The sequence below is a fragment of the Paenibacillus sp. WLX2291 genome (assembly GCF_046603665.1).
Classification (GTDB): Bacteria; Bacillota; Bacilli; order Paenibacillales; family Paenibacillaceae; genus Saccharibacillus.
The window spans coordinates 5,459,556-5,517,226 of sequence record NZ_CP176755.1; the positions used below are offsets into that span (position 1 = coordinate 5,459,556).

52 protein-coding genes (2 of these 52 cut by a window edge) are annotated in these 57,671 nt (G+C 48.3%); 22 read left to right on the forward strand and 30 right to left on the reverse strand.

Annotation, left to right across the window (positions count from 1 at the left end):
• The 3 genes from ACDE64_RS23330 to ACDE64_RS23340 all read left to right on the forward strand — a co-directional run.
• Window positions 1-1,172, forward strand: the 3' portion of a protein-coding gene (locus tag ACDE64_RS23330) for an OFA family MFS transporter (protein ID WP_411348510.1). It extends 76 nt beyond the left edge of the window; only the last 1,172 of its 1,248 coding nucleotides appear in the window; its start codon lies beyond the left edge, outside the window; its stop codon occupies window positions 1,170-1,172.
• A 97-nt stretch (window positions 1,173-1,269) separates the two neighbouring features.
• Window positions 1,270-2,235: a nitronate monooxygenase gene (locus ACDE64_RS23335; RefSeq protein WP_411348511.1), complete on the forward strand. Its 966-nt coding sequence runs from the start codon at window positions 1,270-1,272 to the stop codon at window positions 2,233-2,235.
• A 302-nt stretch (window positions 2,236-2,537) separates the two neighbouring features.
• Entirely contained in the window at window positions 2,538-3,947 is a 1,410-nt protein-coding gene (locus ACDE64_RS23340; protein ID WP_411348512.1) for a sigma-54 interaction domain-containing protein, read from the forward strand.
• Between the two features lie 89 nt (window positions 3,948-4,036).
• On the opposite strand, the gene ACDE64_RS23345 is transcribed toward ACDE64_RS23340, so the two are convergent.
• A complete protein-coding gene (locus tag ACDE64_RS23345) occupies window positions 4,037-4,603 on the reverse strand; it encodes a PIN domain-containing protein (protein WP_411348513.1) in 567 nt (188 codons plus the stop codon).
• Entirely contained in the window at window positions 4,584-5,249 is a 666-nt protein-coding gene (locus ACDE64_RS23350; protein ID WP_411348514.1) for a MerR family transcriptional regulator, read from the reverse strand. The genes ACDE64_RS23345 and ACDE64_RS23350 overlap by 20 nt, the downstream gene beginning before the upstream one ends.
• Window positions 5,250-5,415: 166 nt before the next feature.
• On the opposite strand from ACDE64_RS23350, the gene ACDE64_RS23355 reads away from it, so the two are divergent.
• The 3 genes from ACDE64_RS23355 to ACDE64_RS23365 all read left to right on the forward strand — a co-directional run bounded on the left by ACDE64_RS23355 (window position 5,416) and on the right by ACDE64_RS23365 (window position 7,217).
• Window positions 5,416-6,474: a bifunctional transcriptional activator/DNA repair enzyme AdaA gene (locus ACDE64_RS23355; RefSeq protein WP_411348515.1), complete on the forward strand. Its 1,059-nt coding sequence runs from the start codon at window positions 5,416-5,418 to the stop codon at window positions 6,472-6,474.
• 97 nt (window positions 6,475-6,571) lie between these two features.
• Window positions 6,572-6,748 (forward strand): hypothetical protein, encoded by a 177-nt coding sequence (locus ACDE64_RS23360; protein WP_411348516.1) that lies wholly within the window; start codon window positions 6,572-6,574, stop codon window positions 6,746-6,748.
• Window positions 6,699-7,217, forward strand: coding sequence for a GNAT family N-acetyltransferase (locus tag ACDE64_RS23365; protein WP_411348517.1), 519 nt, complete (start codon window positions 6,699-6,701; stop codon window positions 7,215-7,217). Before ACDE64_RS23360 ends, ACDE64_RS23365 begins: the two co-directional genes overlap by 50 nt.
• Window positions 7,218-7,333: 116 nt before the next feature.
• Here ACDE64_RS23365 and ACDE64_RS23370 read toward each other — a convergent pair whose 3' ends face one another.
• Window positions 7,334-7,978: a hypothetical protein gene (locus ACDE64_RS23370; protein ID WP_411348518.1), complete on the reverse strand. Its 645-nt coding sequence runs from the start codon at window positions 7,976-7,978 to the stop codon at window positions 7,334-7,336.
• Window positions 7,979-8,257: 279 nt separating this feature from the next.
• Here ACDE64_RS23370 and ACDE64_RS23375 point away from each other — a divergent pair, with 279 nt between their 5' ends.
• A complete protein-coding gene (locus tag ACDE64_RS23375) occupies window positions 8,258-9,037 on the forward strand; it encodes an isocitrate lyase/phosphoenolpyruvate mutase family protein (protein WP_411348519.1) in 780 nt (259 codons plus the stop codon).
• 256 nt (window positions 9,038-9,293) lie between these two features.
• On the opposite strand, the gene ACDE64_RS23380 is transcribed toward ACDE64_RS23375, so the two are convergent.
• Window positions 9,294-9,839 carry a hypothetical protein gene (locus ACDE64_RS23380; RefSeq protein ID WP_411348520.1) on the reverse strand — a complete coding sequence of 182 codons (546 nt, stop codon included), beginning with the start codon at window positions 9,837-9,839 and terminating at the stop codon, window positions 9,294-9,296.
• A gap of 121 nt (window positions 9,840-9,960) precedes the next feature.
• On the opposite strand from ACDE64_RS23380, the gene ACDE64_RS23385 reads away from it, so the two are divergent.
• Window positions 9,961-10,875 carry a phosphatidate cytidylyltransferase gene (locus tag ACDE64_RS23385; protein ID WP_411348521.1) on the forward strand — a complete coding sequence of 305 codons (915 nt, stop codon included), beginning with the start codon at window positions 9,961-9,963 and terminating at the stop codon, window positions 10,873-10,875.
• Between the two features lie 59 nt (window positions 10,876-10,934).
• Window positions 10,935-11,978 (forward strand): CdaR family transcriptional regulator, encoded by a 1,044-nt coding sequence (locus ACDE64_RS23390; protein WP_411348522.1) that lies wholly within the window; start codon window positions 10,935-10,937, stop codon window positions 11,976-11,978.
• Between the two features lie 14 nt (window positions 11,979-11,992).
• Here the strand turns inward: ACDE64_RS23390 and ACDE64_RS23395 are convergent, their stop codons facing one another.
• The 10 genes from ACDE64_RS23395 to ACDE64_RS23440 form a co-directional block, all read right to left on the reverse strand.
• Complete coding sequence (locus ACDE64_RS23395) at window positions 11,993-13,138, reverse strand: glycerate kinase (protein ID WP_411348523.1); 1,146 nt, start codon at window positions 13,136-13,138, stop codon at window positions 11,993-11,995.
• A gap of 106 nt (window positions 13,139-13,244) precedes the next feature.
• Window positions 13,245-14,540 carry a GntP family permease gene (locus ACDE64_RS23400; RefSeq protein WP_411344441.1) on the reverse strand — a complete coding sequence of 432 codons (1,296 nt, stop codon included), beginning with the start codon at window positions 14,538-14,540 and terminating at the stop codon, window positions 13,245-13,247.
• Between the two features lie 322 nt (window positions 14,541-14,862).
• On the reverse strand, window positions 14,863-15,294 hold the full coding sequence (locus ACDE64_RS23405) for an OsmC family protein (RefSeq protein WP_411348524.1): 432 nt from the start codon (window positions 15,292-15,294) through the stop codon (window positions 14,863-14,865).
• A gap of 168 nt (window positions 15,295-15,462) precedes the next feature.
• Entirely contained in the window at window positions 15,463-16,209 is a 747-nt protein-coding gene (locus ACDE64_RS23410; RefSeq protein ID WP_411348525.1) for an amino acid ABC transporter ATP-binding protein, read from the reverse strand.
• Between the two features lie 43 nt (window positions 16,210-16,252).
• Complete coding sequence (locus ACDE64_RS23415; protein WP_411348526.1) at window positions 16,253-16,921, reverse strand: amino acid ABC transporter permease; 669 nt, start codon at window positions 16,919-16,921, stop codon at window positions 16,253-16,255.
• 162 nt (window positions 16,922-17,083) lie between these two features.
• Window positions 17,084-17,953, reverse strand: a complete 870-nt coding sequence (locus tag ACDE64_RS23420) for a substrate-binding periplasmic protein (RefSeq protein WP_411348527.1) — start codon at window positions 17,951-17,953, stop codon at window positions 17,084-17,086.
• Between the two features lie 278 nt (window positions 17,954-18,231).
• Complete coding sequence (locus ACDE64_RS23425) at window positions 18,232-19,128, reverse strand: alpha/beta hydrolase (protein WP_411348528.1); 897 nt, start codon at window positions 19,126-19,128, stop codon at window positions 18,232-18,234.
• A gap of 102 nt (window positions 19,129-19,230) precedes the next feature.
• Complete coding sequence (locus ACDE64_RS23430; RefSeq protein WP_411348529.1) at window positions 19,231-19,608, reverse strand: pentapeptide repeat-containing protein; 378 nt, start codon at window positions 19,606-19,608, stop codon at window positions 19,231-19,233.
• A gap of 19 nt (window positions 19,609-19,627) precedes the next feature.
• Window positions 19,628-20,059, reverse strand: coding sequence for a hypothetical protein (locus ACDE64_RS23435; protein ID WP_411348530.1), 432 nt, complete (start codon window positions 20,057-20,059; stop codon window positions 19,628-19,630).
• Window positions 20,060-20,391: 332 nt separating this feature from the next.
• Window positions 20,392-21,162 carry a class I SAM-dependent methyltransferase gene (locus ACDE64_RS23440; protein WP_411348531.1) on the reverse strand — a complete coding sequence of 257 codons (771 nt, stop codon included), beginning with the start codon at window positions 21,160-21,162 and terminating at the stop codon, window positions 20,392-20,394.
• A 556-nt stretch (window positions 21,163-21,718) separates the two neighbouring features.
• Here ACDE64_RS23440 and ACDE64_RS23445 point away from each other — a divergent pair.
• From ACDE64_RS23445 to mtnK, 4 genes are all read left to right on the forward strand, one after another.
• Window positions 21,719-22,819 (forward strand): sugar ABC transporter substrate-binding protein, encoded by a 1,101-nt coding sequence (locus ACDE64_RS23445; RefSeq protein WP_411344449.1) that lies wholly within the window; start codon window positions 21,719-21,721, stop codon window positions 22,817-22,819.
• Window positions 22,820-23,047: 228 nt separating this feature from the next.
• Window positions 23,048-24,577: a sugar ABC transporter ATP-binding protein gene (locus ACDE64_RS23450; protein ID WP_411344450.1), complete on the forward strand. Its 1,530-nt coding sequence runs from the start codon at window positions 23,048-23,050 to the stop codon at window positions 24,575-24,577.
• On the forward strand, window positions 24,574-25,560 hold the full coding sequence (locus ACDE64_RS23455) for an ABC transporter permease (RefSeq protein ID WP_411344451.1): 987 nt from the start codon (window positions 24,574-24,576) through the stop codon (window positions 25,558-25,560). The genes ACDE64_RS23450 and ACDE64_RS23455 overlap by 4 nt, the downstream gene beginning before the upstream one ends.
• A 23-nt stretch (window positions 25,561-25,583) precedes the next feature.
• Entirely contained in the window at window positions 25,584-26,795 is a 1,212-nt protein-coding gene (gene mtnK / locus ACDE64_RS23460) for an S-methyl-5-thioribose kinase (RefSeq protein WP_411348532.1), read from the forward strand.
• A 300-nt stretch (window positions 26,796-27,095) separates the two neighbouring features.
• On the opposite strand, the gene ACDE64_RS23465 is transcribed toward mtnK, so the two are convergent.
• The 5 genes from ACDE64_RS23465 to ACDE64_RS23485 form a co-directional block, all read right to left on the reverse strand.
• The gene (locus ACDE64_RS23465; RefSeq protein ID WP_411348533.1) at window positions 27,096-28,142 is read right to left on the reverse strand and encodes a polysaccharide pyruvyl transferase family protein; all 1,047 of its coding nucleotides are present in this window, start codon (window positions 28,140-28,142) and stop codon (window positions 27,096-27,098) included.
• Window positions 28,143-28,860: 718 nt separating this feature from the next.
• Window positions 28,861-30,372: an efflux RND transporter periplasmic adaptor subunit gene (locus ACDE64_RS23470; protein WP_411348534.1), complete on the reverse strand. Its 1,512-nt coding sequence runs from the start codon at window positions 30,370-30,372 to the stop codon at window positions 28,861-28,863.
• Between the two features lie 171 nt (window positions 30,373-30,543).
• Window positions 30,544-32,112: a DHA2 family efflux MFS transporter permease subunit gene (locus tag ACDE64_RS23475; RefSeq protein WP_411344455.1), complete on the reverse strand. Its 1,569-nt coding sequence runs from the start codon at window positions 32,110-32,112 to the stop codon at window positions 30,544-30,546.
• A gap of 15 nt (window positions 32,113-32,127) precedes the next feature.
• Window positions 32,128-32,781 carry an HlyD family secretion protein gene (locus ACDE64_RS23480; RefSeq protein WP_411344456.1) on the reverse strand — a complete coding sequence of 218 codons (654 nt, stop codon included), beginning with the start codon at window positions 32,779-32,781 and terminating at the stop codon, window positions 32,128-32,130.
• A 46-nt stretch (window positions 32,782-32,827) separates the two neighbouring features.
• The gene (locus ACDE64_RS23485; RefSeq protein WP_411344457.1) at window positions 32,828-33,376 is read right to left on the reverse strand and encodes a PadR family transcriptional regulator; all 549 of its coding nucleotides are present in this window, start codon (window positions 33,374-33,376) and stop codon (window positions 32,828-32,830) included.
• Window positions 33,377-33,701: 325 nt separating this feature from the next.
• Between ACDE64_RS23485 and ACDE64_RS23490 the strand changes: the two genes are divergently transcribed.
• The 3 genes from ACDE64_RS23490 to ACDE64_RS23500 all read left to right on the forward strand — a co-directional run bounded on the left by ACDE64_RS23490 (window position 33,702) and on the right by ACDE64_RS23500 (window position 35,953).
• Window positions 33,702-34,316: a sugar O-acetyltransferase gene (locus ACDE64_RS23490; RefSeq protein ID WP_411348535.1), complete on the forward strand. Its 615-nt coding sequence runs from the start codon at window positions 33,702-33,704 to the stop codon at window positions 34,314-34,316.
• A gap of 199 nt (window positions 34,317-34,515) precedes the next feature.
• Window positions 34,516-34,725: a hypothetical protein gene (locus tag ACDE64_RS23495; RefSeq protein ID WP_411344459.1), complete on the forward strand. Its 210-nt coding sequence runs from the start codon at window positions 34,516-34,518 to the stop codon at window positions 34,723-34,725.
• A gap of 205 nt (window positions 34,726-34,930) precedes the next feature.
• The gene (locus tag ACDE64_RS23500) at window positions 34,931-35,953 is read left to right on the forward strand and encodes a Gfo/Idh/MocA family oxidoreductase (protein WP_411348536.1); all 1,023 of its coding nucleotides are present in this window, start codon (window positions 34,931-34,933) and stop codon (window positions 35,951-35,953) included.
• A gap of 156 nt (window positions 35,954-36,109) precedes the next feature.
• Here the strand turns inward: ACDE64_RS23500 and ACDE64_RS23505 are convergent, their stop codons facing one another.
• Window positions 36,110-36,820, reverse strand: a complete 711-nt coding sequence (locus ACDE64_RS23505) for a GntR family transcriptional regulator (RefSeq protein WP_411344461.1) — start codon at window positions 36,818-36,820, stop codon at window positions 36,110-36,112.
• A 225-nt stretch (window positions 36,821-37,045) separates the two neighbouring features.
• Between ACDE64_RS23505 and ACDE64_RS23510 the strand changes: the two genes are divergently transcribed.
• The 3 genes from ACDE64_RS23510 (at window position 37,046) to ACDE64_RS23520 (ending at window position 41,329) form a co-directional block, all read left to right on the forward strand.
• Window positions 37,046-39,073, forward strand: coding sequence for a beta-glucoside-specific PTS transporter subunit IIABC (locus ACDE64_RS23510; RefSeq protein WP_411348537.1), 2,028 nt, complete (start codon window positions 37,046-37,048; stop codon window positions 39,071-39,073).
• A 74-nt stretch (window positions 39,074-39,147) separates the two neighbouring features.
• Window positions 39,148-40,587 (forward strand): 6-phospho-beta-glucosidase BglA, encoded by a 1,440-nt coding sequence (gene bglA, locus ACDE64_RS23515; RefSeq protein ID WP_411348538.1) that lies wholly within the window; start codon window positions 39,148-39,150, stop codon window positions 40,585-40,587.
• A 253-nt stretch (window positions 40,588-40,840) separates the two neighbouring features.
• The gene (locus tag ACDE64_RS23520) at window positions 40,841-41,329 is read left to right on the forward strand and encodes a hypothetical protein (RefSeq protein ID WP_411348539.1); all 489 of its coding nucleotides are present in this window, start codon (window positions 40,841-40,843) and stop codon (window positions 41,327-41,329) included.
• A 137-nt stretch (window positions 41,330-41,466) separates the two neighbouring features.
• Here ACDE64_RS23520 and ACDE64_RS23525 read toward each other — a convergent pair whose 3' ends face one another.
• The 3 genes from ACDE64_RS23525 to ACDE64_RS23535 form a co-directional block, all read right to left on the reverse strand.
• Entirely contained in the window at window positions 41,467-41,973 is a 507-nt protein-coding gene (locus ACDE64_RS23525; protein ID WP_411348540.1) for an SRPBCC family protein, read from the reverse strand.
• An 18-nt stretch (window positions 41,974-41,991) separates the two neighbouring features.
• The gene (locus ACDE64_RS23530) at window positions 41,992-42,366 is read right to left on the reverse strand and encodes an ArsR/SmtB family transcription factor (RefSeq protein WP_411348541.1); all 375 of its coding nucleotides are present in this window, start codon (window positions 42,364-42,366) and stop codon (window positions 41,992-41,994) included.
• 144 nt (window positions 42,367-42,510) lie between these two features.
• Entirely contained in the window at window positions 42,511-42,717 is a 207-nt protein-coding gene (locus tag ACDE64_RS23535) for a hypothetical protein (protein ID WP_411348542.1), read from the reverse strand.
• 283 nt (window positions 42,718-43,000) lie between these two features.
• Here ACDE64_RS23535 and ACDE64_RS23540 point away from each other — a divergent pair, with 283 nt between their 5' ends.
• A complete protein-coding gene (locus ACDE64_RS23540) occupies window positions 43,001-43,843 on the forward strand; it encodes a helix-turn-helix transcriptional regulator (protein WP_411348543.1) in 843 nt (280 codons plus the stop codon).
• A 114-nt stretch (window positions 43,844-43,957) separates the two neighbouring features.
• Window positions 43,958-44,839 carry an SDR family oxidoreductase gene (locus tag ACDE64_RS23545; protein WP_411348544.1) on the forward strand — a complete coding sequence of 294 codons (882 nt, stop codon included), beginning with the start codon at window positions 43,958-43,960 and terminating at the stop codon, window positions 44,837-44,839.
• Between the two features lie 229 nt (window positions 44,840-45,068).
• Here ACDE64_RS23545 and ACDE64_RS23550 read toward each other — a convergent pair whose 3' ends face one another.
• Window positions 45,069-46,715, reverse strand: a complete 1,647-nt coding sequence (locus tag ACDE64_RS23550) for a rhamnogalacturonan lyase B N-terminal domain-containing protein (RefSeq protein ID WP_411348545.1) — start codon at window positions 46,713-46,715, stop codon at window positions 45,069-45,071.
• Window positions 46,716-47,094: 379 nt separating this feature from the next.
• On the opposite strand from ACDE64_RS23550, the gene ACDE64_RS23555 reads away from it, so the two are divergent.
• Window positions 47,095-47,859, forward strand: a complete 765-nt coding sequence (locus ACDE64_RS23555) for a hypothetical protein (protein ID WP_411348546.1) — start codon at window positions 47,095-47,097, stop codon at window positions 47,857-47,859.
• 183 nt (window positions 47,860-48,042) lie between these two features.
• On the opposite strand, the gene ACDE64_RS23560 is transcribed toward ACDE64_RS23555, so the two are convergent.
• The 6 genes from ACDE64_RS23560 to ACDE64_RS23585 all read right to left on the reverse strand — a co-directional run.
• Entirely contained in the window at window positions 48,043-48,753 is a 711-nt protein-coding gene (locus ACDE64_RS23560) for an SDR family NAD(P)-dependent oxidoreductase (RefSeq protein ID WP_411348547.1), read from the reverse strand.
• 291 nt (window positions 48,754-49,044) lie between these two features.
• Window positions 49,045-49,623 (reverse strand): TetR/AcrR family transcriptional regulator, encoded by a 579-nt coding sequence (locus ACDE64_RS23565; protein WP_411348548.1) that lies wholly within the window; start codon window positions 49,621-49,623, stop codon window positions 49,045-49,047.
• A 198-nt stretch (window positions 49,624-49,821) separates the two neighbouring features.
• Window positions 49,822-53,892, reverse strand: coding sequence for a glycosyl hydrolase 53 family protein (locus ACDE64_RS23570; RefSeq protein ID WP_411348549.1), 4,071 nt, complete (start codon window positions 53,890-53,892; stop codon window positions 49,822-49,824).
• 446 nt (window positions 53,893-54,338) lie between these two features.
• Window positions 54,339-55,130, reverse strand: coding sequence for a carbohydrate-binding protein (locus ACDE64_RS23575; RefSeq protein ID WP_411348550.1), 792 nt, complete (start codon window positions 55,128-55,130; stop codon window positions 54,339-54,341).
• A gap of 521 nt (window positions 55,131-55,651) precedes the next feature.
• Window positions 55,652-57,193: a malate:quinone oxidoreductase gene (locus ACDE64_RS23580; RefSeq protein ID WP_411348551.1), complete on the reverse strand. Its 1,542-nt coding sequence runs from the start codon at window positions 57,191-57,193 to the stop codon at window positions 55,652-55,654.
• A 249-nt stretch (window positions 57,194-57,442) separates the two neighbouring features.
• On the reverse strand, window positions 57,443-57,671 hold the 3' portion of the coding sequence (locus ACDE64_RS23585) for a hypothetical protein (protein ID WP_411348552.1). The gene runs 11 nt beyond the window's last position; 229 of the gene's 240 nt are visible here — the last part of the coding sequence; the start codon falls outside the window, past its right edge — the gene reads right to left on this strand; the stop codon is at window positions 57,443-57,445.

The window sequence follows — 57,671 nt, forward strand, 5'->3', positions numbered from 1 at the left end:
ATGCGTTCAGCATCTTCGCGATGCCACTGAGTAAGGTGTTGGATGCGTCGATGCCGCAGATTATGCTGGCTTTTACAATCAATGGCGCCATCTCGCCGATTCCGATGATTCTGGGCGGCAAGCTGGTTGACCGTGGCGGAGCGCGAACGGCGATCTTCCTCGGTGGCGCGATGTTCGGGCTTGGCTTTATTTTATCAGGAATGGCGACAGCGCCTTGGATGCTCTATGTTACGTATGGCGTGATCGCCGGGCTGGGTCAAGGGATCGTCTACTCCGCTACAATCGGCAATACAGTCAAGCTGTTCCCGGACAAGCGCGGATTGGCAGCTGGTATCGTGACTGCTGGGTATGGCGGCGGAACCATTCTCATTGCACCGATTGCCAGTGCACTAATTACTAACTCTGGCGTACATCAAGCGATGATTATGCTAGGCAGTGTATTTCTCGTCATCATACTGAGCGGTGGATTGCTAACTACACCATGCCCGTCAGGTTACGTACCCGCAGGTTATATTCCTCAGGCAGTCGGAAATGCGCGGGCAGGCACGCCATCCATGAATTGGCGGCAAATGCTGCGTCAACCGATCTTTTACGTGATTGCCTGTCTGTTTTTGATCGGCGCATTGTCTGGCATGATGGTTACGTCCAACGCGTCTGTTATTGGGCAAACGATGTTCGGCTTATCCGCTGGTGTAGCAGCGCTGTATGTCAGTCTGTACTCGCTCAGCAACTGTCTCGGACGGGTTGTATGGGGTGCAGTGTCCGACCGGATTGGTCAAATTCGCTGCCTGATGATGATCTACCTCGTCATCGCTGTGATGATGCTGACGCTGGCGCTCACCTCGTCCACTCTCGGCTTTGCCGTCGCGATTGTCGGTATCGGCTTGTGCTTCGGCGGTACGATGGGTGTCTTCCCCTCTATCGTCGGTCAGAAATTCGGAATGAAATATTATGGCGTCAATTACGGTGTGACTTTTATCGGCTACTCTGGTGCTGCCTTCTTCGGTCCACGGATCGCCAACTCGGTCGCAGCAGCCAATGGCGGCATGTTCACCAATGCCTTTTACATCGCGCTGGTAATTGCGCTAGTCGGCTTCGGACTTACCTTTTTGTATCGGGCGCTGGATAGCAAGCCACAGCAAAGTACACCAGATACGGTCAAAGCGGCATAACGTACACAGCAACACTATCGCTGTTTCTTTGTAAGGATCCTCATGACCTTTTATGTATATTGCAAGATGCACAATTTAACTTTTGGAGGGAATCCCCATGTCTACAACAATCACTCAATTGCTCGGTATTCAATATCCGATTTTCCAAGGTGCAATGGCACAGATTGCACGCGAACCACTCGTAAGCGCCGTGTCCAATGCAGGCGGTCTCGGTATTATCGGTTCCGGCGGAATGTCAGCTGATGTACTTCGTGAAGAAATTCGCAAAGTCCGCAATCATACAACCAAGCCATTTGCCGTCAATCTGATGCTGATGATGCCCAATATTCCAGAATTGATTCAGGTTATTATTGAAGAACAAGTCAATATCGTTACGACTGGCGCTGGTACACCAGCACCTTATATGGCGACGTTCAAAGAACACGGCATCACCGTCATCGCTGTGATCCCATCCGTCAAAATCGCCAAAAAAATGGAACTCCTCGGCGTAGATGCGCTGGTCGCAGAAGGTACCGAAGCGGGCGGTCATGTCGGTGAAACGACTACGATGGCACTTGTACCGCAGGTTACCAGTGCCGTGTCTATTCCAGTCGTTGCGGCTGGTGGTGTAGCGGATGGACGCGGGATTGCCGCAGCCTTTGCACTTGGTGCGCAGGGTGTACAGGTCGGTACGCGCTTCCTGACTACGGTGGAATGCCCGACACATGACAATTTCAAGCAAGCCGTACTGGATGCCGATGATACTAGCACCACTGTAACGGGACGTAGCATCGGCGGTCCTGTTCGCAGTATCAAAAATGGGATGATCGCCGATTTTCTGAAATTGGAAAATGAACATGCCTCCCGCGAAGAATTGGAGAAAATCAGCCTCGGTTCATTACGCAAAGCCGTATTCGAAGGCGATACTGATCGTGGTTCCGTAATGGCAGGTCAGATTTGCGGTATGTGCAATGAGATTACGACCGTAGAGCAAATGATCACGAGCATGTTCAGCGAAGCGCAGGCATTGCTGCAACAGCTGGGCAATACCCGCATCACAGGCGGACAAACGGTCGAGATTTAAGCGACACTTCGCAAGTCTTGCTAGTCTCGAACAAGAGGAACATCTCACAATGGGAATCCGTACGATCTGTTTTACAAAGGAAACCGAATATCTTGCTTGATTTCAGTAGTGGCTGTCAAAGCCGGGGGATTCTGCCATTCAAGAATAACCCGGCTTTGCTGTACATAGGATCATGCAGCATACGCGCGATTCTGCTAAACATTTCGCCAAATCGTGCGGCAATCTACTGACTTTTCCCGAAGGGACTTTGTATAATAAAAGAAAGCAGTCCGAAACCGATCATAAAGCGAGTTGATCTCATCATGCCTAGACCACCTCATACATCTCGTTCGTCCCGCAGTGACGGACAATCCCCTTCTACCCTGTTTGTGACCGATGCACAGGGTAATATTCTCATTTCCAATGAATTCACTGCCCTGACGCTTGGTATTCCGCTAGAAGAATTGCTGCGTCACAATGTGCAGGATCTCGTCAAATCCGGCTATTATAGTGAATCCGTTACGATGAAAGCCATCCACTCCCGTCAAAAGGTATCCCAGTATATCCATACCATTCAAGGCTTTCGCGTCAAATCGACCGCCGTCCCGATCATCGACAATACTGGCGAAGTCCAGCTTGTCGTGACCAGCTCCAGTGGCTATCGCGGTGTACAACCATCGCTAACTTCAGTTATGGCTACCGTGTCTACGGCTGACAAGGCAGATGCAGGCAACGATAAGCTGCCTCTCCCCACATCTGCCGCTGCTCGTGCCAGCGGCGTCGTTGCCGAAAGTCTGGCGATGAAGCAGATTATTCAGGTGTGCGACCAGATCGCTTCGTATGACAGCAAAGTGCTCATTCTCGGTGAATCCGGCACAGGCAAGTCCGTCATCGCCAAATATATTCATCGCCAGAGCAGTACTTGGAACGGTCCATTTATTCCGATTAACTGTGCCGCTATTCCGGCGGCTGTCTTTGAATATGAATTGTTCGGTTATGTACGTGGTGTGATGCCGGGTGTGAATGAGGACAAGCAGGGATTGTTTGAAGTGGCGCATGGCGGCGTACTGTTCTTTGACGAGATTGCCGAATTGCCACTGGATATGCAGGCGAAGCTGTTGGATGTGCTGGAACGAGGCGAATTTCGGCGTACTGGCAGCACTGAATCGGTACGTATGCACTGCCGGATTATCTGCGCCACCAATCGCGATCTGTGGAATATGGTCAAACAGGGACAATTTCGCGAAGATCTGTATTACCGGATCAGCGTGATCCCGATCCATATCCCGCCACTGCGCAGTCGTAAGCTTGATCTGGTCGGGTTGATCTCCAGCTTTATTTCCCATTTTAATCATGTATATGGTAAACAATATGTACTGCCCGCCGAGCAATTTCAGAGCATGTTGACCGAGCCGTGGCATGGCAATGCGCGCGAGCTGCGCAACTATATCGAGCGACTGATCATCACCGACCAAACTGGACTGCATCAGCCGCCGCCGGTAGAACAGGTGAGCGACTGGTTTGCCCTTGACCATTTTATTCAGGCAAACCGTAGCCGCATCGCCAGCCTGAAGGACTATACCGCTCTAACCGAAGGACGCTATATCCGCCAGATGCTGCAATCGTGCGGCAACAACAGTACAGAAGCCGCCCGACAGCTTGGCATCGACCGCTCCGCCATTTATCGTAAATTGAAAAAGATGGAGGAGATTTTGGAGAAGCTGAGGGACTAAATCTATCTATTTTAAATAAAATAAAAAGCAACAAATCCAACAATATACTTAGTATCTTCTATTTGTACAACTATTTACTATAGATTCAACTATTGTAGTAAATAGTTGTAAAATTCACCCGGGCGTATTCGGATGATTGTGCCAATTTGCTGTGGAAACCGTTGGGTATTGCTTGTCACAATATAATGGCACTGTTGACGAAGTGCTGTCACCCATACATGTACATCTTGAGGATCATAAAGAGAAAGTGAATTGCCAACCCCCATTTGTTTAGCTAATGCTACTGCCTGTTCGGTTGTAAAACCACTCAATTCTGCCAGCGCTTGCCCTACATCCGTATGCTGCCGTTTCACGATCTCCCAATGATGTCTGCCTACCTGGCTATTAACGGCAGGCAAATCCTCCAGAATCGGATAAATGAAGTAATCAAGAAACTGTTCTACTATATGAAGTGGATATACGACTCCAGCTATTCCGTCATATAGTGCCTTTTGATAAAATTCCATCAAGCATACTCTGGAGAGTACTGGTTTAAATGAACAATAATCTGCTGCCAATAGAAGCACCCGTCGATTAATACCGTCATTACGAATGGCACCGCACAATACAGTTGTATCTAGCAATGCAACAATGTGTTTAGAGGAATTCGCTTTCATCTGTTACTCCCTGCCGGGCATTGTACACATCAAGTTTAAGCGCAAAATCCTTCCGGTGCTGAGCCTGTGCCGGATTTAATTTAAAATAAGAATGCGGAATACGCCAGTGTCCACCTTCCGTCTGATAAGCATCTGGATATTTGCCCGCTTCGCACCAGCGGCGAATAGTCTGGTCACTAACACCGATCAATGTTGCCGCTTCTTTGGATGTATATACACTGCTCGCATAAGAGACGCGCTGTTCATGTACTTTCTCCGAATTTGCCCAGTTACCGGAAACAGCAGAAGCTTGATAATAATGAGCTACAACTAGCCGAGACATGATCTGCTGGATCCAGCCCGAACGCTGAGTTGAAGATATGAGTTGTTCAAGTATGCCAAGATACGCTTGCAAAGTCGTAGCAGCCCGTTCAATATCTTGTGCCATAACCTGTTGGCGTATTATCCGTTCCTGCTTGTGCAAACCGACCAATACAGTAGTAGATGAGACTTCAAACGAAACACCATCCAGTATATCTGCTGGTAAACGAAATAAAGTAAAGATACGTTGGACGATACTTTTCAATATTACGCCCGCCTTCTCATACTGCTGCTGTTCACATAATAGTTCTACTGTGTCCCACAAAATATGTTCTTCCTGCTTCATGATTACAACACCACCTTTGCATTTAGTATATATTGTATTATAATAAATTCCAACAAAAACAACATATACAACAAAAAAATAAATGCCTGATTTTCGGCGATGATCATTTTAGACAGACGATATACTACATATACACTCAAGCATTTACGAAAAAGGACGTGTGGATATGATTACATTGGATCGCAAGCAAGAATACTATCAGGCGCTGATCTCCAAAAATACTGAATATGAAGGATTATTCTACGTCGGTGTCAAAACGACCGGCATTTTCTGTCGTCCAACCTGTCCGGCGCGCAAGCCGAAGTTTGAAAATTGTGAGTTTTTTGAACATGCGCAGCAGGCGCTACTGGCATCCTTTCGACCTTGTCAGCGCTGCCGTCCGCTATCGCATCCCAATCATGTATCGGACGTGATCCGTACACTGGTGGAAGCGGTGGAGAACAACCCAGAGAAACGCTGGAATACGCAGGATTTTCGCGCACTGTCCATCGACGAATCGACGGCGCGCCGTCAGTTTAAAAAGCGGTTCGGTATGACGTTTGTCGAATATGCCCGTGCCCGCCGAATGGGTCTGGCACTCAAGCAAATTCGTTCAGGGCAGAGCGTGATCGACAGTCAGCTGTATACCGGGTATGAATCCGGCAGTGGCTTTCGCGATGCGTTTGCCCGCATTATGGGCGATGCTCCGACCAAATTGAACGAGCAGCAGATCCTCAAGGCAGCATGGCTGGATACGCCGCTCGGTCCGATGATCGCTATCGCTGACGAGCAGGCGCTAGTGCTGCTGGAGTTCGTCGATCGGCGTGGATTGGAGCGCGAAGTAGAACGATTGCGTTTGCGTACAGGGTCAGCAATTATTCCGGGCATGAACGATGTCATCGAATTGATCGAGCAGGAGTTAGAGCAGTATTTTGCTGGAACATCGCTACACTTCTCCACTCCGATTCGCATGATCGGATCACCATTTCAGCAAAGTGTCTGGCAAGAGTTGATGCAGATTCCAGTGGGCGAAACCCGTTCTTACCAAGGTATCGCTCTACAGCTTGGTCGTCCTACGGCTTCGCGTGCTGTCGCCCGTGCTAACGGCTCCAACCAGCTGGCAATCATCATCCCTTGTCACCGCGTGATCACTTCCAGCGGTGAACTTGGCGGCTATGCGGGCGGACTGACACGCAAAGATTGGCTGCTTAATCATGAGAGTCGGTATGATCCGTTGAAGGTATAATGCTATTTTTGTAATTTTTTATCGCTCTTTATGATTTCCGATTGTACTGACGTGGTATACTTTTATGTAATCTACATGAAATAAGGAGGGCATGAATATGGCTGTAACTCTAAGAAAACGTCCTTCCATCACAGGTACAGATGCTCGTAAACTGATTGCCAGAATTGAGAAAAATAATGAACATCATCAAAACGTTTTACGACAACTGAACAAGGAACATAACTATGAAACTACACACTCTTCAATTCAAGCAGATGACCAAAGAGGCTGTTAAAACAACAGCTTCTTTTTATTCTGGAAATTCGACTATGGATTCTTTTTTGAGAGAAAATGCGTATTACTACCATATAACAAGAGAAGCCAGCACGACTCTCGTTTATTATGATGATCAATTGATTGCTTACTACACGTTAACGCGGAATCTTTTCGATGGAGTTATTGATAATTTGGCTAAACAAGAACATCTATGGGCACTTGATCTGTCACGACTGGCTGTAGTTGTCGATTTTCAAAATAAAGGTGTCGGTTCTTTTATCATCAAGCACATTATTGATCTAGCACAGCGTATTAATGATCGTTTTATTACTACAGATGCTCTTTTTGAGAAATGGGAATGGTATCATCACTTTGGTTTTGATTATTTGGTTGAATCGGATATTAATCCTATTACAACAAAAGGATTGGTTTATATGCTGCTGGATCTGTATGATCCTAACGTTTTAGAAGATTATTTTGATGAATAGATAGTCATTACATAAAACAGACCCGCCAAGCAAAATGAGAAACTTCTCTTTGCTTAGCGGGTCTGTTTGTATGATTTGCATACTGTTACGCTTCCATCGTTCGTAGCTCAATCAATCTATCGTCTGTTCGGACGCTCACGTTTCGGGATCAATCCCCATAGTCCGGCAAGACCGAGCAAACCAAACCAGCCCCATTTGCCGCTGCTGCCGTTATCCATGTCGTCCATATCATTCATGTTCATCGTACCACCACTTGTTCCAGTCGTGGAACCAGTCGTGCCAGTCGTGCCATTTGTATCTGTCGTTCCTGTACCACCGGTTCCGTTATCCGTACCCATCGTGCCGGTCGAATCGGTTGTTCCAGTACCTGTTGCTGGATCGGTCGTTGTACCTGTTCCGTTTGTTGTACCGGATGGATCGGTCGTGGTGCCCGTTCCCGGTGTTGTCGTTCCCGCAGGATCGGTCGTATTTCCAGTAGAATCGGTTGTGCCGCCCATATTCCCATCGGTTGTACCCGTTCCATCTGTACTCGTTGTGCCGCCTGTTGTACCATCCGTTCCTGTCGTTCCTGTGCCTGTCGTTCCTGTGCCTGTCGCTCCACTGGTACCAGTTCCGCCATCAGTTCCCGTACCTGTAGTCCCCGCGCCCGTTCCGCCGCTCGTCCCACCTGTACCGCCTGTCGTTGCAAAAGCAGGTACAGCCGCACCTGCGGACACTAGCATGGAAGCTAGCACGATCACTTGAATTTTCTTCATCATCATCTATTCGCTCCTCTAAGGTGAGTTATGTTCTAATAGGCTACTATTAACCTCCCTCACCATGGCGAAACGATTATTTTCTAATTATTGGAATTTAAAGACACCATCTTCCTCTTGTTTTCATACTTCTACGTATATTTATGTTGCTAGGTATATTTGTCGGATATTCGGAGTATATTGGATTCATATTCGGAAAATGGATGCCTGATTTTCGGCGATGATCGATGTAAATGGGCGATATAATACACCTATACTTCGATATGAAAAGAGAGGAATCATCATATGAACACATTCGCCGTACAAACAGAACAATTTCACAAACTCCACATTCCCGGGCAGCCCTTAATTCTGATGAACGTCTGGGATGCAGGTAGTGCCCTCACTGTAGAGCAGGCTGGAGCTACAGCAATTGCTACCGGAAGCTGGGCAGTCGCTCACGCGCACGGTTATGAAGATAGCGAGCAGTTAGCATGGGAGCTGGTGCTGGCTAATGTACAGCGCATTTGCCGGGTTACGCGCACACCAGTAACGATTGATATCGAGAGCGGATACGGCGCTGATCCTGAGATCATCGCGCGGCACATCCTGCAAGTTATATCGTATGGAGCAGTCGGTATCAATCTGGAAGACCGTTTGCCGGATCGTCAGGGAATGTATTCTATTACAGAGCAGAGTGAACGGTTGCGGGCGGCACGATATGCTGGCAATCTGCATGATGGACAGCTGTTTATCAACGCGCGAACCGATCTCTTTTTCCAACATCCGACCGATTCGCACTCTATTCAACATGTTGATCAGGCGCTGGAACGCGCACATGCCTATGCAGAAGCCGGAGCGAATGGACTGTTTGTACCGGGTCTGAGCGATCTGTCCTTGATTGAAGCATTATGCAAGCAATCGCCACTGCCCATCAACGTGATGGTCAATCACGAAGTCGATCTGAATGCCTTGGCACAGTGCGGAGTATCGCGTATCAGCTATGGTCCTGCGCCGTATTTGCAAGCTTTGCAGACGCTGAACGTCATGGCGCAGCAGGTGTATAATTGGTCGCCTGCAAAATAATCATTTATTCTCCTAATAACGTATAGACGCAAATAAAATTATACTATATTATCCTAGTTGCTCTGCTCATTTCATTCCAAACAATGGAGCATCACAAAAAGAATGACAAAAAAAGTTCAATTCCATAATGGAGTTGAACTTTTCATTGCGAGGTTCTATTTTTACGTTTTCATCGCTGAACAATACCATGTGTTCCTTTATAATATCCTCTTTCGAACGATGTAGATCATGCCTATTCATCCCAAACCATGCAGGCTCACATCGCCTCTGGTTCATACTCGCTCAACTTGCCTTCATATACCAAACACAGTTGCTCACTGCTACGCAAATCCTCTGGTGTTACTAGCGCGGGCAGCTTACTCCACAGCTTAATGCCAGAGCGATGCAGAATCTCCGCCACAAATTGTGAGCAGAAATAGGAATTGCTAAACTCCACCGGCTCCTGAATCGCCACTCCAATAATACCGAGCAGATTGTAACCGTACTTCTGACTGCTACGGATAAAAATATGCAGCACTCGCTTCATCTTGTCCACTTCACGCGGCGTGACCTTGAGTTCATAGATTACACAGGTGGTATTCGGATACTTGCTGTATGTACCAGTCTGGATATTTTCTTTGACAAAACCGCCGTTCAGCGGATTGTTCGGCTGCTTGCGTCCGAAGCTGTACAGCTCGTTCAATTCACGGTCAAATGAGATCGACGCATGGTTGTAAGGCGCCTTCGTATACAACCCAATCATACGTGTGAATAGCGTCCCCGTATTCGTCAGCAAAATATAAACGGATTGTTCCTCGTCCATGCTGCAATTCCCCTCTTATCAAGTTGGCATTATTCCTTCATAATAACATAGGAACCTCTGTCTGCTGCGACATATTTGATACGACAGAGCAATCTTATTTCTCTACAGGCGGTGATGGCATATGAGCGCGTCTTTGCTTACGCTCATTCTCGTATTTGCAGCTTTACTAATCGTCCAGCTCGTATACATAATCATTGGTAAAATCCAGCCGGATCGCGATTACCGTCTCATCGGCACACGCATCAAAACATGGTGGGGCATGTTCTTTATCTTTTGTCTGGCGACGCTGTTCAACCAGATCGTATCCCTGCTATCGCTGATGGTGCTGACGTTCTTCGCACTCAAGGAATACTACTCCATGATTCGCACACGCAAGGCGGATCGGCGGTTATTTCTGTGGTCGTATTTGGCGATTCCATTGCAATTTTACTGGATCTATATCGGCTGGTACGGCATGTTTATCGTATTCATCCCGATCTATGTGTTCCTGCTGTTACCGTTACCGCGCCTAATTAACAAAGGCACTGGCGGTTTCCTGCGTAGTGTCAGCTCCACCCAATGGGGCTTGATGCTGATGGTATTCGGTCTCAGCCATATGGCATATTTCCCATTTGCTACACCGCAATATGGTGGTGGACTGGTGCTGTTCCTTGTGCTGCTTACCCAGCTCAACGATGTGGTGCATTATGTAGCGTCGATGTATATTGGCAAACGCAAAATCGTACCAACTTCCAATCCATATCTGACGTGGGAGGGCTTTGCATGTGCATTTGTCGCAACGATTGCAGCAGCGTATATCGCTCATCCGTATCTGACGCCATTTGGAACAGGGTTTACGTTGATCATCGGGGCGCTGATTAGTCTGGCGGGCTTTTTCGGTAGTTTGACCATTTCGGTGCTCAAGCGCGATCTGTTGATCGGTGACAGTGGCAAAGCGGAAGCGCTCAAGGAAAGCTACCTCAGTCGTGTCGACAGCCTTACGTATACTGCACCTGTTTTTTTCCATGTTGTGCGGTATGTCTTTGACTTTATGTAAAAAGAGACCCTATACTTTGTTCAGATGCACAACCCGGCATATAGACCAGGAGGCGGAACATGTATAAGCTCTCAGATCGACAAGCACAGGATATCGTCGACAAAATGATGCAAGATATCCCGTACAATATAAACATTATGAACGAGCAAGGCATTATTATCGGCAGCGGCAACGCCCGGCGAATCGGTACGGTTCATCAGGGAGCAGTTGCTGCGCTGCAAACTGGTACGATGGTCGAAGTGTGGCAGGACGGTCGTCTGGAGAAAAAGGGCACCAATGAGCCGATCGTGATCAACGGTCAGCGCATTGGTGTTATTGGCATTAGCGGCGACCCTGACGAAGTGCGTCCGTTCTGCAATCTGGTGCGTACGACGGTCACGCTGTTGATCGAGCAGCGCAGTCGACTGGAAAGTCTAGCACATGAAGCCAATCGGAAAAAGGCATTTCTGGAACAGCTGCTACGTTACACTGGCTCTGCCTATCCGCCGCGTATGAGACGGGAAGCGACAGAATACGGGCTGGATCTGTTGCTGTGCACAACGGTTCTGCTTGTCCGCCGCTTGCGCTTAGATGAACATACCGCTCGGCTATTGCTGCAATTCCCTTCTTTTCAACAAACTAGCGAGCAGGACGATATGCAGCTAATCTTCGTACAACATGAAGCAGAATTGCCGTCCTTGCTAGATACGTTGCGCCATCGTCAACCACAGGCGCAACTCACCATCGGACGCTCTGAATTTCTCATTGCGCACAGCTATGCGCAGGCACACGATACGATGAATGTGTTGCTGGCGCTGCAACCGGACACTTCGTTTGCCACATATGACCAGCTGCAATTCATCATTCAGTTTGGACAATCGGTAACGACATCGCATAACCCCGTTGTGAAGCTGGAAGAACATGCCGATCTACTGCAAACGCTACGCAGCTTTATTTTCCATAATGGCAGTATTCACGATACAGCGCTGGTTCTCAATATTCACCGCAATACGCTGCAATATCGGCTGAAACGCATCCAAGCCATCACCGGACGCGATCCACGGCAATGGCTGGAATTGATCGAATTGACGCATGGATTGCTGGCGATGTATTTTGCGCCATGATGATAAAGCTGACTTTATCCTAGCGACAACTTCAGCGTACGACCGATATTTTCCATCGTGCGTTCTACATTGGCAGGTCCTTGCTCTAGCAGCTGTTCCAATTCGCCTGCACCCGGCACAATGCCGAATATAGCATCAATGCCTTCCTCATATAGCGTATCGATGCCTTCGCCCACATACCCAGCAATAGCAATGACCGGCTTGCCTGCGGCTTTAGCTGCCTGTGCCACACCATGCGGCGTTTTGCCAAATTTGGTCTGGAAGTCGATGCCGCCCTCGCCGGTAAATACCAGATCTGCCCTTTCCAGTTGCTCCCGTAATCCGGTGTATTGGATCACAATATCAATGCCGCGCTGCAAGGTCGCCTGCGTAAACGTCATCAGTCCCGCACCCAATCCGCCTGCCGCACCCGCTCCCGGCAGCTCCCGCACATCCTTATTCAGATCATGCGCAATCACATCCGCATAATGATGCAGACTGTCGTCTAGCTGACGCACCATCTCCGGTGTCGCCCCTTTTTGTGGACCAAATACATACGATGCGCCTTGCTCACCGCATAGTGGATTGCTCACATCGCAGGCAACGATCAATTCGGTCTGCTGCAATCGTTGATCCAGTCCGCTGCAATCAATACGAGACAGCTGCGCCAGCGCCGCACCGCCGCGTGGCAACAATGCCCCTTGCTCATCGAGCAAACGTACACCGAGCGCTTCCGCCATACCAGCACCACCATCGTTGGTCGCACTGCCACCGATGCCGATAATGATTTTGCGAATCCCTTGTTCCAGACAGGCAAGAATTAGCTGTCCCGTACCATATGTGGACGTAATTAGCGGATTGCGCTGCTGACGCGGCACAAGATGCAGCCCGCTTGCCGACGCCATCTCAATCGCCGCCGTCTGTCCATCTCCGAGAATGCCATAACTCGCCAATACCGGCTCACCAAGCGGTCCGCTCACTTCCAGCTGCATCATCGTCCCACCGGATGCATCCACCAGTGATTGCACCGTGCCTTCGCCGCCGTCCGCCATCGGCACATGAATATAATTTCCCTGCGGGAATACGTTGCGCAGTCCACGTTCCATCGCCACACATACCTGCTTGGCGGTCATACTTTCCTTGAATGAGTCCGGCGCTAGTACAAATGTCTGTTCGCTCATCTCTCTCCACTCCGTCTCTGTTGTAATTGATCTATTAGAGATATTCCCTATACAATACTTGGTTTGCCCAATGAACCGCTATCCGTGAACAGATACGCGTTCGCTGTTATAACAAAAATCCATACAGCAGCGTTGCCACAATTGCCATCGTTCCGCCGACCATCGCTTCATACGGTACAACACCGAGACGCTGACGGATACTCATCTTCATACTGTCTGCGGTCACATGGAAATAGTTGCCCTGCGGCAGCGAATCAATGACAGTCGCTCCGGTATGCACCATGACTGCAGCCGCCAGTGGAGCGGTGCCCATATTCAGAATCGCTTCACCAAAGGAACCCGTCGCCAGAATGACACCAGTTGAAGTGGAAGCTGTTGCCGCCGCCATCAGAATACCGGAGATCGGTGCCAGAAATGTGCCGGAAATGCCAGATGCGTCGATCAGTGCGACCACCTGTGATGACAGATTGGATGCCGAGATCAGACCAGCGATCCCGCCCGCACCGACCAGAATGAGTACAGTAGCTGTCATTTTGTTCAAGCCAGCGGTTGTATATTTTACAATGTTATTCGCCTGTCCCATCGCCAGCATACCGACAATACCTGCAATCGGTAAAATGTACATCGCATCCACCTTGAAGCTGGACAGCCAGCCGATGCCTGCAATCGAGCCAATCGGGTTGATCATCAGCAGTACAACTGCCACGACTGGTGCGACAATCGCACGACTCAGCGGCGGATATTTGGACATGTCCACATCGCCGTCGTCCGCTTCCTCGCCAGACACCATATCGCCTTTACGTTTCAACAGCGATGCGACGATTACCGCAACCGCCAACCCACAAATCGCTGGGACAAAGCCCGCCAGCATAACACGACTCAGATCCAGATCGAATCCGCGCGCCGCCGCAATCGTATTCGGATTGGGTGAGATAATATTGCCCGCTTTGCCGCCGCCGGACAATGCTACTAGTAGCGCCAGCTTGGAGATGCCCATCTTGTGACCGACCGACAGCGCAATCGGCGCAACGATCAGCACTGCCACTGGAATAAATACGCCGACTGCCGTAATAATCATCGTCGCCAAGGCAAGCGCTAGAATTGCCTTACTACCGCCAAATTTGCGTACAATCGCCTGTGCAATCGTCTCTGCCGCACCGGATTCCATCATTACCCCTGCGAGCACACCTGCTGCCAGCACGCGCAGTACCGTACCCATCACACTCTGGGTACCGCTTACAAGAATACTAACCGTCTGTTCCAGATTCGCACCGCCGAGCAACGCCCCGACAATCGCGCCCAGAAACAACGCATACACCGGATTCAATTTACGCAAAATCAAAATAATCGCAAGCGCCAGCCCTGCCAGCGCACCAAGCCATCCAATCGTTAAGCCTTCCATACCCGTCTTCCCCCTACGTACATATTGAACACGCTTTCATTATATAAAGGGATGTTAGCAAATTATATTGATGAACGGACGAAATTCATTGTGCAATTGCACAATAGATGAATCACTCATCAGATAACAGAGTATACATGACAACATACAGGTGAAGAAAGATAACGAAATGAGAACGTCACCAACCCTCGGCTAAAAACAGCAAAAAACCCGATCCCTTCTGCAGAAGAAATCGGGTTTTCGCTTAGTTTCATTTCGAACCGCTTCGCCACAATCGGTAATCATCACAGCGATGCAAATATATTCCGATTCCCACCTGTACTCAGGCAGTCGCTGGCTTGGCAATCTCTGTACCGTTCAAAATCAGACGATAGTTAATATTCGCGCTCAGCGAATCGGACACTGCACAATACTTCTCTTTGCCCATCTGAATAGCGCGCCAGACACGATAATCTGGAATCTCGCCATCTACGTGGAAGATCAGATCAATATCGGTAAATCCTTTTGGCATCTCCTCGCGGCGCGTACCATCCGCTTCAATCCGAATCCCCTCAATCTGATGCAGAAACGAATCCAGAATCATCGTAATATCAATCCCGATACAGCCTGCCAGCCCTGCCAGCAGCAGCTCCATCGGCGTTGCCCCTTTACCCAGTCCACCATAAGCGGGAGTCGCATCCATACCGACCGGATAACCGGAAGGGCCTGTCGATTCAAATGCACGTCCACCGTGCCATACTGTCGTTACATTCATGGGTCGTACCTACCTTTATACGAATTTGGTTTTTATTTTGCACATGATTTGCCATTGATGTGGCATATTGTTTGTATTCTGTATCGCAGATGAATTGCATGTTATAGAGGATCGTTCGTCAATGTTCACATGCTATGCTACTCTTCGCTTGTTATTCATCCATCAACATCAATGATCCAGTACCTTACTTAGAAAACGCTGCGCCCGCTCACTAGATGGCTGTTCAAAAAACGCCTCCGGCTCAGCTTGTTCCACAATCCGACCTTCATCCATGAAAATCACCTTGTTCGCTACCTGCTGTGCAAACTTCATCTCATGTGTGACCACGATCATCGTCATGCCTTCCTGAGCGAGCGATTTCATCACATCCAGCACCTCGCCTACAAGTTCTGGATCAAGCGCAGATGTCGGCTCATCGAACAGAATCAGTTCCGGCTGCATCGCTAGCGCACGCGCGATGCCCACGCGCTGCTGCTGTCCACCGGATAATCGCGATGGATACTGATCCTTTTTGTCCAGTAAGCCGACACGCTCCAGCATTTGTTCGCCCAGATTACGTGCCTGTATAGCACTCATCTTTTTCACCATACGCAGCGATTCGGTCACATTGCCCAGTGCCGTCTTGTGCGGATACAGATTAAATTGCTGAAAAACCATGCCGGTACGGCGACGAATCTGCGCCATTTCGCGTTGTCGCTGCCGGGGCGACATGCTGCTATTCACCTGATGATTCTGCACTTGAATAGAGCCGCTGCTCAAATCCTCCAGACCGTTAATACAACGCAGCAATGTACTTTTGCCCGAACCGCTCGGTCCGAGCAGTACAACAATCTCGCCTGCCTGCACATCCAGATCGATCTGATGCAGCACTCGATGCTTACCAAACTGCTTGGACAAATTGCGAATCTGTATCATCTTGTCCACCTCCATATGCTTCTGTATAGGATTCGCTACCTGCTTAATACGCCCGTGCCAAGCGCTTTTCCGCCATTTCCAGCAGTGTAGCAAAGACCGTACTCATCACCCAGTACATGATAGCGATGCCGAGATAAAAGGGCATATACACGTAATACTGCGCGATCAACAGATCCGCCGAACGCATCAGATCAGTTACCGTAATAACAGACACAAGCGACGTTTCTTTTAACATCCCGATAAACGTATTGCCCATCGGCGGAATCGCTACCCGCGCCGCCTGTGGTAAAACAATGCGCCACATCGTTTGCAGTGAAGACATGCCTGTCGCATATGCTGCTTCCGTCTGCCCTTTTGGAATCGACAAAATCGCACCACGAAACGTTTCTGACAAATACGCACCGATATTGATACTGAGCGCAATACACGCCGCAGGCACCGCATCCAGTGTAATGCCGTAATCCGTCAATCCGTAATACACGATGACCAGCTGCACCAGCACCGGCGTACCACGAATAATCGATACATAAAAGCGTGCCACCGCACGCACCAGCTTGTTGCCCTTCATGCGCGCAATCGCCACTACAACGCCGATGATCAATCCGAAGAACATTGAGATGACCGTTAACAGCAGCGTATAACCCGCCCCTTTGAACAGAAACGGCAAATTGTCCAGCACAAGCTGCCAACCCGGTTCACTAACCGTTTGCATGTTTCCATCGCTCCTTTCCCAATCTCTATCGCTCTCTGCTTGATAGGGCGTGCCTAACACATGCCCCGCCCCATTCTGTTGCTACTCATGGTAAAAGACTGCGCCATAGTAGCGCAGTCCTCCTCTCTCTTCCTATCACATCATGGAGTGAATCGTAGCCGCTTATTCCGCAGGCGGCTGCTCACCAAACCATTTTTCAAATATCGTATTGTACGTGCCATCATCCTTCATATCTTGGAGCGCTTTGTTCAGGGATTCCAGCAGCTCAGGATTGTTTTTGCGGATCGCGATACCGGCTTGATCGGATTTGATCGCATCGCCAACGGCTTTGATTTTAAAACCATTCTCCTCTACAACTGGCTTCAGTGCATAGATGTTGTTGATCGTCGCGTCGATGCGTCCCACGTTCAAATCTTGCAGCGTGGTGATCACATCGTTATACGTTTTGATCGTAAAATCGCCTACCTGCGGCAACACTTCGTTGCGCAAATACGTTTCGTCGTTTGTGCCTAGACCGACACCGATATTTTTACCTTTAAAATCGGCAAGCTTGGTAATGTCGGTGTTGTTTTCGTTGACGATGATCTTCACCTGATTGGTAATATACGGATCGGAGAAGTCCAATTGCTGTTTACGCTCATCCGTAATTGTCACCTGACTGATGATGGCATCGAATTTGCCCGCTTGCAGACTCGGAATCAGACCGGAAAATGCCTGTGTCGTAAATTCCACTTTCACGCCAAGACGCTTGGCAACTTCATTGGCGATATCTGCATCAAAGCCGATTACCTGCTTGTTGGAATCCAAGTAGTTGTACGGCGCATACGTGCCCATCAGGCCGACTTTGAGCACGCCAGCAGATTTGATCTGCTCCAGCTCATTGCCACTTGATGATGTAGCTGTTTCCTCACTGCCTGTGCTACCTGCATTGCTGGATGTGGACGCTGCATTACCGCAGGCGCTCAGTATGAGGGTGAATACAACAACCAGTGCCAGCGTCAGCGTGCTTTTACGTTGAAAAAATAGCTTCATGGATCATTCTCCTTTATGTGGATGTACCGGTTTAGGCTTATTCCAGATCAGTACATATTGTTGATTGACTCGTCAGTCGGTTTATTTTTAAATCCTATCCGATAACTTGGTTATTGTCAATTGCTTTCCTTACATGCATGTGGAATAATTTTTGCTATTTTCGTGGCGAGGGACAACAGATCAGCTACGCACGCAGGCGGTTTATATAAATGGATATGAATAAGGATGTGCTACCTTGTCCACTGAGGAAAGGGCAGCACATCCTTGAGAGAGGCAGCTTATACGTGTTGGGCAAAGATGTTTTTGAGTTCACTTGCCATCAGTTGCCATGCTTCTTCGGCATTCGCAGGCGTGCCGCTGTGTGTGAAGCCGTGCGCTTCACCGGGGTATTGGCGCTGGGTGACGGCGACACCGGCTTGCTTCAGATGAGCGGCGTATTGCTCTGCTTCTGCTGCTAGTGAATCTTTACCTGCCGTGATCACAAGTGCTGGCGGCAGATGTTGCAGCGACGAGATAGGTGCGAATACCGGAGATGCCAGCGGATTGCGCGCATCGGCAGCATTTTCAAAATACATCTCATTAAACATACGAGCCATATCAACCGGAATCGCTTCGGCAAAGGAGGGCTTTTCCGCTGGATCAGTATGAAGATCAAGCGGCGGATAATCGAGAATCTGGTATGCGATTGGTAACTCGCCACCTTTGTCCAGATTTAGCAAGCAGACGGCAGCGGACAGGTTGCCACCAGCGCTATGTCCGCCAATTGCAAGCTTGGAGCCGTCCCCGCCCCACTCGGCAGCATGCTCACGAATCCATTGTGCTACTTCATAGCACTGATAAACGGCGGCAGGGAATTTGTGCTCTGGTGCTAGCACATAATCGACATTGAATACGATACAACCGGACAGATCGGCAACATAGGCGCACCACGGATCATCCATTTCTGGATCGCCAAGTACAAAGCCACCGCCGTGCAGATTGATAAACACCGGCGCAGGTTCGTTCACATCCAGCGGACGGTAGATGTTAGTACGTGCATCACCATAGGCGGTCGGGATCACAATCTCGATACGCTGAGCGGCAGGCGTACCCGGCGGCGTCAATGTACTGCTATCCACTTGAGCAAATTGCTGTTCACGTATTTGACGGATGATGTTCAGTTGTTGTTCGTTCATCGGTATCACTCCGTTTCGGTAAAATAGCTAGCAAAAGAAGCTTCTGCGCATAATGATCCATAAGAGTAAAATAATCTTCTATTCACCAAGGCATACATCATCTTATTCAAACTTTTCTTGCAGCCATGCGATTTGTTCAGGCAGTAAAGTGGCACTATACGCATAATTGCCTTCAAAACAAATCCCAACAGTCTGGGCACCGTACATATTGACGGCTTCAACCGCATTGCCTTGAAACATAGCATAATTCAGCTGTGCATAACGAAAGCCACTCGTTTTCAAATTACATTCCACAAACGAAGCATGTCGCAAATCGGCATAATCAAAGCTGGTATTTAGTATAGACTGCTCAAAAATAACATGCTGTAGGTTTTGCTTTTTAAAATTTCCGGCAACCACTTCAATATTCGCAAAGTACCGAATACCCTGCTGAATTCTTTGTAAAATTACATCTGCTGCCAGCTCTTCATGAATAATCACTTCATCTATCCCCCATTACTCACTCTTCGAACCATGCTTTCCCTGTCAACTCGTTCCATTCGAGTACAAATCCATCCGCATCTAAGCGCCAACTGCAAAAGGTATCAACCATTACGAACAAATCAAACCCCTCATAACCTTCTACCGTTTTCCGTTCTAACTTTAGAATCTCAAAGCCTCGCCATCTCTGCGGATCAACATCCAGATCTTGATCCTTCTCATGCTGTTTAGCTTGACTAAACCGTACGTTATAAAATGTTAAGCGGCAAGCTCCGGTATATTGCGCGTTTGGATAAGGGTTTAATGGATGATCTCGTTCAAGAATCGACCATTCTAGCAGCAAAACAACATTTCCCCCTTGTTGCCTGACTTCCAATACGACTGCATCGTGAAAATCAAGTTGCTCCAGCTCCGCATCGGTTGTTGTATATCGATACTCGCTATTTTCCATACTATGCCTGCCACCTTCATCCATGCAATCTACTACAATATATACACCAAACCTATCTGCTATCATCTGCGATACTGCTCCGAAGAATGCCTATTCAGCAGTAGTCCGAATTTTTATTTCATTAATTATCTATTTATCCATAATTATACTTCGCTATCAAAAAAAGCTTTATTCTTTGTTCTACTATCGATGTCCGATCCGCTTTTACCTATATACATAGTTATAGCTTCCTCTATACACAATAGATATGTTGAGCGATTCGCTAATACTATGTTGCTAACCTGCTCTATCTTTTCAACTGTCTTATCACCATAGTATCCGTAGAAATCGACCTACAACTGCCCCCAATACACCTCTGTCTCATAATCCATATATACAACGCCATCCTGCTCCGTCTCGTTGAATATCCGCTCTGCTTCCTCCATCATCTGCGCATATCCAGGTTCTCCAACGGACGGCACGTACGAAGTTGAGCGCAATCTGCCCTGCACTCCATCCAGATCCAACACCTGACGATTGATAAATGTCGCCCGCTGCATCGTGCCCTCGCGGAATACCGGATGCTGCAACTGACTGAACATATACTGATGATTCACTTCGTTGTAATCTGTACCGAATTGCTGTAATAGTTGTTCGTATCGCTCCAGAAACTCACTGCCCGTCTGAAGCCGCGTATTCCAGATAAGCACCAGCTTGCCATCCGCTCCGGCAATTCTGCGAAACTCGCTTACCGCACGCTGTGTATCAAACCAGTGAAAGGATTGCGCACAGACGATCACATCCACACTATGATCCGGCAAGTTTGTCTGCTCCGCCGATCCGTCCACCAGATGCAGATGTTCAGCTGGCAATGTCTCTCCAGCAGCACGACGCATCGGCTCATTCGGCTCCACCGCGAACACATTCAACCCACGCTCCAACAGCAATGCAGTGAAAATACCTGTTCCCGCACCAACATCCGCTACCTTGTGCCCGGACTGTAACCCAATCGTTTGCTGCATATAATCTAGCAGCTCCGCTGGATAGCTCGGACGATACTTTGCATAATCATCTACACGCGCCGAGAAACGCTGGGTTGCATCCTGTTTGTTCTGCGCACTCATAATACTCATCCTTTCTGGAATATGATTCTCACACACAAACATAGATACAGATACAGATACAGATACAGATATTAAGAAGTATTTCATTACATACTTTAGTAAAGTCATCTTATGTTCCGTCTAATGAAACAGAGTTTTGTTATAGAAAAATTATATACCAGATGCACAGACATTCCAAATTGATATCATGCTACACTTATACATCAGTAATGCAATATTATTGATCACTTAGCAGCACAATATTGTCTATATCGTCTCTTAACATAACTCTATATATAACCGTATACGTATGATAATGACCGATCGCGATTGTATGAATGGTATAGCTTTCTGTATACCTTAACACCTTCATTATTTACATATAAACACATTTTAATACATATTTATCCATAAAATCATGCAAATCCTTCTGTTTTTCGCCAAAAATCGAATAGATTCTATTTATTTTTACAAAACCAATTGACATACTTGGTTTTAGCTTCTATATTAAATTCTAACATCACAAGTCGCACATCCATTAAAGCTTTAACGCAACTACGTACAGGGGGAACCAACCATGAAAAAGTCTTCAAAATCTGCACTTCTGCTCTCTATTCTGATGGTCTTCGCGATCGTGCTGAGCGCCTGCGGAAACGGAGCAGCAGATAACAACGCTTCGGGAAGCGCAGAGAATGCTTCCGGCAATGCTCTTGCCGGTAAAAATATCGCACTGATCATGCGTCTGAACAATGGTAACTTCTCCGCTCAATATGTAGACGGTGTCAAAGATCAGGTTGCCAAATACGGCGGTACCGTAACCGTATTGAGTGCCGACAACGATCTGAGCAAAATGGCATCCTCGCTGGATGCAGCGGTCAACCAAGGTCAATTTGATGGTATCCTGATCGACCACGGCGATGCAGGCGCACTGACAGCTGGTGTACAAAAAGCAGTACAGGCTGGCATTCCGGTTGTTGCGTTCGACTCCGCACTGGAAGGTATTCAAGGTGTAACGAGTCTGGCACAAAATGACCAGAAGATGGCTGAATTGACACTGGATCAACTGGCAGCCGATGCTGGTGGCAAAGGTAATATCGTCAAAATCTGGGTAGCTGGTTTCCCACCAATGGAATCCCGCCAGATCTCGTACAAGAAGTTCCAAGAGAAATATCCAGATATTAAAGAAATCGCTGCTTTCGGTACAGCAGACAACGCCCAGCTGGATGCACAAACCCAGATGGAAGCGATCCTGAAACAGTACCCGAACAAAGGCGATATCACAGCAGTATGGGCATCATGGGATGAATTTGCCAAAGGTGCCAGCAATGCGATCAAACAAGCCGGACGCGATGAGATCAAAGTGTACGGTATCGATATGAGTGACGAAGATCTGAGCATCATCCAAGATAAAACCAGTCCGTGGGTCGCTTCCGCAGCGGTTGATCCAACAACCATCGGACGCGTACAAGTTCGCTATCTGTACCAAAAATTTGCAGGTGATACATCCGACCAAAAAGTCGAACTAGAACCTGTTTACGTAAAACGCGATGACCTGCCGAAGGACAAAAAAGTAACAACTGCCGACTTGAGCGATTATGTAAAAGGTTGGGGCGAAAGTGATCAAGGCAATACGGACCAACTGAAAGAACTGGAAAAAGCGGTTGCAGCAGCGAAGTAATTCCAAGACAGACAGGGCAAGATTACGATATACGCTGCCATATAGCTATCGTTTGTTCCATGACTGTTAGTTGTTCACAGCCAGCTTACAGACAAACGCATTCTATTGTCGTGTACAGCTTATAACCATGATGTATGAAAAGAACAAAACTGCTATCCACCTGCATGAGCTTTATGGTGCAGGTGGATACTGTTGTTATTGCAGGTTACAGGAAAGGGGCAATTTAGAATGAGCAATTCCGCAGCGACAACTAGCGGCAATCTGACCATGACCGGCATTTTCAAATCCTTCGCCAACGTACCGGCGCTGCAAGATGTAGATTTTCAACTAAATAGCGGCGAGATTCATGCACTGCTCGGCGCAAATGGCGCAGGCAAGAGTACACTGATGAAAATATTGTCCGGTGCCTACACGTCAGACAAAGGCAGCATTCTGATCGACGGCAGCGAAGTGATCATCGATTCACCCGCCGCCGCCAAAAAAGCCGGCATCCAGTGCGTGTATCAGGAGGTCGATACCTCGTTGATTCCGCAGCTGTCGGTAGCGGAAAATATTTTGCTAGATCAGCTGATCTCTTCCGGTGGCAGTCCCGTACTGAACTGGAAAAAACTATACAATGAAGCAGATGCCATTTTGAAACGGCTCGGCTTTGCGATCTCGGCGCGCCGTCAGGTGAGCGAACTGACACTGGCGGAGAAGCAGTTGGTGCTGATCGCCCGCGTGATGGCGGAGAAGGCACGTTTTGTTATTTTGGATGAGCCGACTGCACCGCTCAGTATTGAAGAAGCCGAACGGTTGTTTACGATTATGAAGGAGCTAAAATCGCAGGGCATCGGGGTGATCTTCATCTCGCACCGACTGCCGGAGATTTTCAAGGTGTGTGACCGCATTACGGTAATGCGCGACGGTCGCCGTGTAAGCACGCTGCCAGCGGCAGAAACCAATCCAAATGATGTTGTGCATTCGATGTTGGGACGTGCTTTTGAAGAGGAATATCCGAAGGTGTTTACCGAGATTGGCGAGCCGATTCTAACTGTGCGCAATCTGGCGGCAGGACGTCATGTGCAGGATGTCAGTCTGGACGTGAATAGCGGCGAGATCGTTGCGATCGTCGGGCTGGTAGGCGCAGGCAAGACGGAATTGTCCAAGCTGTTATTCGGTGCAGATGTGCCAGAACAAGGCAGCATCGAGCTGAATGGCAAAAAAGTACGTGTACGTACGCCACAGCAAGCAATCTCTGCCGGGATTGTGCTCGTGCCGGAAGAGCGCCGCAAGGAAGGCATTATCGTCAAAGAATCGGTGCTGCACAATTTGAGTCTGCCAATTTTACAAAAAATCACGTCGTTTGGCATCGTCTCTGGCAAAGCGGAGCGCAAGCATGGCAGTGGACTCGTATCAGCGCTCGGTATCAAGGCAGCATCGGATCAGCAGTTGACCGGCTACTTGAGCGGCGGTAACCAGCAAAAGGTCGCCATCGGAAAATGGATGGAAACAAACGCGCATGTGTATGTACTCGATGAGCCAACCAAAGGCGTCGATGTGGGCGCAAAGCGCGATATTTTCCGCGTCATCGGCGGACTCGCACAGCAGGGCAAAGGCATACTGTATCTGACCTGCGAATTTGAAGAAGCACTTGGACTTGCCGACCGGATTCTCGTCATGTGTGACGGTCGGATTACGAAAACATTTGCCTACGGCGAAGCAACTCATGAAGATCTACTATACTATGCCAGCGCAGGCCGGGAGGAACTTGTATGAAACACCAGCTAGCCCAATTCTCATATCGTTACGGAGCGCTGATCTTTATCGGTCTGGTACTAGTCTTTTTCTCCGTCTACAATACGCATTTCTTTACGTACAACAATATTACCGATATTTTGCGTTCGATCTCGATTGTAACGTTTGTCGCGATTGGTATTACGATCTCGCTGACAGTCGACGGCTTTGACTTGTCCGCAGGCTCTACTGTTTCTTTAACCACCGTCGTTACTGCGGCAATGATGGTCTGGTATCAAATGCCGCTGATCGCTGTGATTATCGTGCCGCTGATTCTCGGCGCACTGGTCGGCTTGCTCAACTCATTATTAATTGTGAAAATTCGGATTCCCGATCTGCTGGCAACGCTGGCAGTCATGTATATCATCAGCGGGATTCATCGTACCTATACAAAAGGCTATGCCATTTACAACAATATGCAATTTCAGGATGGAACGAAGGCTCCGGGTGTAATGCTGGATTCGTTCCTGTGGATCGGTCAAGGTCGTCTGCTCGGTATTCCGTTCCCTGTTATTCTGATGATTCTTGCGGTGATCGGTATGCATCTGTTCTTCAAATACACGCGTGGTGGTCGGCAGATGATCATGACCGGTAGTAATGAGGAAGCTGCACGTCTGTCCGGTCTGCGCGTCAATCGCATTCGGACACTGGCATATGTCGCTTCTGGTATCTTCGCCGCAATCGGCGGAATTCTGTTCGCCGCACGCGTTGGTTCCGGTCAGGTCGATGCCGGTTCGTCGATGCAAATGGATGCGCTCGCTGCGGTGTTTGTCGGTTATTCTGTCTTCGGTGCAGGTCGTCCAAACGTGATCGGAACCTTTTTTGGAGCGGTATTGATGGGGATTCTGGTCAACGGTATGACGATGCTGAATGTGCAGTATTATGCGACAGATATTATCAAAGGCGCAGTATTGGTACTGGCGCTGGCGGTTACGTTTATTCATCGGGCAAGACAGAAGGTATAACATTTCAGAGGAGGGAATGCGTGATGAGCACACCCGCTGCCAATACGTATGAAGCACTGAATGAGCAAACCGCAATTCAGCTTGCGGTGCAATTGAATCTATTTCCAGCCGATGCACAGTTGTCCTGTCGTGAGATTGGCGATGGCAACTTGAATCTGGTCTTTCATATTACCGAGCCGTCCACTGGACGCGGTAGCATTATTAAACAGGCGTTACCGTATGTACGTGTCATCGGTGAAGGCTGGCCGCTGACACTGGATCGGGCACGGATGGAAAGTGAAGCGCTGAAGATCTTTGCCCGCTATGCGCCAGACTATGTGCCTGAGGTGTATTATACGGACGAGCAGTATGCGATTACGGTGATGGAAGACCTGTCCCATCTGACAATCGTGCGTACTGGCTTTGCCGAAGGCGCCGTCTATCCACTGCTATCTCAACATATTGGTGAATATCTGGCACAGACGTTGTACGGCACGTCGGACTTTGCACTTGGTGCAGACGCGCGGCGCGAGCTGGCACTGCAATTCCACAATCCAGAACTGTGCAAAATCACCGAGAACTTCGTGTTCACTTATCCACTCATCGACGATGAGAGCAATGACGTCGAACCGGGTTTGCAACAGGTAGCACAGCAATTGTGGCAGGATCAGACATTGCTGCTGGAAGGCGCCAAATTGAAGCGTCACTTCATGACTTCTGCTGAAGCACTGCTGCATGGTGATCTGCATACTGGCAGCATCTTTGCTAGCGACGAAGAGACGAAGGTGATCGATCCTGAGTTCGCCTTTTATGGTCCAATCGGTTACGATATCGGTCTGTTTATCTCCAATACGCTACTGTCTGCACTCGCTCGTCAGGATAACAGCCGCGAATTGCTGCTGCATCATGTGCTGACGGTGTGGGATGTGTTCAGTACTCGCTATCGGGAGTTGTGGCAGGCAAACAATCAGGAGCATTTTGCTGACGTACCGGGATTGGTGGACGATCAGCTACAGCACATTTTGGAGGATACCGTTGGCTTTGCTGGGAGCGAGATGATGCGCCGGGTGATCGGATTGGCACATGCCAAAGACATCGAAGCGATTACCGACGATGCGAAGCGTGTCCATATCAAATCCAGTGCAGCACTGCTGGCACGAGATTTTATCGTGAATCGCGGTCAGTATCGTAGCGCACAGCAGATTGTTTATGCACTGCAACAGGCGGATCAGGGTGTAGATATTACACACGGCTGAGTTGGTCATGACTATGCAAATGATGATGGTTTAACCTGATTTTACTGAGATGGATGAGACGATATGGAAATTGATATTTCATAATTGCACAATGATTTAAAATATTTCAATTTCCAGACCAAACGAACAAGCGGAAGCTGAGTGCGAACTTCTAAGCATCTAGTTCGCCGTATCATATGTTTTATGCAAGCCAAAATCCCCTGTCTACATGCCTAAAGATCTAGCGCGGCATGAGACAGGAGATTGTATTAGATTCCAAACTACTATTTCTGCAATAGCAGGTATAACTTTATATTGCTATTATTTCTGCTTGAAAAACTCTTTCAACGGCTCAAAATGTGATCGCAAGTCAATTCCTTCCCGATCCGCATTCATCAGTCGCTCAATAATATGTTCTAGCTCCTGTACATCTTTGCTATCCGTATATTCGATAAACGATACCGGATGCAGCCAATCGATATGCGAATGCTTGGCTTTGCCGTAGCTGTTGCCGAAGACTAGGCACGGCGTACGTGTAATGATCGAGAAGATCATCGCATGCAGACGGTCGGTAATAATCAGTTGCTGTGAACCGATCGTATCGAGCATGTTCATCAAATAATGCTCACGCTCCGCATAGTCGATCGTATCCACCTCATCCAGCACAGTATCAATACGCTCCACCTTCCCGATCTGCTGTGCCCACTGCTTCAACTCCTCCAGAAACGGCTCATCAGTCACCTTTTCCTTATCCGCTCGCATTACGAACAATACGCCTTCGCGCTTTAACTCCTTTGGCACGATGTCTAGCGACATGACCATATCCGGTGTATACATGATATTCACATCCGGGGCAAAAGTCTCCGCCAGTACATCGATTGTCTGATTCTCCCGACCGACTAGCGTCAGATTGGCGTTGCTGTGGTACGCATCCTGCGTCTTGCGCTTTTCCTGCTCACCATGATCGTTATTTTCAAAGTAAACCGATTGTGGAAAGACAATCGTTCGATGATTATGGAAGCTGGATATGACCTTGCGACGATCTTCTTCAATATCGGTGTACAGGCTACCTAGATTCCCACCGCCAGTAAAGCAGACGATATCGTCATCTCGGATAATCTCCTGTACAAGCGTAATGCCTTCGTCGGTAGCGTAATCCATAATCTCGATATACTCGTAGTATGGAAAATGATTGCGAATAAACCTTTCAATTGCATAAGCAATCGCCTGATCACCGATATTGGTATAGCTTGGCGAACCAAATAGAAATACTTTGCGTTTATCGTTAGTGAGGGCTTCTGGCGATGCGTTCGGCGCGATACCTTTCACCGGCGACTTACCCTTACTATTCGTCGTTGTTGTATTCATGATGCTGCACCTCCATAGTGATTCGGGATATGAATTACCCTTTTCAGGCAACATTCAGTAAAAATGAACGTTTGTGTTCTGTTCATATACCCGAATAAAGGAGCAAATATACGCTAATTTTAAAAAAATGCACATTTTAACTTTTATACGTAATTTATGCACGTATAAAAGTTAAAATGTGCCGTAATAAAAGCCGGATGATCAAGTGTCCGGCGGTACACGGCACGGCATCGCAGCCCGAAAGGGGGTGACGCCATGTCGCATTTGGATTTCGTATTGGGTTTGTTGAATGTAGGAATTCGGGCTGCACAGTTTTTGTATATTGTGCTGAAAATACGCTCTTTTCTAAAAAACAATAAATCTGAGAACGAAGACAAGAAAAACCGCCGGTCGTAAGAGGTGACTACTCTAACCGGCGATTTTCTTGTATGAAGCTAGTACAAGCGATCGCCGTGTATGTCCGCCGATCTGTCATCTAGCCTGTGATGTTGGAGCATCACAGGCTTTTTTTGTTTTGTACTGGTATTATAACGCACTTCAATGCGTATTTAAACAGATGAACAGCAAAACATATATTTTATCTTTGACTGTTTCTATCATGGAGCAATAGCACGTGTATTCATGTTCTATAACCTAGACACACTATACGTTCGATCCTATTTACAGTCTTGATCTTCTTGTCATATTGCTAATCATAGCTAGCGTTTGTTTACGTGTATTAGCTCTGTGCTAACGTAATCGCTGTGTCTTCATCCAGCAGTGCTTGATTGTTCTGAATGACCTGCTCGCCAGATTTCAGACCTTTGGAGATCAACGTTTGCGAACCGGTTGTTGATCCAACAGTGACTTCTTTGCGTATAGCCTTGCCATTAGAAGCAACGTATACGTACGATTTGTCACCGTCTTTGACAATCGCTTTGGTTGGGATGATGATACCAGATTTGGAATCTTTGCCGATAAAGCTGACGTCCGCCAGCATGCCTGTTTTCAGCTTGCCGTCGGTATTGGATACCGTCACCTGCACCGGATAGCCGTTGCCGCTATCGTCCAGCGGATTGATCAACTTCACTTTGCCGGTTGCAATCAGACCAGACGAAGATACGTTGACTTGCACCTGATCGCCTTTTTGGATGCCGTTAATCTGATCAGCTGGGATGTAGATCAGAATATCGACGGTATTCAGGTTGGCAATCACGAGCGATGCGGTTCCCGTTGGTGTCATCTCGCCGGATTCGATATTTTTGGTCACAACGATACCATTGATCGGTGATTCTACAACTGCATTATCCAGTGCATCGCGGGCAATATCGACATTCACCTGTGCCTGCTTCAGCTTTTGCTGGCTAGCTTCGACACCAGCAGTACTTTGCGATACTTCCAGCTGACGCTGCGCATTGCTGTAGCCATCATTGGCATTCGCATAGCTACTATTGGCGTTATTGTATGCTTCGCGCGCAGTGGTCAGCGCTTTTTGCGTAGTGGCGATATTGTTTTGGGCTGCTGCCAGTTGTTCTTCGGCGTTAGCTTTGGCATTGACTGCGTTATCGTATGCCGTTTGAGCGCTGCTGACGGCGGATTGCGCCTTTTCCAGATCGGCTTGTGTAGCTAGTCCGTTATCCAGCAGTGATTGGGTACGTGTCAGTGTAGCTTGCGCCGTTTTCAGTGCTTCTTGTGTTTGTTTGATCGTATTGCCAGCAGTCGATACACCAGTTTGCGCTGTTTTCAACGCTGTATTCGCTTGATTAACCGATGCTTGCGCCTGATTGATGCCACTCTCTGCTTGGGTGATGGCGCTCTTGGATGAAATCACACCGCTTTTGGAACTAACAACGCCGGAATTGGCGGATACCATGCCGGATTCGCGTGAGCTTTCTGCGGTTTTGATTCCAGCTGCCGCTGCTTCGGTATCGGATTGAGCGAGCTTCAGTTTATTTTGCAGATCGTCGTCTTCTAGTTTGAACAGCACCTGACCTGTTTTGACCTGTGTGCCGACATCGACGGAGACGGCGGAGATTTTGCCGCTCATTTTCGGTACGATATTGACCGTCTCGGACGGATTGACGGTGCCGGTGTAGATCTCACCTTGCCCGATCTGCCCTTGCTGGGCAGAAGCAACTTTGACTGTCACATTCATATTGGGTGCGGCTTGATTAGCAGTCGAGCAGCCTGCCAGCATGACGGTGCTCATTACTAGTGCGGCGGCAGTCACTTCCCATTTTCTTGTTCTCATGGCTGTCTTCCCTTTCGTTCTGTAATGATAAATATCTTCTGTCGCGATAGACTTGGATGGACATAAAGTTATATACTCTGGCTTCTATCGGAATTCATATTGGAATAGGCTACTATAGAAAATACAAATGATGCTTAGGATTGACGTGATATGGAATGGATATTGGCTTGCTTATACTTGCGCCTGCACTTCCTCTGTCAACGGCATTTCCTTGTTCTTAGGCTTCCGTTTCCCACCGAGGAACAGGAACATGAGCGGGATACAGCAGAACAACGGAATGGATGATAACAGGAAAGTATCAGCAATTCCTCGTGAATATGCATCCAGCGAGATCAGCCCGGTGGCACTCGACAGCCATGAGCTACCGAGCACGGATTGCAGATACTGCCCGCCTTCAACAGTAATCGATTCGGCGATATGTTGACTGTGCAGAGCTGTACGATCTTGCATAATAAAGGTCAAAATAGCAATCGCCATCGAACCTGCTAGCGTACGAATCAGATTGGACGCGGCAGACGCGCTGCTGACCTTCGCCTGCGATACTTCGTCCGCAATGGCGTTCATACCGACGGTAGATAGCGGCATCAGACACAGACCGATACCCATTCCGCGCAAGACCATGACCGTTTCAAACCAAATTCGCGACGTCTGCGGTGACAAGGTATGCAGATGATACGTCATAAAGCTCGTTACCGTCAGACCGACCAGACACAGTGGCACAATGCCGATCTTGTCCACCAGCTTACCGGCAATCGGCATCATGAGTGCCATCGCAACCGCCTGCGGCAACAGGATCAGACCGGTTTGAATCGCGGAATATGACTGCACACTTTGCAGAAATAATGGCGCCAGAAACGTACCGCCCATCATGCCCATCATGACGAAGCTGGATGCGATGACACTGACGGTGAATTTATAGTTTTTGAATAACGATACGTCGATAACGGCGTTATCCTTGCCGCGTTCCACGAAGATCAGGAACACGAGCGCCCAGAAGGAGATAAAGAACAAGCCGACGATTTTGAAGGACGTCCAGCCGGACGACGAACCGTTAGACAGTGCGTACAACAGCGTTCCCGCACAGGTCGCGGACAAGAGAAACCCGGTCAGATCGAATTTGATTGGCTGATTCTTCGGCGGTTCCTTGATCAGAATAAAGACCATCAGAATCGCAAACATCGCAATCGGCACACAGGCGATAAACAGAAAGCGCCAGTTAAACCATTCGATCAAATAACCGCTAAGCGTCGGACCAATCGCTGGAGCTGCCATTGCAGCAATCCCCCAAAGACCAATCGCCAAGCCCACCTGCTCGCGCAGCATGATTTTGTATACGATTGTCATACTGAGCGGCATGATTAGACCGCCGCCAAGCCCTGCCAGAATACGCGCCATAATGAGCGACATATCATTCCAAGCAAACGCACAGATCAGCGTGCCAATTGTAAATACAGATAACGCGAGAATCATAAATTTCTTGTAGCCAATCCGCTGCTCCATAAAGCCGGTAATCGGCACGATAATCCCCGAAGCGAGCGTATAGCCGGTAATTACCCATTGAATGCGTGTTGTCGTCGATCCGAGATCGGTCGTAAGCTGCGGAATCGCGACGTTGATCAGACTGTTATTCAGAACAGCAACGAATGTACCAAGGACAATCGCCCAGAACGCAAACCAGCGTTCACGAGAGGTTAGATTTTCCGGACCCGCAGGAGCAGTACTCATAGTTTCAGATGACATCGGTACGCCCCCTTTTTACGGTGTATGAATCTTAACTTCCACGTTTGTTCCCGGAATCAATTGAAGTCCCTCCGGTACATTCAGAGCAATCTCAACCGGAATCCGCTGGGTGACTTTGTTGAAGTTACCGCTCGTATTGGTCGCCGGAATGACGGAAAAGACTGAGTTCGACGCCTGTCCAATCTTGCGTACTTTGCCTTGAATGATCTCATCGCCTGCGGCATCCAGTGTAATATCGACCAATGCGCCTAGCTTGATGCGACCGATATCGGTTTCTTCGATATTGGTCGATACATACAGACTATTCAGGTCTGCCATAACCGCTACCGTCGAGCTTGGTGAAGCGATCTCGTTCGTTTTGGAATACAGCTTGAGTACGGTGCCGTCAATCGGGGCACGCAGTACAGATTTGCTAATCGCATCAGATGTCAGACCGGATACATCCTGCTCGGCAATCGGTTCATTGCGCTTCAGTGTATCGCCTTCCTCCACATCGATATGCGTCAGCTTGGATGTAATCTGCGGCATCACTTTATATTGATCCGCAGTGATGCGTGCGTCGTCGCTTTTGATGTAATACGTTCCCTGATACCAGTAATAGTAGCCGAGCGATCCGCCGGTGATGACCAGCAGCGCGACCAAAATCCATAATGTGAGTTTCTTTTTCACTCTTTCCACCTCAAACCTATATATTTTGCATCCATACGGATGTGGGTCATTGCTGGTTGTTCATCCGCTGAATCACACCAAGCAAGTCTTTTAGCGAATTCAGATCACTTTCACGCCGCGAGAGCGAGAAGCGAATCAGAAAGGAATGGCATTCCTCGTACTCCGGTGTAATATCCGGCGCTGTCCAATTGGATGAACGTTCTCGCTTGCTAGCAAGGTCTTGTTCACGCTGTTCTACTGCTTGCTGCAATAAGAAGATGATCCGGTTCATATCGACGAGCCGCACGAAAAAGAGCGGTGCCAGCAGTGAACGTACATCCTTCGGCGCCGTGAAGCTTTTGTAGATCATGTTTTTCAATGCTTCTCGTCCTTGCTCGGTAATGCCGTAAAAGCTTTTGTCTGGGTAGTTGTCGGATGGCACAGTTTCTACCTTTTCGATGTAGCCCTTCTTATGTAAGGCATCGAAGTTGTAGTACAGATTGCCGTCGGTAATAGTGACTGTGCCGCTCGTATTCTCGGTAATGCGCTTCTTGATCTCATATGGGTGAATTTCCTTTTCCCACAAGGAGCCAAGAATATAAATTTGCAATGACAATGCATTCCCCTTTCTGCTGCTTGTTTCATACCGGCGCTGTATTCCGGTCAGCGATTCATTTGACTCTGCCTAAAGTACTCTGTACAGAGTATGTCTGTTGATTAATATACAGAATTTTGTTTAGAGTGTCAATATATTAGGTAACCTATTATTTTAAGAGCGGACATTTGACATTTCTCACGAAAAGAAGTACCTTTTACATACTTTATAAAATTATTTTAAAAAGTGTTTTACGATGTAGATGTGAGTATTATGATTGGAACGTCGTTTTGAATGCTATCCGTTGTATCTATAGTATATGTACTAGAAAAGGAGCTTGATATTCATGAATCAAAAAGAACGCATGCTGGCAGGTTTGCCTTATAAGGCTTGGCTAGATGGTCTAAGCGAAGAGCGTGAAGCTGCTCAACTGAAAGTGTACGAGTACAACCATCTGCGTCCAGATGAACATGAACGACGTAACACGCTGATTCGCAGCATTCTCGGTAAAACTGGCAAAGAGGTTCATGTACAAGCTCCCTTCCATTGCGATTACGGCAGCAATATTGAAGTGGGTGAGCAATTCTACGCTAACTTCAATTGTACGATTCTGGATGTAGGCAAAGTGACCATCGGCAATTATGTATTGTTTGCTCCCAATGTATCGCTCTATACTGCCGGACATCCGATCCACCATATTCCGCGTAATGCCGGATACGAGTATGGAATTGCGATTACGATTGGTGATAACGTCTGGATTGGCGGCAATGTCGTGATCACACCGGGCGTAACCATCGGCAGCAACGTCGTCATTGGCGCTGGTAGTGTGGTGACGAAGGATATTCCCGATAATGTGATTGCAGTTGGCAATCCGTGCCGAGTGCTACGCGCCATTACGGAAGACGACCGACCATACTTTTACAAAGATCAGGTGTTTGATATCACTGCGGACGATCTGTAAAGAAGATCAGAGCAGTCGTAAGCTTCTGTTCATCGTTTTGAACTGCATTTGGCATGTATGGTATGTTGGATGGTGTACGCCAACTATTATTTGCGATCGGAGTGAACACCATCCATGAATCATTACGCTTTGGAATATCAATATCCGCGCAAAGGATTTATTTCCGGGGGAGCTACATTTACGCCGGAGGTAGAATATTATGACCCGCTCCATGCAACAGCCACCCCGCCGCATTGCCAAAGGCTTTAGCCGCATCGTATTGGATGAGCAGAAGATCGGAACGAACGAATTGTTTACACTGGAATATACATACATCTCCAATCCGATCATTTCGGAACGGTTATATGAGGAGATCAAGAAACGTAAATTGCGCATTCATGCCACACCGATCAGTGATTTTCAACCATAATCAATCACCAGCATAGTAGCAAAATCCAATCATATTGCATATTCGTTTTTCGGCAAAATACGCTGTTCTACCGATAAGGATGAACCAAATTTTCAGCAAAACATGACTAAATCCTGTGATTTTGAAAATGAAAACCAACTTTGGCGATATCGTTCGTTTGTCCTATCATTGCGATATAATGGATATAGAATAGGAGGTTGTTTGCATGCTTTCCATTGGATATATCGGCAACGGCAAAAGCACCAATCGCTATCATTTGCCGTTCGCTCTGAACCACGATCAGATTCACGTCAAAACGATTTACGCCCGCAATCTGAGCAAAGTAGATTGGGAACGGATTCCTAGCATCCAGTACACCGATGACATCGATGAGCTGTTTGACGACAAGGAGATTCAGCTGATTGTTGTCTGTACAGCGGTGGAATCGCATTTTGAATATGCGAAGCTAGCGCTGGAGCATGGTAAGCATGTGCTGGTGGAGAAACCGTTCATGCTGACGACAGACGAAGCACGGTTTATTTTTGATCTGGCACGGGAAAAAGGCTTGATCGCCCAGTGCTATCAGAACCGCCGCTATGATTCCAACTTCTTGACGACGCAGCAGGTGATCCAATCCGGCAAGCTTGGAGAGCTGCTGGAAGTCGAGATGCACTACGATTACTATCGCCCGGATACACCGAACCAGACGCATCATTTCTCCCAATACAACAGCTATCTGTACGGGCATGGCGCGCATACGCTGGATCAGGCGATTTCCTTTTTTGGCAAGCCGAATCGTGTTCATTACGATGTGCGCCAGCTGCTCGGAACGGGACGGATGAATGATTATTTTGATCTGGATCTGTATTATGATAATGCGCTAAAAGTGTCGATTCGCTCCAGCTTTTTCCGCCTTGTACCACGCCCGGTCGCTGCTTTATACGGCAAAAAAGGCGTCTTCATCAAACAAACCGAAGATCGGCAGGAAGAGCATTTGAAGATGTTTTACCTACCGCAGGGTCATCCCGACTTCGGGCTTGATCTACCACAGCATTATGGCACACTGACCTATGTGGACGATGATGGCGTCTATCATGAGGAAAAGGTGATTTCCGAAAAGGGCGACTATACTCGCGTCTACGACGATCTATACAAAGCGATCGTTGAAGGTCACGAAAAGGTAGTAAAAGACGAGGAAACGCTTGCTGTGATGGAGATTATGGAGCAAGGCATCGCTGCTTGTCGTTAATGTGTAGCAGAGCGTGGGAGCATGAATCCCTCATGCTTGATGCACCGAATATGACGAAATATAACGAAACATCCAGTCCGCGATACAAAGCGAACTGGATGTTTTTGCGTTCTTCGTGTCTTGTTTGGCAGCGCATTGTTGAGCAATACATATTTGCTACATCCGATGCCCGTTCGCCTGAATGAAAAACTGGGACTGTACATAATTGTACGTGATTTTGGAGAAATCAAACGGTTGCCCATTCGATAGATGGAAAATCGTCTCCACCTCCAGCTTCGGCTCACCGGGCTGTAAACGCAAATGACCAGCTTCCTCAGCATTCAGCTTATCGACATGCAAATACGAATCCGAGAACCCGATTCTAAGCCCCAATCCGTCGCGAATGTAGTCAAAGATCGAATCCGAGACGATCTCATTGTTCAGATACGTAACAATCGCTTTGTTGTAATACGATTCCTCCACGCACAGCGTCTGCTCATAAATATAGCGAATCCGCTTCACATGATACACGTCCTGATCCGGCGCAATATTGAGGTTGGATGCTATTTCGCGGTTAGGTTTGACGATTTCCAGTAGCAGCACTTGCGATGTGACCGGAAACTCCTCCAGATCGCGGGTAAAGCCCTGATTTTTCAACAGACTGATGTAGCCTTTGCGCCCGTGACGGCGGACGAAGATGCCGCTACCGCGTACTTGAAAGATCACGCCCTTTTCCTCCAGCAGCTCCAGCGATTTGATGATCGTGCTTTTGCTGACGCCGAATTGCAGCATTAGCTCGTCAAGTACAGGCAATTTGTCGCCCTGTTGCAGGGCATGCTCTTGAATGTATGTTTCGATCTCTGCGGCGATATGTTGGTATTTTAACATGGACATTCCTCTTTAATTGTAATAGTGGGTTGGAATTACATCGTTCAACGCTGTATAGCATAGATGAATATGCCTGCTGAACGGCAGGCTTTATCGAGATTGTACCACATCCTTTTCCAAACCACATGATCAAATGGTGTATTCAAAATATAATTGTTTGGTTATTGATAAATTATACCGTTATAATTATAATGTAAGCGTATAACAAGTAAAGGAGTGAATTCCATGTCGGGAAAAGTGAGAGATTATCCAAAGCTGGCACAGGACATTCTAGAAGCAGTCGGCGGTGAGCAGAATATCGCCGGAGCGACGCGCTGCGCCACTCGGCTACGTCTGGTGCTGAAAGAATCCAGTACACAGGCAAAAGAAACCGTGTCCGCGATGCCCGGTGTCATTACTGTCGTCGAAAATGGGGGACAATTCCAGATCGTCATCGGTCAGCATGTCGGCGAAGTGTACGACGAATTCGCCAAACTGGTCAATATCGATCAGTCCGCTGACGGTAACGCGCCCAAAGGCACGATTGTAAACCGCATCATTGCAACGATGTCAGCGGTGTTTGCCCCTTTTGTCTATATTCTCGCAGCAGCTGGTATTATGCAGGGGCTCCTCATCATCACCAATCTGCTGTTTCCCGGCGCGGATCAGAACAGTACATATCAGGTGATCAGCTTTATCTCTTGGTCACCATTTACATTTTTACCGATCTTTATCGCCATTACAGCATCCAAGCATTTTAAAACGAATATGTTTATCGCGGTCGCCTGTTGTGCGGCGCTGGTCAGCCCGACATGGGCAGAGATGGCGGCGCAGATTGCTGACGGCGGCAGTCTGAATTTTGCTGGTATTGCGTTGACAGAAACGACATACACCTCTACCGTGCTGCCACCACTGTTCCTCGTATGGATTCTGTCCTATCTGGAAACGTTCCTTAATAAACGCATGCATGAAGTCATTCGTCCGCTGTTTGTGCCGTTACTTTGTATGATTATCATGGTACCGTTGACCATCGTACTGATCGGTCCGGTTACGACGATGGGCGCCAACGGTATTGCAAACGGATACAATTTCCTCGCTGAGCATGCACCTGCTCTTGCTGGTGCGATTGTCGGCGGATTGTGGCAGGTCATCGTCATCTTCGGCGTACACTGGGGCGTAACTCCGATGGTGCTCGCTAACTTTGAACAATACGGACGCGATTCGTTTCAGGCGTTTCAAACGATTGCCGTTGTCGCACAGATCGGTGCTGTACTGGGTGTTATTTTGAAAACACGCAATCGGGAAACTCGCAAAATCGGCGTATCTGCCGGAGTCACTGGTTTGTTCGGCATCACCGAACCGGCGATCTATGGCATCACACTGCGCTTCAAAAAGCCGATGATCTTCGGCTGTATCTCTGGTGCGGTAGGTGCGATTGTAGCAAGCTTCTTTCACCCGTACTATTTCGCTTATGCGGGTCTACCGGGTCCGCTCACGATTGTAAACGGTATTAACGCCGACTATCCAACATCCATCTGGGGTCTGCTGATTGGCGCCGCGATTGCGATTGTGCTGCCAGTCATTCTGATTCAATTGTTCGGCTATGGCGTGGACGAAGCAACGTCATCCGACGGTGATGCCAGTCTAGCAAATGAACAAGGTAAAACGGGTACCGCCCAACAGACGCCTGCTCCAGCAGGAATCGGGACGCTGAACAGCGCAACTGCATCGTCTGCGCATCATGACAATACCAACTTGGCAGCGTCTACCCCAAATACTGCTCAACCAGCAGATGAACATGCGTCCGCTATTCTTACCAATGAAGAAACCATCAGCGCTCCGTTGATCGGCAAAATTCTGCCGCTATCCGCTGTACCGGATGAAGCATTCAGCTCAGGCGCAATGGGACAAGGCATCGCTATTCAGCCGGATGACAACAAGCTGTATGCCCCATTTGACGGCACGATTGCCACCATCGCGCCAACGCTTCATGCCATCGGGCTGCAATCAGATAGTGGTGTAGAGCTGTTCATCCATATCGGACTGGATACGGTCAAGCTCAAAGGCGCACCCTTCACCTTGCATGTACAAGATGGTGACCGCATTCGCAAAGGCGATCTACTGCTCACCTTTGACCGGGAGCAGATTGAACAACAGGGATTGCCAGTCATTACGCCGGTGCTGGTGACGAATGGGTACGATTACAAGGATATCGTCGTCGGCACTTTGGATCATGCGACAAGAGACGCTGACATTTTGACCGTCATTCGTTGATCTGTAAGGCAACCATTCAGAAGCATTGTATGGACAAAGACAAATTACGTATTGGACTATAGGAGGAACTCATCATGGCACAATTACCATCTAACTTTCTGTGGGGCGGCGCACTCGCCGCGCATCAATTCGAAGGCGGCTGGAACGCCGACGGCAAAGGACCGAGCGTCGTCGACGTGATGACTGCCGGCGCACATGGCGTACCACGTCAGATTACCGATATTATCGAACCGGATACCTTTTACCCGAATCACGAAGCCATCGACTTTTACGGTCATTACAAGGAAGATATTGCTCTTTTCGCTGAGATGCGCTTGAAATGTCTGCGTACCTCTATCGGATGGAGCCGCATCTTCCCGCAAGGCGACGAGGATACACCGAATGAAGCTGGGCTGCAATTTTACGATGATGTGTTCGACGAGCTACGCAAACATGGGATTGAGCCAGTAATCACGCTGTCCCATTTTGAAATGCCGCTGCATCTGGCGCGGGAATATGGTGGCTTTCGGAGTCGTAAGGTGATCGACTACTTCGTCACATTTGCCGAAACCTGCTTTACCCGCTACAAGGACAAAGTAAAATACTGGATGACTTTTAACGAAATTAACAACAAAATGGACGCCCACAATCCGATCTTCCTCTGGACGAATTCTGGTGTACTGGTGCAAGAAGGCGAGAATGCGCGCGAAGTGATGTATCAAGCAGGGCATCACGAATTGCTGGCGAGCGCCCTATCCGTTGCCAAAGGTAAAGAGATCAATCCCGATTTCCAGATTGGCGCGATGGTATCGCATGTGCCGATCTATCCGTACTCCTGTAATCCAGATGATGTGATGCTGGCAGAACAAGCGATGCGGGAACGCTACTTTTTCCCGGATGTGCATGTGCGCGGCTACTATCCGAATTATGTACTTAAAGAATTTGAACGTGAGGGCTACCATATCGTATTCGAACCGGGCGATGACGAGATTCTACGCAATGGCACGGTGGACTATCTCGGCTTCAGCTATTACATGTCTACAACGGTGAAGAGTGATGTGCACAACGACAATACCGGCGACGTAGTGAACGGCGGATTGCCAAATAGCATCGCCAACCCACATATTCAGTCGAGCGATTGGGGCTGGGCGATTGATCCGGTCGGCTTGCGTTATACGCTGAATCGCTTTTACGACCGTTATCAGCTGCCGCTATTTATTGTGGAAAATGGCTTTGGTGCGATTGACCAGTTGGAGGATGACGGTTCTATTCATGATCCGGCACGAATTGCTTATTTAAAATCGCATATTGAAGCGCTGGAGCAGGCGGTAAATGAAGATGGCGTCGATCTGATCGGGTATACGCCGTGGGGGATTATCGATATTGTATCCTTTACGACTGGCGAGATGAAGAAGCGGTACGGGATGATTTATGTGGATCGGGATAATGAGGGGAACGGATCGATGAAGCGGTATAAGAAGGATTCGTTTGCGTGGTATCAGCAGGTGATCGAGAGCCGCGGGGAGCGGTTGTAGGTTTTTAAAATCAAAGAGCTCGAAGAAATGAACATCTTCAAGCTCTTTGATTACACTAAATTATATTTAATATATCACTATGAAATAGTCATATTTACTTTTTCCTTGTTTTTTTCTATAAAATGGATTATATTAATTTTATAGGTAAATATATAGTTGAAATGTATATTGGCCTTAGAAAGAAGGTGATGATTTTTAGTTAGTAAATTTAGAATTTATCTACATAATTAAATTTAGAAAGAGGTTTATAATTATGAAATTAACTCAAGTATTATTTTCGGCTGTTGCAGCAACTTTAATCGTAGCCACACCATTAAGTTCGCAAACTACAAATACAGGAAATTCGTCAGACGTAACAACTCTGCCAAGTTCACCTCCTATTATTTCTCCTATACCTAATCCAGGAGGTGGAAGTCACAATCCTGATAACACCCAAATAGGGATAGCAAGACAAGCAATTACTAAAGCTGGCGGAACTTTTACAGTACCAGCAGGACTACCATTTCTTAAAGTTTGGGTGCATAACCAAGCTTCCAGCACTTTGACAGTACAAGTCAAAAAAATCGGTAGTAACACTAACTATATATTGTATCAAGTTCCAGCTGGTAAAGCACTTGTTATACCTAATCAAGCAAAAGGAACTGGTGTTGGTGATCATGCTATTTATTTCTCTGGCGCTGATGGAACAGTTTCTGGAGAATTTACAGTTGTGATGGCTAGTACCGTTAGAGAATCTCAATAATACATTAAAAGAGAATATTTACTAAATAAAAACAACCTAAAGTTATTACACTTTAGGTTGTTTTTTTCTGATAATATCATTTAAAATCGTATTTCTACTATATCAGGGAACTTTTAATATATTTATATTAGTTTAGATTACGCCCTCTCCAGATGCTCCTCCAACCGATCCCATGTCTGCGTAATGCCCTGCTCCATGCCCATCTCCAGCACATTCTTCAACGCTTCCTCGGAATCAAAGTACGCACGGCTGATCAGCTTCGTTCCGCCCTCATGGTCGCGGAACAGCGTCTCAATTCGGCTACCCGGCAAGTTTTCCATCACATTGCCATCCGCATCGGAGAAATAATCGGTGTACACAATCTGATCCGGCTGCTCGATCAGATCGTAGATCGCTTTGCCCCATGATTCCTGACCGTAACATTCACCCTGACTCTCGTCTTTGCAGGTCATACAGTAATGCCAGATACCGCCCGGACGAAAATCAATATGACATACAGTCAGCTCCCAACCGCGAGGTCCCCACCATTGACGAAGATGCTCGGCGCTGGAAAATGCCTGAAAAACCAGTTCTTTCGGTGCTTTGAATATACGCTCCAAAATCAATTCCTGACCATCCACTTTGACTGTCATTTTACCAGACATGGAAGTCCCTCCCAAGATTTAATGTGGTGTGTGCTTGTCCTGCTTTGGCGAATGGTGCGGTGCTTGTTGTTCATTGCTCTGCAACTGCTGTAAATACACATCCAGATTGTCAAAACGTTCTTCCCACATGCTCAGATACGGCTTCAACCAGCCTTGCAATGACACAAACGGCTCCGGCTCCAAACGGTAAATTCTCCGATTCGCCTCAGCCTGCACCTGCACCAAGCCAGCCTTGTTCAACGCACGCAAATGCTTGGACGTTTGCGGTTGCAGTAGATTCAACTGCTCCGCAATCTCACCTACGGTCAGGGGGCCACTGCGTAGCAATTCAACAATGTGCATCCGATTCGGTTCCGCCAATGCCTGCAATGTTGCAGCAACGGTTGCGCTCATATTGGAATCACCCTCCTGTATGTTGAATATACTCTCGAAAGAATATTCTTGTAAAGGAATATTTAAAAGTGTTTTTCTTAGTATTCGCTGTTAGAACTATGATGACTCTAATGTTTAGATCATATACAAGATTACATTCGCCTATTACCACTTGCCAACACCAACACCAACACCAACACCAACACCAACACCAACACCAACACCAACACCAACACCAACACCAACACCAACACCAACACCAACACCAACACCAACACCAACACCAACACCAACACCAACACCAACACCAACACCAACACCAACACCAAATGTTATTTTGGCGGATGTATCATAAAAACGGTACAATAACATTGCATAGCGATTTATTTTAAACTAACGATCTTGAAACCACTTCATCCTCCTGTATATATCTAATCTGCACCTCTCTCTATTTCCTTTTCACGATTCAAATGATTGTCAAACCGATACCAATATAGATCGTGCTACCTAAACAAACCGCAAAAGCAGCCCAGCATGTATATCCTACGACAGTAATCCAAACCAAACAACAGACGCAATACGAAAGACATATACCGCATCTAAAAGCTCCACCTGCTTCTACCAAAACGAAACCTAAACAGAAAGGACATATCCCATGAAACTACAGCGTTCCTCCTCCGCACTCGGTGAATTTATTCGCTCCCGGCGTGAGCGTATTCAGCCAACGGATGCTGGAATCCAGCCACTGCCCGGCAGACGGCGTACACCCGGACTACGGCGTGAAGAAGTTGCCTATCTCGCCAATGTGAGTGTCACCTATTACACATGGCTAGAGCAAGGCAAGGAAACAAATCCGTCGCCCGATGTGCTCACCAGCATCGGTTCGGCGCTGCAATTAACCGATGATGAGCGGCAGTATATGCTAGGTCTGGTTCAACGAGAACCTGTCGATTACTCTCGCCTGCTCTGGCCGCCGGAGCGCAATACCGATGTGATGCAGCAGATGGTACAACAGCTGTCCTATCCTTCATTTATTACTAATGAAGCAACGGATGTTATCGCATGGAACCGAGCAGCAGAGCTGGTAATCGCCGATTTTGGACAAATGGATCCGTCGGAACGGTATATGATGAATCTGATTTTCCTGCATCCAGAGTATCGGCGCAAGCTGCTCAATTGGGATGAATTTGCCCGGTACAGTGCAGGTATTATGCGGTCTAGCTTTGAAAAGTATCGGGATGAGCCGCTATATATGGAACGCTTTAACCGTTTGTATACAGGCAGCCCCGAGTTTGCTACCGAGTGGGATCGTTTTGAAATTCGGCAAAAGCAAGTCGCTACTGCCACATACCAGCTGGACGATGGACAGCATATGGAATTTGAAATCCACTCTGCTGGCTCTGTCGACAATGATCCGGGGCTGCACTGGTGCTTCTTCGTTCCGTCGGCAGACACCGCTCCCAGACTGGCACAATTGCTATCGCAGGATCGCGAATAGCATCTTCATTCGCCTACCAGCCTGTTAATGCCATTACCAGTATCAACATGCTGTGGTTGCCGACTCTACCAGCCGTTATGCTATAAGCCAAGACAGCATAACAGGAGGTATATAATGACACATACAGCGAAAACGTGGTTTATTACCGGAGCAACCGGAGGGCTCGCTACTCCACTCATTGAACGTCTGCTGAAGCGTGGTGACCGCATCGCGGCAACGATTCGTAAGCCGGGCGCACTGGATGCATGGAAGCAGCAATATGGCGACCAGCTCTGGATTGCTCAACTGGATCTCACGCACCCGGAAGAGGTAAACGAAGTGGTACAACGCGCATTTACTGAACTTGGGCAAATCGATGTATTCGTGAACAACGCTGCCTACGGATTGTATGGCGCCGTGGAAGAAGCGGCAGACGAGCAGATAGAGCATCTGTTCCAGACGAACGTATTCGGTTCGTTGCGCGCTGTGCGGGCGGCTTTGCCTTTTCTAAGAGAACAAGGTGGCGGACAAATTGTACAGATTGCCAGTATGGCGGGGCATTATTCCATACCGGGTATGGGATTATACTGCGCCTCCAAATGGGCAATTGAAGCTGCCATCGAAGCGCTGGCACTGGAAGCAGCGCCGTTCCATATTCATACGACCATGGTAGAGCCGGGCGGGATTCGCACTAGCTTTATTACTGGCAATGCGGTGTTCGGCGAGCGTATGGATGTGTATCGCGATCAGGAAGCAGGCAAATTCGTCAGCCTGATGAAAGGCGAGTTGCCCGGCATTGATATGAATACGTTCCATCGTATGGTCGTCGGCGATCCGGCGAAAATGGCGGAACAGATCATGCAGGCAGTTGATCGTGGCAACGGTCCGCTGCGGCTGGCACTGGGCAGCGATGCGTATGAATATACCCGCAAAGCGCTGCTGGATCGGTTGGAAGCATTGGAAGCGCAAAAGGAACTGGCATTCTCCACCGATGCGGATGACGTTATTCGGCAGTGACGAATTAGATTCTATTGCAGTCAGCAGTATCGCTACATCCAAATCCATCAAAAAGGTTCACGTCCCTGCTGTCTAACGAACGCAGGGGAACGTGAACCTTTTTGCTTATTACGATTCCTTCGGATGATTACAACTCCTTTGGATAATTACCATTCGTTTGAGTTGTTGTAATCCTTTGCGAATGTAAACCTTCTTACGATACATTGCCATCCATTCAGCGAGTATACCATCAATTCAGTAATTCCACCGCATCATATACCCAGCCTGCACTGAGCCATGTACCAAGATCGCTGGAACCGCTAATCGGTGTAATGGTGAGTGTATTGGCACCAGATTTGAGCGAAGACGTCGGAATACTCCACGAAAAGGTATGATTGTTCCCACGATACGTGCCAATCGTAAAGCTGCGCGAATTTGGCTGCGTCGATGCACCTGGATTGGTCAGCGCGTTACCATTGACCGATACGCTGGGACGACCGCTAATATACGCGGCGGTGATCCCGATATTCAGGACATGCGGCGAAGCCGCCTGCGCAGCAGTCAGGTTAAAGGTCACCGTAGTTGGCGAGTTCTGATTGCGGAACTGAATCGCCGGGAATTTGTTGGTCGCACCGCCAGTCGCAAACGTCACTGGTCCCCAGCTTGGATTGCGGCTATCGGACGGATGACGAACGCTGATTGTCTGTCCGTTTAGAAATTCCAGCGGTGTGCCATCCCAGTTGCCGATGCGCCAGATAGCAGATTTGGACGAAGGATCGGCAGTAATGGTGCGCGTATTGATCGTCGTTGTGCCGCCTGCGGTAACATTGACGCTTTCGCTATAGACGCCAAGCTCACCCTTGTACACAGTCATCGTGTACGTCCCCGGAATCATATCACGGCGCACGGCGGCTCCGCTGGACGAAGCGCTAGTCCAGTATTGCGCCGTACTATTGGCAAAGCCGACAGTGTACGCATAGCTGCTATCCATCCCAGACAATCCATTCAGTACAACAGCGCCGCGACTTGCTACCCAGCCAGTCAAGTTCAGCCCTGCCATCCAGCTAAAGTCCGGTACGGACGGCGTAGAACCAGTCGTGAAGATGAGTGCATATGGTCCATGCAGTCCCATTCGGAAGCTCTCCGTCTGCTCATGACCGGAATTCATGTAATTGTAGACCTCAGTATCGCCACCACTCTGGAATTGAATATCTCGGAAAAAGGGACCACCTGAGCTTTTTTCCCGATTGCCGTACGCCATGAAAACGCCGACATTACTACCAGTGACGCCACGTACGGTCAGGTTTTTCGCCTGATCATTGCCGTAATATTTGGATGCAGTTTGTCCGTTAGAGAACCCGAACACATCCTGACTCTCAATCGCCCCCGTATTGCCGCGATTGTTGGAATTGGCAGGCACGCCAGTCAGCACATTGCCATTGCCGCGGAAAATGTACCGTAGCTCGCCCACCGACGGCTCTGCCGTTATGTATGTCGCCATGTAAATGATATTCTCCCCGCTGCGGGAGGCGTAATAGTGAGTCAGTGTGCTAGTTTTGGCAGTAATCAGCACCGTCGCACCGGATGGCGAAGCACTCCATGTCACGTCTGCATCCGAACCGAGACCGGAGCTAATATGTGAGCCTTTGCCGGAGCTGCTCAATTCTGTGCCATTTAATTTGCTGGATGTGATATCACCGTTATCCTTATTGACCGTGTAGACAAGACCCGCTCCGGTAGTGACCACGATCGTGGAGCCGTTATCGGTCACTCCGATGGCAGCAGCATGACTTTTCTGCGCCGGAAATACATTGCCAGTAATGACCAGAGCCAGCACAAGCAGCAACGTCAGACTCTGACGCATACGATACGGACGACGGGAAGATTGCTTTTTCACGATAAAATCCCTCCAAATGATGTAGTGATATCGTCAGCAAGCGGATCGGAAATTATCCATTGGCGCTGCCGACCATATTTTTGTAGCGCTTACATTTTGAAGTAGAGTGAGTGGTAGATTGATTAGTAGAATAATGGCAACCAATACTGAGATGATAACGTGTGCAAAAAGAGTTGGTATTGAATTTTACATTATCTTACATGCAGAGGTTACGTATTTGAAGAGGTTTTCGGGAATGTTATAGCGTAACTCCGTTTTTTCATTGAATAGACATGTAGGTCTGCCTTTCTTTTTTGAATAAAATGATTCTCGTGGCGCTCTATTCCCGGTACACTATACATATGGACTGCACTCATTCTGATGATCGGAGTGATCCCGTATGGAGCAAGGCATGAACCTCTATCGATTGAATCCACGGTATGCCCACATGATCGTGGACGCTATTGTGGAAGGGTACCGCGACTATATTGAGATTCGTAAAAAATACCGCAACAGCATGGCGATCAGCTCGGCGTTCGCTTGGACGAAAAGTAATTTTATCGAGCATAAAGTGGCAGAACGCGCTCGCTCATTCGGTTTTCATTTTAAAAGAGCCAAAGCGGGCATGACCTGGGACTACTTGCAGTTTGTCCATGATGATGACAAGCTGATGTTTGTGATCAAGGATGCGGCTTATTTTCTACCGACCGGATTCACGCAAAGTCGGCTCCCTAATCCGTTACTTCCGTCTTCGTCGCAGCGTACGTATTTGCAGGAGTTGTCGCGGCTGAATCAGCATATTCTTTTCTCAGATGATCAGAAGGAGCCGTCCTTTGTGTTTGACGAGGAGCTATGGCAGGGGGAATTTGATTTAGGGCTGGAACAGAATCAAAAGTCGCCAGCGGCGGACTTTTTTGCGCATATTCACGAATTTCATATTTTGACGTATGCACTGGATGCTCATCATCAGATGTCGGAGATTATGCACTATCTGCCCAACCCGGAGGATAACGTAGCGCATATCGTGGAAGACCTGTCGCCGCTCATTACAGATGCGGAGCTGTCTGAGGAAGACCGACGAATCTTCGTACCGGATGAAGATGAATATATGCGGTATATCGCTGAATTCGAAGCGCTAGCAGACGGTGCAGACAAGCCGGAGTAAGCAAGCATATCGCGACACCGCACACAATGGGATTGCCTATACGCAAGCGCAGGTAACAGAGATGTATCATCCCCGTTACCTGCGCTTGTGTCATATAGACATTTTCAATAGTGAAATTCGGGCACACCGACGACAACAGAGTTGGCAAAATAACGATACAGCGCTACAACGTGATCCTTTCCATTACCAAGGTAGCTGCTGATCCAGATGGTAAAAGGTGCCTGTCGGTCCGTCCGATGGTAATGTGGCAAAATGAACTGCCGTTTTCGCGCCGTCTTCAATTGATACAGGTGCTTCCTCGCCGCCCATTTGTGTTTTCACCAGACCGGGATGCACAGAATTCACCTTGAGCGGGGTATGGATATATTGTTGCGACCAGTACGCAGTTAGCATATTCAGTGCGGCTTTGGAAACAGCGTATCCCGGCTTCGCTAACTGTTGAACGAGCGGTTCGTTCAATTGCAAATAGATCGAACCAATCGCACTACTCTGATTGACGATGCGTCCAGCAGGGCTGTTCAGCAGTAGCGGCAACAGTGCTTCCGTCAGGTAAAAGGGGGCTAAAGTGTTCACTTCCAATGTGTCGCGGAAGGCATCTCCGTCGTAGTTTCCTTTTTCCAGCAACACCCCAGCGTTGTTGACCAGAATATCCAGCTTGCCGTAGGTATCCTGAATATGTTGAACGAGCGCCTGAATATGCTGTGAATTGGTCACTTCCAGTTGCACAGCTTCCACATCCAGACCGTCCTGTACGAGTTGGGCAGCGGCTTGTTGTGCTTGCTCCAGTGAGCGTGCCGCGAGTAGCACCTTGATGTTTTGCTGACTGAGCTGGCGCACGATCTCCAGACCGATTCCTTTACTTGCACCTGTAACCAAAGCGATAGGTTGCGTCATAATGATGTTCCTCCTCTAATCTGAATGGGCTGCCGATTAGTAATCTCCAACCGGCAGCATGGATCGGTATTGGCAGAGCAGTATATCGGTCATTTTTCATTGAGAACGATCATTCCCAATAAGGTAAAAAAATTTGTTTTTTTATCACGTCTCATTTTGAACATTCCGCATCTAGCTCAAATATCTGATAGTTATCTCAAAGATCCCTCATCTATCCTTCATACTCACAATCTATATCGAATATGTGGAATATCTCTCAAATGAAACCCCAGGTTGCTGTATGCGGCACAATCAGCCTTGCAGCAACCGCAAATTCATATCCATAATTTCGCGCAATTTCTGCCTATCGGTCGAGGTGCGTACCAATACACGTAAACCGACAAGTGCATTGTGCAAATAAGCTGCCATCTGCTCCACATCCAGTGTGCTGCTGTATTCGCCCGTCTGCTGTCCGTGACGAATAACGCCAGCGATTAGATCTTCCGTTTTCTCAAAAGCAGTGACCGCCACATGATCGACTTCCTTGTCCCGCACCGCCAGCTCAACCGCCGAATTGACCAGCAAACAGCCTGCTGGCACATCTTCCCCGCCCTCGATCACATAACCAAACATCGATTCCAACGCTTCGCGTGCCGTGCTTGCCTGCGCAATTGCCGTCTGTGCGCGATGGCTATTGTGCACACCGAACTTCTCCAACGTCAGCATAAACAGCGTATGCTTGTCGGTAAATGTGTCGTACAAGCTGCGACGGTGAATGCCCATATGCTCGGTCAGATCGTTCATCGACGTTTTCTCATAGCCCTGCTGCCAGAACAGCTTCATCGCACGATCCAGCACCACCTGATCGTCAAACTCCTTGCTCCGCGCCATGTTCGCTCCCCTCCATCCCTGTTCATATTGTCTATATTAAAGGTATACATCCTAATCTATTTTGAGAACGACCATTCTTTTTAAGATATCGAATTAATGCACTCAGCATATCATATTGGGAACGATCAGTAAAGAATGATGATAAAATAAACAGAACGCCCCGATCATAAGACCGAAGCGTTCTGCGTATTCTTCATTTTATTTCTCTGCTGTTGCAGCTACGATATCGCGTGCTGCCCAGTACGTAGCAGGTACATCCGACCATGTTGGCGTTGTGCCTGTACTACCTGTATTGGTTTGTGTATTTACACCCAGTACACGGTTAAACAGGGTAACAGCTTCCGCACGGGTGAGTGTGCGATCCGGTGCAAAATTGCCATCCGGTTGTCCTTTCATATAGCCTACCTGCTGTACCCAAGCAATATCAGTTGCCGCCCAGTGCCCGGCGGTATCCTTGAATGCAGATGTAGTTCCAGTAGCAGAGGTAGTCGTTCCAGCTGCATCGCTGTTCTTCATCCAGCGCGCCAGCACGGTTGCCATTTCGGCGCGTGTCATATCGCGCTGCGGTGCAAAGGTATGATTGCCATATCCTGTCATCCAGCCAGCAGACGTCGCTGATGCAATCGCCTGTGCTGCCCAGTTGCTCGCTGGTACATCGCTGTACATACCAGTTGCTGTTGTAGAAGTAGATGTGCTGGTATTACCACTGTGTTGCACCGCTGCTGCATCGGTATTGCTCGTTGTATTCTGCGCAGACGTCGCCAAGCGGTTCAGCATCACTGCCAGCTCAGCACGTGTCACTGTACGCGATGGACGGAACGTTCCATCCGGGTATCCCTGCATATAGGCGGCATGCTGCTTCACTTGACCATCGGCATTACTGTTGCCAGCATTAGTATCGGTATGACTAGTATTCCATTTTTGTTGCGAATGCAGAATGGTAAAGGTACTGAATTTGCTAATCGTAAATTGCAGAGCAGACGGCTGATCGCCAGTCCATTGTACAGTCGGCGTGATCAGTTCCTTACTGCCGTCGCTATGCTCCACATATACTGCCAGACGATCCAGAAATGCCTGTCGCTCCGTGACACCAGACGGAATCGCTCCGGCTGGCAGCGGCAGTGACAATTGTACCGGTTGTCCCTGTACATTCGTATCAATCGTTACTGGCGTGCCGATCACATCGACAGTACTTTGACCGACTGCTTGCTGTACGAGAGGATCTTGCTGTGCACGACGAGAGATAGCTTCAATCGCGGCTGTGCCTTTTGCCGGAAGAATGGTAAACTGGCTCGCTGCGCTGACCGACGACAAGGTAGTCGCAGGAAGTGTCAGGTTGATATGATTACTTTGCAGCTCCAAGCCAGCAGCTCCGGTTGCCAACGTTTGGGCTGCATCCGTTGGCAGGCTGAAGTTCAGTTCTGCCACTTCGTCGTTCTGATCCGGCAGAACGAGACGTACATGATTACCGCCTGCCGCTTTGATACTATCCAATGCTGTACGCGCCTGAGCCGCGTTATAGCTGAGAGTATCCTTTTTCCACCCGTCAGCACGCGTTGTACGCTGAATCGTGAAAGCGGCGGAAGAACCGCCATTGGTTGTACCCGCATTCACCTGAATCGTCTGACTCTGACTAGCAGAACTGCTTCCGCCGCCACCGCCAGATGAACTGCCGGAACCGGAATTGTTACCCGGTACTGGTGTTGGTACAGGCGTTGGCTCTGGTGTTGGAGTTGGTTCTGGTGTCGGTTGCGGAGTCGGCACAGGTTCCGGTGTCGGTACTGGCTCCGGCGTTGGTGTTGGAGTCGGCGTATTGTCATCCAGACCGCGGACAAATGTCAGATAGAAATCATCCAGCGTACCCCAAGCACCGCCATCTGCTTTGACAGAAGCACCAATCGTCAGCGCGCCATCTGCCACGTACACATCATGGATCACCGGCTGGCTCCATTGCACCCAGCCATTGACGCTTGTTGGCGTCTCCTCTCGCTGTCCGTTACTTACCGCATACAGCTTCATATCCGAGTTGTTGGCATTGCCGCCCTGAATATTCATCGACAGATCGTAATAGCCGGGCTTCAATCCATATACATTTTGCTCTACTGTAAAATTCACCGGATCGCCATTGTAGAAATGCAGCGAATAGTCGCCAGACTTGGCATCCGACGCTTTGTTCTGGTAATCGGTGTGCAGACTCAAACCCGCTCCATACGTAATATGCCACATACTGCGGTCACTGTTCTCAAAACCGCCATTTTGCAGCAGATTCGGCTTGCGAATGGACAGATTGACCTGTGCATCGTGACCGTCTTGCGTTTTGCCTGTGATCACATAGCTGCCTGCACCTTTGGCAATTGCCTGCTGCAACGCCTGCTCATCCCAGCTCACATTAACTGTACCTGTACTGCCATCGTTATACGTCACACTGACCGTTTCCGGCAGTTGAATGGAATCACCAGCATTGACTGTAATAGATACTGGCTGTACCGCATCTACCTTCAATGGCGCGACTGCGCCGGTATTCACATATTGGAATACATTCAAGGACGACAGCGGATGACCGGTAAAATCGAACAACGCTTGGTTGTCGACCGCACTGCCGCCGTACCATTTGCCTGCATCATCAGGATCGTATTCGCCCGCATAGCTGGATGCCCAGCCAGAGCCGTACGTTTCCCAGAGCTTTTTGTTGTTGTCCAGCTCACTTGCTGGACCGACCGGTAGCCAAGCCGGTTCCCAGTAAAACATACCAATACCCGCAGCACCTACATCCGATACCGCCTGAATCACATTACGTACGGATGTTGCTTGTCCCTGCACACTAATCGGGTAATCGAGAGTCTGCCCAGAGCTACGTGGCGCGGTATTCTCATGTCCATCGCCATCTTGCGACGTGTACGTGTAGGACGTTTCCGCGACCATGACCTTTTTACCATACGTATCTGCAACTTGCTTGAGTACGGAAGTCAGATTGCTCAATGTGCCGTGCCAGAATGGATAATACGAGCTGGCAAACACATCGTAATCGACATCGTTATCCGCCAATGCCTTAGCATATGACGCATATCGTCCCGGTGTCTCTGGATTCGTAAAATGCAGTGCGATCAGGATGTTCGGATTGATCTCGCGAATCGCCTGACTGCCTTTGTTGAACAGCTTGCTGATGCTACTCCAATCTTTTTCCCCGATAAACGACTGATTCGTCTCGTTACCGACCTGTACCATGCCGACATCCACACCAGCATCTACAATCTGCTGCAAGCTGGACTTGGTATAGTCATAGACAGCTTGCTGCTTTTGCTCCAGATTCAGGTTTGCCCATGCTTTGGGTACATGCTGCTTGCCCGGGTCTGCCCAGAAATCCGAATAATGGAAATCGACCAGCAGCTTCATCCCATTGGCAGTTGCACGCTTGCCAATGGCAATCGCTTTTGCGAGATCGTTATCGCCACCGCCATAGCCTTTGCCGTCTGGGGTATACGGATTATCCCACACGCGCACACGGATATAGTTCACGCCAGACTGATGCAATGTAGTGAAAATATCCTGTACTTGCCCTTGCTCATTGTAAAATTTCACCCCACTCTGTTCCAGCGAGATGATGCTCGATACATCGACACCTTTGATAAAGTCGGAACTTAATCCCTCGACCTTTTTCACAAAAATATCCGATGTTACCGGCTGACTTGTATCCGAACCCGTACGCTTCAGCTTGAAGCTGTCCAGGTAGCCCCAGCTGTTTGCCGCTCCGCGAATATGTGCGCCAATCCGCACATTGTCCGTCGGCTGGGTTAGTACAAATTGCAGCTTGACCGCGCCCCACTGGTTGTAGCCAGTAGTCGCTGCTTCGGTGCCTTGACTCGTATCTGCGAATACCTGTACATGCCCCGCTTCAGCGCCGCTACCGCCCATTGATTGCACAGTCAATTCATAGCTGCCCGCAGGCAGAGACGATACCGTCTGACTAAGTGTAATCTGCTGCTGTACGTTAGCTGTATCTTTGATCCAATATTTGAATGCGTACGTGTCTTCGGACGGTGTAATAAAAGGATCATTGGCGTACGCATACCGTTCAATGCTCACCTGATCCCAATCCGAAGGCTCTACTTTCCATGACCCGTCACTCCACCAGTCACTCTCAAATCCCGCGTTGTTCAGCGGAATATCCTCATCATTCGCTGCATACGCCAGCGGCGTATGTACCGGCAACATGCCTAGCACCATCACCACTGCCAACATCAGCAGCGATACCCGTTTCTTGCTTCCCATTCTGTTTATCCCCTTTCAAAACCGAATGCCCACATGCAAATCCCACTTTTTGTAAAGCGCTTACATATTTGCTGTGATCACTATAGCAGACGGCAGAAGCAGAGGACATGGGAAGATTGCAACATTTCGTGTTTTTATGCAAGCAGTTTGACGGGTTTAGAGAGCCAATACATAGAATATGGAAATTCATCTGCAACGGTATAGTCAAAGGTTATACAAGCATAGTTCACAATAGACATAAGCTGGGTGCAGTCTTAGATGGTGGACGTCTTTTTTCAATCCCATCTCGATGTATAGATAGACGCGACGCTATGTAATAAAAGGGATGACCACCATAATCGGCGATTATCCCTTCGCTGTCACTCGTCGTTTGTTATTGTTAATCATTATTACTGGTGATTCGTCATTTACGTTTTACCTTTTATCCAAAGCAACTATGCTGTAATCTACCTATCCGACCCATACACCACAAACTGCGTCAGCGCTGGAAATGGCGATGGATCGTCTGCCTGAATCAGCTCATGCAGCTTCACCCACTCCACCTGTTTGCCGCCAACTTCCACCGTCTGCCCTTTATCCGACTTCTCCAATGCTACAGTCTGACGCGTGCCATCCGAGTATTCCAGCGTCACCTGCTGCCAATAGCTGTCATGCGGGAAGTCCGCCCGCAGATACAGCACAATCTCCTCCACCTGCACCACACGTCCAAATTCCAGCGTAAAAGCCGCCTCCAAATTCTGATTAATCCCCCACGATTCAAACGGCCATTCGCCGTGTGAAAATGTAACCGTATTGCCGTTAATCGCATTCCGCGCTGCAAATACCGCTTCCCCGCGCGTCTCCACATTCGCATGTGCATGTGGAAACAGCGCCTCATTCCAATGATGATCGTACACATTACGCGCCAGATTGCGATAAGCGTGAACCTCTTGTTGCTTCGCTACAATAGCGCTCAACACATGCAGTTCCCCGGCAAATGTTTTGGGCGAGTACGACGATTTCTTTTCGCCAAATGGAATCGGCAATATATATTCCTGTCCAGTCATGTAAATCAGTTCCTCGCCCAGCGCTTCATCCAGTGAGATCCGCAGAAATACCGGCGTATCGTCACTTTTCAGCACGATAACATCGCCCGGCTCATACGCCGCCGCATAGACCAAATGCACTTCGCCCGTATCCTGTTGCTCTGCTTTCACTTTGCCGTGCTCATCCTGTATCGCAATGGTTAACTGTGTCATACATTCACCTCGTCGTTGTCATGGTATGAATATGTATCGATTCTCTCTATATCCAGCTTTCTTCTCTTTTTCCAACTATCGATATACTTCGCCAGTGTAGCATGGATTGTCCCTCTGTCGAAAAGACAATATTGACCAAAATCAACACTCTTTTGTGCATATGGACGATTTGCCACTCATCCACAACAATCCAACAAGTAGCCACATCTGCTCTACTCCCACTCTTGCTATCCCCACTGCACATCGAAATGATCCATCCCTATTCTTCCCTACTTCTATATCAAAAAGAACCTTCAATCCGCTCTGATCAAAGGTTCCTCATCTTGTTGTTTCGTCTATGCTGTTATCGTCATCTCGGGATGATCCTTTGGCGGCAGGCTGCCAGTCCTTCGGCAGAACCTCATGTGCTGGTTCTTCGCCGACGGCCCATCACCGTCTGGCAGCCTGTATGGTCGGCTATGTGGAATAGCACGAGCGTTTTACAACATCATATCTTGTTTAGCAGAATCTGTTGGACGAGTTCAGATGCTTTTGGTGACCATATCCGGCGATGTTTCCACTCCGGTATGGGCGGGTTGTCCTTGATCCAGCTCCAGCATCTTCGTTGTTGAAGCAAAGATGTCGCGGAACAGATCAGGATGCTGGGATAGAGACACTCCATATGAAGGAATCATTTCCTTGATCTTCGGTTCCCAGCTTGGCATTTGCTGCGGGAAGCAGCGGCGTAGTACTTCCAGCATGACATGAACTGCTGTCGATGCGCCCGGCGATGCGCCCAGCAAAGCAGCGACCGAACCGTCGGCGGCACTTACGACTTCCGTACCGAATTGCAGCGTCCCTTTGCCAGTTGGCGTGTCCTTGATAACCTGTACACGCTGTCCAGCAACGACCAATTCCCAGTCTTCGCTTTTCGCATTGGGAATGAATTCGCGCAGTTCTTCCATCCGCTGCTCGTTGGACAGCATGACCTGCTGTACCAAATAACGAGTCAATCCCATTTCCTTCATCCCGGCAGCCAGCATGGTCATCAGATTGTTCGGCTTGACCGATCCGATCAGATCCATATTCGAACCCGTCTTCAGAAACTTCGGTGAGAAACCTGCAAAAGGACCGAATAGCAGTGCCTTTTTATTATCGATATAACGGGTATCCAGATGCGGAACAGACATCGGCGGCGCGCCCAACTTGGCTTTGCCGTAAACTTTGGCGTGATGCTGTTCGATCACATCTGGATTTTTACAGACCATGAATACACCACTGACCGGGAAGCCGCCGATCTGACGCGATTCTGGAATGCCAGTCTTTTGCAGCAATGGCAGACTACCGCCGCCCGCTCCGATAAATACAAAGCGTGTCTCGTGATGCTCCACCCGCCCGGTATTCAGATCCTGCACCTTGATGTTCCACGAGGAACCATCCCCTGCGCGCTTGATATCCTTGATGCTGTGCTTGTAATACATTTGCACGCCTTTACCTTTGAGGTAATCGAACATCATGCGGGTTAGTGCACCAAAGTTCACGTCTGTACCGGATTCGATCTTCGTGGCAGCAATCAGCTCGCTGGACGTGCGTCCGTTCATGATGAGCGGAATCCATTCTTGGAGCTTGGCTGCATCCTCCGCATACTCCATTCCTTGGAATAACGGATTTTCGGTAAGCGCTTTAAATCTTTTTCTTAAAAAAGAAACATTGCTCTCACCCAGCACCAGACTCATATGCGGAATCGGCTTGATAAACTGCTGCGGATGATGCAATACACCGGTTTGGATCAGATGCGACCAGAACTGACGGGACAACTGAAACTGTTCGTTGATCTGCACCGCTTTGGTGATGTCGATCGAACCGTCCGGCTTTTCGGTCGTATAATTCAACTCGCACAGTGCCGCATGACCGGTACCGGCATTGTTCCATTCATTGGAGCTTTCTTCTCCAGGGTTTGCCAATTTCTCAAACACTTTAATTTCCCATTCTGGTGCTAACTCTTTTAGCAATGATCCCAGCGTCGCACTCATGACCCCGGCACCGATTAAGATAACGTCTGTTTTTTTCTGTACGTTGCTCATAAAAACAAAACCTTCCTTATCTCGTATATTTGCAAAAAAGAGCAGTAGCTCCTGCTCTGGTACTACACGAAAGCAAGGCTCCACTCAGGAACATCCTAGAACTGTCACAGCGATATACAACCGCTAACTCCATTATAACCCAATTGCAGTCTGTTAAAAATGTTATCGACTCTTACCGTCTAATTATATACTATTTAGAGTTGGTAAAAAATGAAAACTTTGCGCGAAAAGGGCTAAATGGATGGAAAATCAACAGGGCGATTCTGCTGTTACTTTGCGTAGCAATACGCGTTGAACAGGTACTCCTCCCATAGATACATTATTTTCGCGCAATACATATGCAATATTGTTCAAACATAGTGAATAGGAATCGATAGGTTGTACGACTATACCTTGAGCTTGCAGATGATGAACAACTGCTGTACGTAATTCTGTCATATCAAAATATCGTTCTTCCAGTATAATTTCCATTCTATCC

What these genes read in the sequence shown, in the direction of transcription:
- ACDE64_RS23360 (WP_411348516.1), top strand. Translation starts at nt 6,572, where the DNA reads ATGGCTGTAACTCTAAGAAAACGTCCTTCCATCACAGGTACAGATGCT.
- ACDE64_RS23530 (WP_411348541.1), bottom strand. Translation starts at nt 42,366, where the DNA reads ATGAGCGCAACCGTTGCTGCAACATTGCAGGCATTGGCGGAACCGAAT.
- ACDE64_RS23540 (WP_411348543.1), top strand. Translation starts at nt 43,001, where the DNA reads ATGAAACTACAGCGTTCCTCCTCCGCACTCGGTGAATTTATTCGCTCC.
- ACDE64_RS23395 (WP_411348523.1), bottom strand. Translation starts at nt 13,138, where the DNA reads ATGAGCGAACAGACATTTGTACTAGCGCCGGACTCATTCAAGGAAAGT.
- ACDE64_RS23580 (WP_411348551.1), bottom strand. Translation starts at nt 57,193, where the DNA reads ATGAGCAACGTACAGAAAAAAACAGACGTTATCTTAATCGGTGCCGGG.
- ACDE64_RS23560 (WP_411348547.1), bottom strand. Translation starts at nt 48,753, where the DNA reads ATGACGCAACCTATCGCTTTGGTTACAGGTGCAAGTAAAGGAATCGGT.
- ACDE64_RS23555 (WP_411348546.1), top strand. Translation starts at nt 47,095, where the DNA reads ATGGAGCAAGGCATGAACCTCTATCGATTGAATCCACGGTATGCCCAC.
- ACDE64_RS23345 (WP_411348513.1), bottom strand. Translation starts at nt 4,603, where the DNA reads ATGAAAGCGAATTCCTCTAAACACATTGTTGCATTGCTAGATACAACT.
- ACDE64_RS23435 (WP_411348530.1), bottom strand. Translation starts at nt 20,059, where the DNA reads ATGGAAAATAGCGAGTATCGATATACAACAACCGATGCGGAGCTGGAG.
- ACDE64_RS23440 (WP_411348531.1), bottom strand. Translation starts at nt 21,162, where the DNA reads ATGAGTGCGCAGAACAAACAGGATGCAACCCAGCGTTTCTCGGCGCGT.
- ACDE64_RS23545 (WP_411348544.1), top strand. Translation starts at nt 43,958, where the DNA reads ATGACACATACAGCGAAAACGTGGTTTATTACCGGAGCAACCGGAGGG.
- ACDE64_RS23370 (WP_411348518.1), bottom strand. Translation starts at nt 7,978, where the DNA reads ATGATGATGAAGAAAATTCAAGTGATCGTGCTAGCTTCCATGCTAGTG.
- ACDE64_RS23385 (WP_411348521.1), top strand. Translation starts at nt 9,961, where the DNA reads ATGAGCGCGTCTTTGCTTACGCTCATTCTCGTATTTGCAGCTTTACTA.
- ACDE64_RS23380 (WP_411348520.1), bottom strand. Translation starts at nt 9,839, where the DNA reads ATGGACGAGGAACAATCCGTTTATATTTTGCTGACGAATACGGGGACG.
- ACDE64_RS23470 (WP_411348534.1), bottom strand. Translation starts at nt 30,372, where the DNA reads ATGAGAACAAGAAAATGGGAAGTGACTGCCGCCGCACTAGTAATGAGC.
- ACDE64_RS23500 (WP_411348536.1), top strand. Translation starts at nt 34,931, where the DNA reads ATGCTTTCCATTGGATATATCGGCAACGGCAAAAGCACCAATCGCTAT.
- ACDE64_RS23390 (WP_411348522.1), top strand. Translation starts at nt 10,935, where the DNA reads ATGTATAAGCTCTCAGATCGACAAGCACAGGATATCGTCGACAAAATG.
- ACDE64_RS23525 (WP_411348540.1), bottom strand. Translation starts at nt 41,973, where the DNA reads ATGTCTGGTAAAATGACAGTCAAAGTGGATGGTCAGGAATTGATTTTG.
- ACDE64_RS23405 (WP_411348524.1), bottom strand. Translation starts at nt 15,294, where the DNA reads ATGAATGTAACGACAGTATGGCACGGTGGACGTGCATTTGAATCGACA.
- bglA (WP_411348538.1), top strand. Translation starts at nt 39,148, where the DNA reads ATGGCACAATTACCATCTAACTTTCTGTGGGGCGGCGCACTCGCCGCG.
- ACDE64_RS23475 (WP_411344455.1), bottom strand. Translation starts at nt 32,112, where the DNA reads ATGTCATCTGAAACTATGAGTACTGCTCCTGCGGGTCCGGAAAATCTA.
- ACDE64_RS23340 (WP_411348512.1), top strand. Translation starts at nt 2,538, where the DNA reads ATGCCTAGACCACCTCATACATCTCGTTCGTCCCGCAGTGACGGACAA.
- ACDE64_RS23570 (WP_411348549.1), bottom strand. Translation starts at nt 53,892, where the DNA reads ATGGGAAGCAAGAAACGGGTATCGCTGCTGATGTTGGCAGTGGTGATG.
- ACDE64_RS23410 (WP_411348525.1), bottom strand. Translation starts at nt 16,209, where the DNA reads ATGATACAGATTCGCAATTTGTCCAAGCAGTTTGGTAAGCATCGAGTG.
- ACDE64_RS23450 (WP_411344450.1), top strand. Translation starts at nt 23,048, where the DNA reads ATGAGCAATTCCGCAGCGACAACTAGCGGCAATCTGACCATGACCGGC.
- ACDE64_RS23445 (WP_411344449.1), top strand. Translation starts at nt 21,719, where the DNA reads ATGAAAAAGTCTTCAAAATCTGCACTTCTGCTCTCTATTCTGATGGTC.
- ACDE64_RS23400 (WP_411344441.1), bottom strand. Translation starts at nt 14,540, where the DNA reads ATGGAAGGCTTAACGATTGGATGGCTTGGTGCGCTGGCAGGGCTGGCG.
- ACDE64_RS23375 (WP_411348519.1), top strand. Translation starts at nt 8,258, where the DNA reads ATGAACACATTCGCCGTACAAACAGAACAATTTCACAAACTCCACATT.
- ACDE64_RS23575 (WP_411348550.1), bottom strand. Translation starts at nt 55,130, where the DNA reads ATGACACAGTTAACCATTGCGATACAGGATGAGCACGGCAAAGTGAAA.
- ACDE64_RS23565 (WP_411348548.1), bottom strand. Translation starts at nt 49,623, where the DNA reads ATGGCGCGGAGCAAGGAGTTTGACGATCAGGTGGTGCTGGATCGTGCG.
- ACDE64_RS23425 (WP_411348528.1), bottom strand. Translation starts at nt 19,128, where the DNA reads ATGAACGAACAACAACTGAACATCATCCGTCAAATACGTGAACAGCAA.
- ACDE64_RS23535 (WP_411348542.1), bottom strand. Translation starts at nt 42,717, where the DNA reads ATGTTATTGTACCGTTTTTATGATACATCCGCCAAAATAACATTTGGT.
- ACDE64_RS23495 (WP_411344459.1), top strand. Translation starts at nt 34,516, where the DNA reads ATGACCCGCTCCATGCAACAGCCACCCCGCCGCATTGCCAAAGGCTTT.
- ACDE64_RS23365 (WP_411348517.1), top strand. Translation starts at nt 6,699, where the DNA reads ATGAAACTACACACTCTTCAATTCAAGCAGATGACCAAAGAGGCTGTT.
- mtnK (WP_411348532.1), top strand. Translation starts at nt 25,584, where the DNA reads ATGAGCACACCCGCTGCCAATACGTATGAAGCACTGAATGAGCAAACC.
- ACDE64_RS23490 (WP_411348535.1), top strand. Translation starts at nt 33,702, where the DNA reads ATGAATCAAAAAGAACGCATGCTGGCAGGTTTGCCTTATAAGGCTTGG.
- ACDE64_RS23505 (WP_411344461.1), bottom strand. Translation starts at nt 36,820, where the DNA reads ATGTTAAAATACCAACATATCGCCGCAGAGATCGAAACATACATTCAA.
- ACDE64_RS23520 (WP_411348539.1), top strand. Translation starts at nt 40,841, where the DNA reads ATGAAATTAACTCAAGTATTATTTTCGGCTGTTGCAGCAACTTTAATC.
- ACDE64_RS23415 (WP_411348526.1), bottom strand. Translation starts at nt 16,921, where the DNA reads ATGCAAACGGTTAGTGAACCGGGTTGGCAGCTTGTGCTGGACAATTTG.
- ACDE64_RS23335 (WP_411348511.1), top strand. Translation starts at nt 1,270, where the DNA reads ATGTCTACAACAATCACTCAATTGCTCGGTATTCAATATCCGATTTTC.
- ACDE64_RS23420 (WP_411348527.1), bottom strand. Translation starts at nt 17,953, where the DNA reads ATGAAGCTATTTTTTCAACGTAAAAGCACGCTGACGCTGGCACTGGTT.
- ACDE64_RS23455 (WP_411344451.1), top strand. Translation starts at nt 24,574, where the DNA reads ATGAAACACCAGCTAGCCCAATTCTCATATCGTTACGGAGCGCTGATC.
- ACDE64_RS23355 (WP_411348515.1), top strand. Translation starts at nt 5,416, where the DNA reads ATGATTACATTGGATCGCAAGCAAGAATACTATCAGGCGCTGATCTCC.
- ACDE64_RS23350 (WP_411348514.1), bottom strand. Translation starts at nt 5,249, where the DNA reads ATGAAGCAGGAAGAACATATTTTGTGGGACACAGTAGAACTATTATGT.
- ACDE64_RS23465 (WP_411348533.1), bottom strand. Translation starts at nt 28,142, where the DNA reads ATGAATACAACAACGACGAATAGTAAGGGTAAGTCGCCGGTGAAAGGT.
- ACDE64_RS23510 (WP_411348537.1), top strand. Translation starts at nt 37,046, where the DNA reads ATGTCGGGAAAAGTGAGAGATTATCCAAAGCTGGCACAGGACATTCTA.